Here is a 45,318-nt window from a genome sequence, read left to right on the forward strand (position 1 = left end):
GCTGCTCGACAGCGTCGTCGCGCGCGAGAGCCCGGCAACGCTGATCGACAGGATGGCCGATCCCGCCATTCGCATCGTCTCGCTCACGGTCACCGAGAAGGGCTATTGCCACACGCCGCAGACCGGCGATCTCGACGAGCGGCATCCTGACGTGGTGCACGATCTGAACAATTTTGACGCGCCGCGCTCGGCGCCCGGCTTCATCGTTGCCGCGCTGGCGCGCCGGCGGGCGCAAGGCCTGGCGCCATTCACCGTGCTGTGCTGCGACAATCTCGCCGCCAACGGCCACACCGTGCAGCGGATCGTGACGCAGTTCGCGGCGTTGCGATCGAAGGACCTCGGCAAGTGGATTGCGGATACGACGGCTTTCCCCTGCACCATGGTCGACCGGATCGTGCCGGAGACGACCGATGCCGATCGGGACGCCGTTTCCGCCGCGCTCGGCCTGCGCGATGCGTGGCCGGTGATGACAGAGCCATTCACGCAATGGGTGGTCGAGGACCGCTTTTGCGCGGGCCGGCCTGATGTCGCCGCCGCAGGCGTCGAGCTCGTCGCCGACGTCAAGCCGTTCGAATTGATGAAGCTGCGGCTGCTCAACGCCAGTCATTCGGCGCTCGCCTATCTCGGCTATCTCGCGGGTTACGAGACCATCGCCGACACCATGACCGATCCACACTTCGCGCAGCTCGCCGCGCGGGTGATGGAAGAGGCTGCGGTGACGCTGACGATGCCATCGGGTACTGATCTTGCCGCCTATCGCGCCTCGCTGCTCAAGCGCTTCGCCAATCCGGCGCTGCATCACCGCACCTGGCAGATCGCGATGGACGGCTCGCAAAAGCTCCCGCAACGCCTGCTCGGCGCGATGCAGGACCGCCTCGCCAGGAATTTGCCGATCGCGACGCATGCGCTCGCGGTGGCCGGCTGGATGCGCTACGTCACCGCGCTCGACGAGCAGGGTCGCGCCATCGACGTGCGCGATCCGCTCGCGGCCGCGTTCGCAGGCCTGGCGCGTGAGGCCGGTCCCGTCGCCGAACGGCTCGCGCCCGCATTGCTCGGCGTCGGACAAGTATTCGGACCACTCGGTGCCGAGCCGCGCCTGCGCGAGGCCGTGACCGCGGCGCTCGGCCGCCTCTATCAGGACGGCGCGCGGCGGGCGGTGGAGACGCTGGTCTCCGCATGACCACAAAGCGGGCAGCGATGCTGCACTGCAGTCCAAATCGAACGCAAAGTCGACGGAAGTCGCGCTTGATTTTTGCCTGCCGTTGCCCCACCCGAGAGGCATGGCAAAGGACAACAAGGTCATCGCCGCGAACGCGGCCTTCTATGACGCCTTTTCAACCGGCGATTTCGCCGGAATGGAACAGATGTGGGCGGATGACGATGCCATTTCCTGCATCCATCCCGGCTGGCCGGCGATCATCGGGCGCGCCACCGTGATCGGAAGCTGGCGCGATATCCTGCAAAACCCGGAGCGTCCGCAGATCGTCTGCGCCGAACCGCAGGCCATCGTCGACGGCGACAGCGCGCGCGTGCTCTGCATCGAGATCGTCGACGGCACCGCTCTGGCCGCGGCCAACCATTTTCGGCGCGTCGGCGACCGCTGGCGCCTGGTGCACCACCAGTCGAGCCCAATCGCGCAGATTGTCGAGCAGGCCGAGGATGATAGAGCGAGCCATCGGGTCCACTGACGGCCGGCGCGTTCTACTTTGCATGGGGTTGTTTTACGGTTTTTTGTTCAGCCCTGACAAATCGTCCAGCACGGCCCGCGCCCCGCTGAAATCATCGTCCCGGAAGAACATGCTGCGGGTGATGAGGACTGGAATGTTCGCCCGCGAGGCCGCGATCAGGCCGTTGGCGGAATCCTCGATCGCGACGCAGTCGGAGGCGCTGAGCTTCAGCCGCCCCAAAATCTCGAAATAGACATCCGGCGCAGGCTTCTTGCGCCGCACATCGTCGCCGGCCACGATCGCATCAAAATTCGCAGCCCAGCGCGGCCCCAGCGCCCGCGACAGCAGCGCATCGATGTTGCCGTGCGAGGTGGTGGTCGCGATCGCGAGCCGCTGGCCGCGCGCCTTGGCAGCAATGAGGAGATCCGTCACGCCCGGCCGTAAGGGGCAGCAGCCGGTCTCGACCAGTTCGGCATAATGCGCGGTCTTGATGCGGTGGAGTTCCGCGATGTCCAGATCCGGCAATGGTGGGGCGATCCCCAGCCTTGCGTGGTAGGCGCGGATGCGCTCCTTGCCGCCGGTGACCCGCAGCAGGTCCTTGTAGGCAGCACGGTCCCACTGCCAGTCGAGACCGTCGCGGGTGAAGGCATGGTTGAAGGCCTGCCGATGCAGCTCCTCGGTCTCGGCCAAGGTGCCGTCGACATCGAAGATCAGCGCGGCGGCGTGCTGGATCAGCTCCGTGGCGTCACATGGCACTATGGCGGGCGTTTCTGCCTGCATGATCGACGCCTCCTCCCGACGCTCCTGCAACAAGCGACCATCGCCTGCACTGGCGGGCGACACAAATTGCAATATCTTTTGCCGGACCCAAAAATCTCTTATGAGCGACAGGCGCGCAGCGGCGCGAACGGGAACTCCGACCTGCGAGGGAGACGTATGCGGCTCTTCATCCTTGGCCTAGGCTACAGCGCCCGGAACTTCGTCCGCCAATTCGGGGGCGGCTTCTCACATATCGCCGGCACGGTGCGCGATCCCGCGAAGCGGGGCGATCTCGCCGGCATCGAGCTGCACGCCTTTTCCGGCAATGATCCGGACCCTATGACGGTCGAACGCATCAGCGACGCCGATGTCCTTCTGGTGTCGATCCCGCCCGGTAGCGCCGGCGATCCCGCCATTGCGGCGTTCGGTGACGTGCTGGCAACCGGCCATCGCCGCAAGGTCGTCTATCTCTCGACCATCGGCGTTTATGGCGATCACGCCGGCGAATGGGTCGATGAAAGCACGCCGGCGCAGGCCACCCTCGAGCGCACGCGCATGCGGGTTGCGGCGGAGCAGGCCTGGACGGATACGACGCGCGGCAATGCCGCGATCCTGCGTCTTGCGGGCATCTACGGCCCCGGCCGCAATGCGCTGGTGACGCTGCGCGCCGGAACGGCCCGGCGCATCATCAAGGCGGGACAGGTGTTCAACCGCATCCAGGTCGACGACATCGCGCGCGCGATCATGGCCGCGGTTCATCACCCGAGCGGCGGCACGTGGAACGTCTGCGACGACGAGCCCGCAACGCCGCAGGACGTGATCGCTTATGCGGCGAAGCTGATGAACGTTGCACCGCCGCCCGAAGAGGCGTTCGAGACCGCCGAGATGTCGCCGATGGCCCGCAGCTTCTATGCCAGCAGCGCCCGCGTCTCCAACGCGAAACTGAAGCGCGAGCTCGGCGTCACGCTTGCCTATCCGACCTACCGTGACGCCCTGGATGCGTTGTGGGCCGCGGGCGAGGGACGATAGGAGGCCCGGCATTCCCGGCGTCCCAGACATGCCCTGCCCGCGCTTGACTTCGCGCCGGTGCGGACGTGATCTGACCTTTGAGCGGGCCACGGCATAACGAACTCGCACCTTGGGAGGATACAATGAAGTCGATCGCCATGATCGCGACGGCGGCTGCCGTCATCACGTTCGGTGCGGCGCATGCCGCGCCGCTGCCCGAAGCCAGTCCCGACGATGCCGGTTTCTCGAAACAAGGCCTGACTCGTCTCGACAGTTTCTTCGCGCGCGAGATCGCTGCCAAGCGCGTGCCGGGCGCGGTCGTCGCCATCGCGCGGGACGGCAAGCTCGTGCACTACAAGGCCTACGGCATGCTCGATGCGGACAAGGGCACGCCGATGCCGGTCGACGCGATCTTCGCGCTGGCCTCGATGACCAAGCCGATGGCAGCGGTCGCGGGCCTGACGTTGATGGAGCAGGGCAAGCTGCCGCTCCAGGCCAAGCTGTCCGACTATTATCCCGGATTTGCCGACATGAAGGTCGGCGTTCAGCAGGGCGACGGTTCATTGAAATTCGAACCACAGGCGTCGCCGATCTTCATTCACGACCTGTACCGACACACGTCCGGCCTGATGTATGGCGGCCGTCCGGACTCATCGAGCCCGGTGGCGCGGCAATATCCCGATGGCGTTGCACCCGCGGTGGAAGGCGACACCCAGGCCTTCATCGACCGCATGACAAAACTGCCGCTGGCCCATCAGCCGTCGACTGAGTTCGAATACGGTTTTTCGATCGACGTACTTGGTGCCGTGGTCGAGAAGGTGAGCGAGCAGAAGCTCGGCGACTATCTCGCTGCCAATGTCTGGCAGCCGCTCGGCATGAAGGACGCGACTTTCCATCCGACTGACGCACAGCGCCCTCGCCTTGCCCGCCCGTTCGCCAACGATCCACTGACCGGCAAGCCGCAGGCCATCAAGCTTTTGGACACGCCGACCACGTTCGACTGCGGCGGCGCCTGTTCGTTCGCGACCGTCGGCGACTACATCCGCTTCGGACAGATGCTGCTCAACGGCGGCGAGCTCGACGGCCAGCGCGTCCTGGGCCCAAAGACCGTGCACCACATGACGACCAACCATCTCGGTCCCGAGATCAAGAACAACGTGGCGAACATCGAGCCGCATCGCGCCGGCTTCGGCTTTGGCCTCGCAGTCGCGGTCCGGACCGGCGAAGGATTGTCGTCAGTCCCCGGCAATCCCGGCGAGTTCACCTGGAACGGCGCTTTCGGGACGCAGTTCTTCTGCGATCCGAAGGAGCGTCTCGTCGTGGTGGTGGGAACGGCGGCACCGGGCGAGCTGCGCAAATACTATCGCGAGCAGGTCCAGGACATCGTCTACGGCGCGATGGTGAAGTGAGACCCGTGCCCTGAAACAGAGAGGGCGGCCGCTCGGTCCGCCCTCTTGAATTGATTGAGCATGATCTTGTCGGAAAACAGCTGCACACTTTTCCGGATCATGCTCCGGCCTCAGCTCAACACGCCATATTTCTTGAACCAGGCCTCTGCCTGCTTCCATGCATCTTCCGCCGCGTCCTTGCGGTAGCTGCCGCGGTAGTCGGCATGGAAGCCGTGCGGCGCGTCCGGATAGATCTTGAATTCGGCCGTCTTCTTGTTCTGCTCGAGCGCGGCCTTCATCTGCTCGACCTGGGTGACGGGGATGCCGGTATCGGCGCCGCCATAGAGGCCGAGCACCGGCGCCTTCATCTCGGGCGCGAGCTGCATCGGGCTCTTCGGCCACAGCGGGTTGGGCGCATCGACCGGCGGGCCATAGAAGGCAACACCGGCCTTGAGCGTGCCGCTATGGGCAGCATATTCCCAGACGGTGCGTCCGCCGCGGCAGAAGCCGATGATGCCGAGCTTCGCGGTGTCGCCGCCTTGCGATCCCGCCCATGCCACCGTCGCATCGAGATCGGACAGCAGCTCGGCGTCCGGCTTGGCGTTGACGACCGGCAGCAGGTCCTTGATGTCGGTGATCTTGGTGAGATCAGTTCCCTTGCGGAAGTAATAGTCGGGCGCGATCGCGAACGCGCCGAGCTTGGCGAGGCGCCTTGTCACGTCTTTGATGTATTCGTGCAGACCAAAAATCTCCATCGCCACGATGATCACCGGCGCCTTGGTGTTGCCGGCGGGACGGGCGAAATAGACGGGCATCTCTTCGGAGCCGACCTTGATCCTGGCGTCGCCGGCCTGGAGGCCGCTGGTGTCTGTCGTGACCACCTCGGCGCGCACGGGCCCGGCCGCAAGCGTGTAGCCGGCGGCGACGGCCGCGGTGGCGCTCATGAATCCGCGACGCGAGACCGGGGCGACCTTGGTTAGCCCGACGACGTCGGATGTCATGGTGGTTTCAATGCTCATCGGTCTATCCTTCCTGATGTCTGGCCCTGATCCTTCAGGCGGCGCATTCGCCGATAATTGCCGGCGAAACGCAAATCACCAGCCTGCGAGCACAACGCTTTCGGGCCTTGCCCTGAGGCTGCTTCGAACATGTTGTCGACTATGGCGGCCAACGCCGCGCGCTTGCCACTGAACCGCTTCGCTTGCGCGATCGCGGCCGACCCTCTGGCATTCGCAAGACCGATCGTATTTCGGCTTTAACCGCCTGGCTGCATTGCGACGCAACAACCATTAACCGAAAACGGCGGTTCTCTCGTCCTGGCTTGCGCTGCCGCCAGTCGCAGCCGATCCGCCTGCTCGCGCAATTCGACGCGTGTCGCGGCAACAAATGGGCTTTGCGGTGGTGGTAAGGGCACATCATGTTGCGCGACCATCGCATGGACTCGGAATCCGCACGCGAACCGCAGTCATTTGACTGAACTTTTCAGAAAGGTTGAGCGGAGCGATTTACTCGAACTTTCTTGGTGACGCTCTAGTTCCCACAGCCGGAAGTTCCCCCTCGGAAACGGAGGTCTCTTCCCGAACGCGGTCCGCCGCCCGGCGACGGGACGGAGGACCGCCTGAGAGCTTCATTCTCGCCCAACCAGATTGCGCTACCAAAAGCTCAATCGAATAAGATTTATCCGACCTGGAACTGAAATGAATTTGGCTCGTGAATCGATTGAATTGTTGGAGCAGGTCGCACGAATCCTGTGGTTCGAAGGCACCAAGCACGGCCTGCGCGACCGCGAGTGGATGGCTCTGCGCTTCCTCTCCCGCGCCAACCGGTTTTCCCGGACGCCGTCGGCGCTCGCGAGTTACGTCGGCACCACGCGCGGCACCGCCTCGTTCATCATCGGCGAGCTGGAGCGGCTCGGCTATCTCGAGCGCAAGCGCTCGGCCCAGGACAAGCGGTCGGTGATGTTGAGCGTGACACAGCAGGGCAAGAAGTTCCTGGTGCGCGACCCCGTGAACGTCCTCGTCGAAGCCATCGCCGTCCTCGAGGACGAGGCCAAGGTCAGCTTCCGCGATGCGCTGCGACACGTGCTGGATCAGTCGGACGCAGCCGAACAGCGGCACCATACCGACGTCTGCAACCGATGCATCTTCCTTCGCGAAGATCGCACCGGCTCGGACAGCAAGACGACCCCCGAGTTCAGCTGCCGCCTGTTTCGCGCGCCGATCGCGGAGGCGGAGGTCGATCTGCTATGCACCAGCTTCGAGCATCACCGCTAATAGAAGGCGGCCGTGGATCAGGGCGTTGCCTTGCGTGACGAATAGATGACGCCCCCGCTGGACTCCACCACCAGACGTCCGTTCTCGTTCTTGATCTCCTCGATGCGGCCAAGGCCGGGCACCTGCTGTCCCAGCACGGCCTCGACGACGCCGTTCGGGCCTTGCAGGATCGCGATCCCCTCATACGCCTGGCGGACCGACCAGCCCTTGATCGTCTTCCGCGGCATCGCGTTGCGCTCGGACGGAGGCACCGATCCCGTGATCTCGGGCGCCGCGACCGAAGCCATCATCGGCATTGGCTGCTGCGACTGTGCGGCGACGGGCGTCGGAGCCTGGACCTGGGCCTGGGCAAGCTTGTCGAGCTTCACCGTCGAGGACGAGCTCACCCGTTCGATGCGATCCAAATTCTCGCCGAAACGGCCAAAACGGTCACTGGTCGCCTTGCTCGACTGATCGACCGCGGTGCGCAGGCCGTCGAGATTTTCGGACACCCCCGACACCTGCTTGCGTAGTTGCGCCACCGTCTCGCGCAGATTCCGGATCTCCGTGTTGGCCGCGACGTTGCTCTGGGCAGGCTGCATGGTGAGATAGGCGATCACGCCGGTGCAGGCGCAGACCACCAGGGTCGCTGCGACTGCCAATATTGCGAGCGGCGCGACCCATGTCGGACGCGGCGGCGGCGGCTTGGCTACGATCATCGCCGGCTTGATCACGATCGGCGCCGGCTTGGGTATCGCCATCTTGTCGAGCCGCGCCTTGGCGCGAATGCGCTTCAGACCCTCGAGTGCCTCTTTCGCCAGAGTTTCATCACTCGTTGCTGCCGATGCACGCTTGGTGTCCGCAGCAGGCTTGTTGTTCGCAGCAGGCCTGGCGGCATTGTCCCTGGCATCGCGCGCCTCCGCAGCCGGCTTCGCCGCTGCGGAAACATCGGCGGTCGCGTTGGGACGAGCTTGTCCATCGGACAACATGTGAGAATGCTCCGTTCGGTTCTCTCTATCGAAGGGCGAGGTTATTTGCCGAAGCTTGCCTGAACCGTGCGCATCGAAAACTTTTCATCGCGCGCGATGCGACGTCTCATGAGTCAAACGCGTCATGCACGTGGCGAGAGTGCGACTCGAAAGACACACACTCGCCAAGATTTCGCCAAGCTGGAGTCGCCTCGCCATACATGAGTCGAATTGTCGCATGCAGGAACACGACGACGAGAGTCAATCCCGGGTTGAAAACCCCTCAGTGTGCATGAACGCCGGCACCACCCAAAATAGCTGCAATCATACGGGGATGCGGAACTTTAGGACCGTCACGGTGCAAAACTAGTTCAAATTTCAAATCATCTGATGCGATTGAACATACAAAGAAACAACTCGAAACAAACCAACAGCATCAAGCACGTGTAGCAACCGCTTTGCTGCGCACGCTTGATCGGAAATCGGCAATTGTTACGGTCCTACTCAAGTGATTCTCGCCAGTTGGCGAGGAGATCGACACAGTGCAGTGGCGTTCGGACGCGATGAGCAACTTGGCGCAACTGTTCTAGGTCGCTTTCTCATCCGCCCCGCGAGGTGATCCGTAAGACACCCGCCGGGCCTCACGCAGTAAGCGTTCAGTATCGAGTCGAAGTAGCAGGCCTGCGAGACGCAGGCACTGAATGCGTAGGGCTGCCCGCGAATATCGAAACCATAATAACGGTTCGCGGGAAGGAATATCGTCAAACAGCACCGTTGCCGAGCCGGGCATCACAACAACGAACCGGCCGCAACAAGTGCGAAACAGGGGCGAAAGACTGATGTATATTATCGTTGATGATCGCGAGAGCGTCACGAACAGCTACGTTGGAGGGCTCGTTCGCGAAGGCGTATCGTCGATCGGCTTCTCCTCCGGAGAATTCTGGGACTGGCTGCAATCTGCGAGTGAATCGGATCTGGCTGCGGTGGACGCCTTCCTCCTCGGGGATTGCGACGCTCGTGGAAGCCTGCCGCGGGCGATGCGCAAGCGCTCCTCGGCGCCCATCATCGCCATGAGCGGCCAGAAGATGCTCAAGAACACGCTGGAGCTGTTCGAATCGGGCGTCGATGACGTCGTTCACGTGCCGATTCATCTCCGCGAGATCCTCGCCCGAACGGCCGCGATCGCGCGCCGCCGGGTTGGGGAACTACCGAGGCCCTGCGAAACCAGGATCCAGGTCTTCTTCAACGGACGTGACCCCGAGATCGCGGGCCACGCCCTCACCCTGCCCCGCCGCGAACTGCGCATTCTCGAATATATGGTCAGCAACCACGGCAAGTGGATCACCAAGACGCAGATCTTCAACGCGGTCTACGGCATCTTCGAGGCGACCTTCGACGAGAGCGTGATCGAGAGCCACGTCAGCAAGCTGCGCAAGAAACTCCGTGACCGCCTCGGCTTTGATGCGATCGTGGCCCGGCGCTACGTCGGATACCGCCTCAACATCCCGGCCGGCGAGACCATCGAGGTGCCGATGCAGGAACTCGACGAGGTCGGCATCCTCCTGAACAGGGCGCATGCAGCCCCGGCGGCGTATCCGGCCGGAAACTGATACGGCAGGGCACTGCCGCGAAAACGACAACGGCCTCTGCGAACCACCTTCGCAGAGGCCGTTATACTTTCGGCGACGGAAACGGCGAACGCAGGGCGCGGCGGTACGGTCGCCGCGGCGCTTCCGGTCCGGCTGTTTCTATGGCTTCTGCTGGAATTCTTCCTTCGACACGTAGTTGAAGTCTTCAACCAGGACGTCCTGGACGATTTCGGCCTGCATCCGCTCGTTGACCCGCTGCTTGATGGCCGTCGTGAGGATGGAGAGGTCGTAGCGGGCGAGTTTCCTGAAGTCGAGGCGGTCGTCGGCATAGATCCTGCGGAAGGCCTCGTCGACGACGAACGGCTCCGGCGGAACGTTGAGCTGGTGCATGGTTCGCCCCTCCACAGTGTAGACGAAGCGCGCGACGATGTAGCCCTGCACATTGCCGTTCTCGACCATGGGCACGCTCAGCGCCCGCGTCTTCTGGTATTGCAGCCCGTCGAGAAATTCGTCCTTCGCCGGCAGCAGGTTGCCGTTCTCCTTCCAATAGGCCACGCCATAGCTCGTGCCCGCGGTGAGAATGCATACCCAGAGTCCGGCCAGCACGAGTCTGATCATTTTCCGTCCTGTGCTGCGCGGCCGGTATAGGTGCCGTCCGACTCGGCATCCTTGATGGCCTTGACGATGATGGTCGCGACCTCGCGCACCGCGTCGTAGTGCATTTCGAGGATGGACCGGTTCCGCTCGAGCTTCTCGCGTAACCGCTGGATCTCTTCGGTGATCTCGACCTCGCCGCCGAGATGCATTCGTGCCCGCATCAGGCGGACGAATTCCAGCATGCTGCGGCTCTTCCGGGCGCTGAAATCATCGAAATCGATCTTCTTGCCAGTAGCGAGCGCGGCCGTCTCCTCCTCGACGATGCTCGCGAGCCGGCGGATCGCAGAAAGCAGGCCCCGCACCTCGTCCGATCTCGCCGCGTCCGCGCCGTCGCTCGCCACCTCGCCACCGACATTCGGCAGCAGCACGGGCAACAGCGCATCGCCCGTCACGGCGGCCGTCGTCATCGCTTCGGTGTCCACGATCGGCTGTTCCATCACCAGGGCCGCCGCGCCTTCTTGTGCCTGCATAACAAATTCACCCTTCAACTTCTGTCACTCATTCCGGACCGTCATCCGGCCTTGCCCGTAACGTTCGGCACGGCCGGATGCGCGGCAGCGAGCTGCTTGGCAATGCCAATGCCCTTGCCCTTCGCCAGCTGCGCACCAAGCTGCTCCGCCAACATCGATTTCCAGATGCCGCCAGCCGTACCCTTGCCAAAGACTTCCTCCGACTCCTTCGGCAACATCGTCTCGACGAAGGTCTGCAGGATGAACGCTTCGAACTTCCGGTACACCTCGCCGGATGCCGGCGCCTTGATCACCTGCACCGGCGGCCCGTTCACCGCGCCCGACTGCGCTTCGGCGGCCTTCGCGGCGGATTGATCGGCAGCGGCCGCGGCCTTGCCCACCTCCGCGTCCATCGTGGCGGCGAAATCGACATTGGAAGATTTCAGCGCGTCGAGCTTGGCGGCCGCCGCGCGCTGCGCCACCGGGTCGGCGGCATCGAGGACGTCGAGAACGAGGTCGGGTGTCGCTGTCACGATCATGTCTTGTTCCGGTTGGCTGGCCGTGGCGTCCACTCGCGCACGGTGAGGCTTGTACCCGTCATCTCCTCGAGTGATCGCCTTTCGGCATCGCGAAGCTTGTCGGCGAGCGCCGCCTTCGCGACCTGTTCGAGCTGCTTCGCACGGCGGCTCTCCGCGCGAACCTGGTCGAGCTGCTGCGAGGCCTGCGCCTGAAGAGCGCGCGCGCCGACGCTGGTTCTGGCCAGGCGCCGCGCGATCGATTCGCTCGATGATCCCGCCGGCGGCTTCCCCTCGTTGAGAGTTCCGACCAGCCATTCCTGCTCGTCCTGCAAGCTGCGCTCCTGCTGCCGCAGATGTGCGAGCTGCCATTCGGACAGCCGGAGCTGGAGCTTCACGAGCGAGACCATCCGGCCGAGCTTGTCCGCGCGCGACGTCATGACCGATCACTCCGCCAGCCAGGACGAGACGCCGAGCATGAATTGCGTCAAGAGCTCGTCGCTGGTGAGGTAGAGCAGCAGGAAGCCGCCGAACAGCACGAAGGGCACCGAGACGAAATAGACCGGAATTGCCGGCGTCAGCTTGTTGATCAGGCCGACCGCGAAGTTGACGATGACCGAATAGACGATGAACGGGCTGGCGATCCGCAGCGTCAGCACGAACGCCTCCGACAGGCGGCCGACGAGCAGATCGAGCGCCATGCTGCCGCCGATTTTGCTGCCCGGCTGCCAGACGTCGTAGGAATTCATCAGCCCGCGCAGCACCTGCCAGTGCTGGTCGGTCAGGAAGAACAACGTGGTGACGGAGGCCATGATCAGCGGCACCAGGGCCGGTGCCCCCTCGGTGTCAGCGACCGGTGTGCCTGGGATGTTGCTCAGCCCGATCGCGCCCGCCATCACGGTCGCCATGGTCTGCAGCGCGAGGAAGAAGACGCGGCCGCCGAGCCCGATGACGCTACCGACCACGAGCTCGGTGCAGATCAGGAGCACCAGCGTCAGCGGCGCCGCGTTGTCCGTGAGAGGTTTCAGGACGGCGATCAGGATCGGCGTCAACGCAAACGTGGTGACGAGCGCGACGAACAGGCGGACCTGGGGTGGAACGTTGACGCTGGAATAGCCGGGCACCAGCATCAGGCAGGCACCGATGCGGCAGAACACGATGAACGTCACCAGCACGCTGTCGGCGAGGCCGCCGATCACGATATGGCTCCCAGTGCCCTGATCTCGGAACTGCGCGCGACTTCGACATGCGACAGGATCGGCAGCGTTGGAAACACCCGTTCCAGAATCATCCGGACGTAGGGACGGGCTTCGGGCGTCACCGCCAGCACCACGCTGGTGCCGTTCTCGGTGAACTTGCGGATCGCGGCGCTGGCTTCGGTCGCAAACTGCTCGATGAGGCGGGGATCGGCGTCGAATTCGACGACGTCGCCCTTGGCGTCGCGCTTCAGGCTCTGGTGGAACGCCATGTCCCAACGGTTGCCGAGACGGATCACGTTGATCACGCCGTTGTCGGAGAGGTCGCCGCAGATCTGCTGGGCAAGACGCGTACGCACGTGCTCTGCCACCTGCTCGGAGCGCCGCACATGGGGTGCGATCTCGGCGATGGCCTCGAGGATCAGATGGAGATTTCGGATCGACACGCGCTCGGCCAGCAGGATCTTCAGGATCGCCAGAAGGCCCGAGTAGGAGATCTGCGACGGGCAGATATCCTCGACCAGACGCTTGTATTCGGGATCGAGCCGGTCGAGCAGCACGCGCATGTCCTTGTACGACAGGAGCTGCGCGAGGTTCGCCCTGAGCACTTCGCTCAGATGCGTGAGCAGCACCGACAGATTGTCGACCGGCTTGCAGCCCTGGCGCTTGACCTCGTCGGTGAAGGCGTCCGTCACCCACAGCGCCTTCATGCCGAAGGCCGGTTCGATCACCTCTTCGCCGGGCACGTCGGGCTTGCCGTCCTTGTCGACGAGCACCAGCACCTCGCCGAGCCTGAGCTCGCCTTGGGCGACGCGGGTGTCGTGGATCCGGATCTGGTATCCCTTGGGGTCGATCGACAGATTGTCGGTGAGCTTGATCTCGGGAATCACGAAGCCGTACTGCTTGGCGAACTTCTTGCGTATCTTGGCGACGCGGTGGCCGAGCTCGGTGCGCGAGCCCAGCAGATGGACCGACAGATGGCCGCCGAGCGACAGCTCGATCTCCGCGGTCTTGAGTGATTCCTTGACGGATTCCTTGGCGTCGGCCTGGGCCCGCTCGTCGGCCTTGAGTGCCGCCTCTTTGCGCTCCCGGGCTGCCTGCCGCCTCGGCAGCGAGTATCCGACGAAGGCCATGACGCCGCCGAGCAGCAAGAACGGCGGCATCGGCAGCCCCGGCATCAAGGCGAGCACGAACATCATCAGCGCGGCGGCCGACACCGCGCGCGGATAGCCGCCGAGCTGCCGCAACACCGCCTGCTCCGCCGATCCCCTGGTGCCGCCCTTGGAGACCAGCAGGCCGGCCGACAGCGACACGATCAGCGCCGGCATCTGCGTCACCAGACCGTCGCCGACCGAGAGCTTGGTGTAGACGTCGGCGGCACGCGACAGCGTGAGCCCGTGATGGGTGACGCCGATGATGATGCCGCCGAAGATGTTGATCGCGGTGATGATCAGGCCGGCGATGGCATCGCCGCGGACGAATTTCGAGGCACCGTCCATGGCACCGAAGAACGCGCTCTCCTCCTCGAGCTCGCGGCGCCGGCGCTGCGCTTCCTTGTCGTCGATCAGGCCCGCGGACAGGTCGGCGTCGATCGCCATCTGCTTGCCGGGGATGGCGTCCAGGGTGAAACGGGCGCCGACTTCGGCGATACGCGTTGCACCCTTGGTGATCACGACGAAATTCACCGTGACCAGGATCGCGAAGATGATCAGGCCGATGACGAAGTCGCCGCCCATGACGAATTTGGAGAAACCGGCGACGACGTGGCCTGCGGCCTGCTCGCCCTCCCCGCCCCGCGACAGGATCAGACGTGTTGTCGCGACGTTCAGCGCCAGGCGCAGGATCGTCGCGATCAGCAGCACGGTCGGGAAAGCCGAGAAGTCGAGCGGCCGCTGGATCCACAGGGCAACCATCAGGATCAGTGCCGACAGCGCGATCGAGAAGGCGAGACCGAGATCGATCAGGATCGGCGGTATGGGCAGGAACAGGATCGTCAGCATGGCCACGATGCCGCCTGCGAAAAAGGCGTCGGCGCCCAATCGTCGCGGGGTCGGCAGGCTAGCAGCTAACGTATCGGCCATGAGTCACCGGCAGAGGATCCGGCCCGCAATCTGCCGTGCAAAGCTTACGCGGGGGTGGTGGCCGGGGCCATCAGGATCAGAAGCCGCGTTCGATGTGCGAATAGACCATCTCGGTGAAGGTGGAGAGATGGGCACCAATGAAGGAGCCGGAGACGGCAACGACCACGAGAATGACGATGATCTTCGGAACGAAGGTCAGCGTCACCTCCTGGATCTGGGTCAGGGCCTGGATCAGCGCGATGATGGTGCCGACCAGCATCGCGGCGCCGACGGCAGGCCCGGAGGCGACGATGATGGTCCAGATCGCCGCCTGGACGATATCGAGGGCGTCTCGTTCGTTCATGACTGGCTGATCGTGAGACCGGGCCCGACCGCGACTTTCGTGCCGTCCGCGAGGGTCGCGATGGAGCCGTCGGCATTGATGGAGACCGAAGCGACCTTGCCGCTGAAGCTCGCTCCGGTCGCGTCCGTGAAGCTGACGGTCTTTCCGATCAGCCCGTTGGCCTGCGACAGCGACTGCGACGACAGCAGCGAATCCAGTTTGGTATTGGTCTGCATCGCCTGCTCGACCGATGAGAGCTGCGCAAACTGGCTCATATATTGCGAGGTATCCATCGGATTGGTCGGGTCCTGGTTCTTCATCTCGGCGATGAGGAGCTGAAGAAACGTGTTGTAGTCGACGCCGGTGCTCGACGTAGACGTGGGGGGATTGGTCGAACTGGACGACTTGCTGGTGCTATCGGTCGCGCTGGTGACGTTCATGTGCCTCTCCGCTTTCAGGCAGCCTGGAATGGGGAATCGATCGTGGCGCCGGCCAGGATGGCCTGCTCCACCGGAAACAGCGCCCGGATCCGCTTGAGCGCTTCGAAGTAACGGGTTGCCCCGACCAGTTCGTCGACCGCGCCAAGTCCGACCAGCATCTCGTGGCTCTCGCACACCGCGAGCAGGGCCGCGTGATGCTGCCCGTAGAGGGCCGAAGCATCCCGGACGTCGGTCGGGTTCATCAGCATGAGCTGGACGATGAAATAGAGCTGCCGCAGCGCCGTGGTGGCGTCGGACGCCTGCATGATCTGCCCTTCGAGCAGGAACATGACGTCGTTGACGAGCTCGACGGAGACCTTGCGATCCACGCGCAGCACTGCGCCGTTGATGTAGACTCGTTCGCCCGCCCGCAAGGATATCTTCATCGAAGAGCGTCTCGGATCAGGCGGTTGATTTCGATGAGCTGCATCACGTCGTTCGACTTTTCTTCGCGAAGGCGGTCCGCCTCCTTGATGACCCACAGGCCGATCGAGATGATGTCGGCGCGCAGCTTTTCCGGGAGTCCGTTTTCCGGATTGCCGAGATCCTCGATGAAGATCGTCCACAGCCGCCGCACATAGAGCAGGCTCTCGACCAGATCCTCGAGGTTGAAGCGGCCCTTCTGGATCCGCTCGAGCCGGTCGATGCCGAGGCTGAGCGCCTGCCGCTCGCGGCCCCGCGCCTCATAGCCGCTCTCGTCGACGATCGCTTCATAGGCTTCAAACGTCATCGGGAAAACTCTACCTTACAAAGGAGCCATGGCTCAGAGATAGTTGATGAGGCTGATCTTCTGGAGCTGCGAGGTGAGCGCGAGCGCCGTCTGGATCTGGGTCTGCAAGGTGTTGACCCGGACCGAGGCCTCGGTCGGATCGACCGCCTCCATCTTGACGATCTGGTTGTTGAGGATGTCCTGCTGGAGCTTCAGCTTGTCGGTCGCACCGGTGAGCCGCTGCTGGACCGTGCCGACGCCACCGCCGAGCGTAGCGAGGTCAGTGATGGCGTTGCCGACGAGGCCGATGGCCTTGTCCACGACGACCTGGAAGGTCTCCTGGTTCAGCTTCATGTTCCCGAGATCCGCCATCATGGTGTAAGCCTCGGCGAGCTTGCGGAAACCGGTCTGGTTGGCGCTAACGGACGTATCGACGATCTCGGTCGTGGAGATACGGCTTTGCATGACTTGGTCGGTGGCCGATGACCAATTGGTGTTCCAGGCCGGGCTCGCGAACTCGGAATCGAAGGTGGTGTCGAGGAAGGTCTGCATTTGCGCCGGGGTAATGGCGCTCACGCCGGCCGAGGATTGGGTGACCCCGAAGGCCGAAAGGAAATCGGCGTCGACCTTGTTCTTGCTGGCCGAGCCCGCGGTGTAAGCCGTGATCGGCATGTTCTGCGTGTTGATGCCCGAGAAAAGATACGAGCCGTTATAGGAGACGTTAAGCGCGCCGATCAGATCCTGGAGGTTGGATGACGCAGGCGGCAGGATGATCCGCCCGCCGTCAGTGGTACTGCGGGCCGCGATCAGGTCCTTGAGGAAGTCCGTTGCGGTCGAGCCGAGCTGGGTCACCCGATTCTGCGTCGTGTCCAGGCGTCCCGCGACGAGCCCGTTGGTATCGACGAGCTGGTCGGCGAAGCTGAAGTCTGCCCGCAAGGTGACATCGCTTCCCGTCGTGGCACCAAGCTCGAGGCCAACATCGGCGAAGCGGCCGGTGGTGGCTTCCTTCGAGGCCTTGGTCAGCGCGGCCTGATTGTTCGTGATCGAGGACCTCAACGACGAAGACAGCATCAGGGTCGAGATGTAGTTCGCGCTCATCATGACTTAATTCCCCACGGCAGCCAGCAGGCTCTGCAGCATTTCGTCGACGGTCGAGATGATCTTTGACGACGCCGAATAGGTGCGCTCGACCTGAAGCATCAAGGACATTTCGTCGTCCATGTTGACGCCGCTGACATTCGACAGCGCCGCGGTGCTGCGGTCGAGCAGCGTTTTCTGGTAGGTGACGTTGGAATCCGCGGTCTTGCGCTGGTTTTCAATCCAGCTCGTCGACGACGACGCGAAGTCGATCAAGCTGCCGCTCGGCTTGCCTTGCGTGGTTGCATCGAACGGCTGCGCCGCATCCATGCCGCCGATGAGCTGCTGCAGCCGGGTCGAGTAGCCGGCATTACCGGCGGTGTTGTATCGATATGCCGGGTTGCCGCTGATCGCGCCGTCGCGCAGCAGATTGGGGTTGCCGCCCTGAGACGGGTCGACCGAAGCGGCCACGCTGATCAAGCCGGCGAGGCCGACCGAAACGGTGGCGCTCGCCGGCATTGCAGGCGAGCCAGGATAGGTAAAAAGTCCGGGGACGTCGGGCAGCGTCGGAACAGCCGACTGGTCGCTTTCCTTGAAGGTATTGATCAGGCCGCGCGCGATTTCGTCGAGCTGACTCTGATAGGTGACCGTGTCCTGGTCGCGCAGCTGAGCGAGGCCCGCGAGCTTGCCGGACTTGAGCGGCATGACGGAATTGGCACCGGTCACGGGCACGCCATCGATGTAGACGGCATTGCCCGTCGTGCCGGCCGTGTAGGCGTTGGTCGGGGAGAAGCTCACCGATCGCGCCGTCTTGTCGAACAGAACGACGCCGCTGTCGGCATAGAGCGCGGCGTCGCCATTGGGGCGGACCGACATCGTGACGCCGAGTTCCTGCGACAGCTGGGAGACCATGCTGTCGCGCTGGTCGAGGTAGTCAGTGATGTCGTCGCCGGAGATCGTACCCTTCACGATCGCGGTGTTGACGGTCTGAAACTGGGAGAGCAGCCGATTGATATTCTGAACCGACGTATTCATGTCGGCATCCGCGCCCTCACGGACCGTCTGCACGGTCTGGGTCGCCTGGTTGAGCGCCGTCGCCATGTCCTTGGCGGACGTGACCGCCGCCTGCGCCAGCGTGGTGTTGTCCGGGGCGTTGGCGTATTGCTGGAGCGCCTTCTTCAGTGCATTGAGCTGCGCCGTCGGCGACTGGTCGAGCTCCGTATCGTCCACCGTGGCAGATGCGATCTTCTGAAGACCGTCATAGATCGCGCTCTGCTTGGCCGACGAAGAGTTCGCGATCAAGACGTTGCTGTAGAGACCCGAACTGGCGGCGCGCTGGATCGCCGCGACGTACACCCCGGCGCCGGGAAGATTGTCCAGCATGGTGAGCTTGCGCGAATAGCCGGGGGCGCTGGCCCCGGCGATGTTGCGCGAGATGACCGACGACTGGATGCCCGACGTCATCAGCGAAGAGCGGGCGGATTCGAGGGCGGCGGTAAGGTTCATGATCTGCTCTTGCCGGGGACGAGCGCCGAGGAACTCAGCGCTTCAGGTTGACGACGACGTCCAGCAAGTCGGCGCCGGTCTGGAACGATTTCGAGTTCGCGGTGAAGCCGCGCTGCGCCTCGATCATCGAGGTCAATTCGTCCGCGAGATCGACGTTGGAATCTTCCAGAGCGCCCGACTGGACGGTGCCGAGCCCGCCCTGGCCGGCGAGGCCGACCTGCACGTTTCCGGAGTCCAGGTTCGGCGAGTAGACGTTGCCGACTTCGGGGGTCAGGCGGTCCGGGCTCGGAACGTTCGCGAGCGCGATCTGGAAGCTTGGCAGCGTGGTGCCGTTCTTGAGGACGGCGGTGACGACGCCCTTGTCGTCGATGTTCACCTTGTCCACCGCGGACGGGGCGTTGCCATCCACGGTCGCCTTGAAGTCGAAGCTGGAGGCGACCTGCGTCATGGCCGCCAGGTCGATCTTGAAGGCAGCCGAGCCGCCGGGGATCGCCACCGTGAGCGCCGTCGCGCTCGGTGGCGGGCCTACCAGATCCAGCTTGCCTTTTCCGGTCGAGCTTACGTCGAACTTGAACGTGGTCGCGGCGCCGTGCGTCGTCAGCACAGCTCCCGCCGGATCGTATACCTCGACATCCCAGGTGTTCGCGCCAGTCTTGGCCGCATAGACATTGAGCGTTACGGCGTTGCCGATATTGTCGTAGGTCACGATAGAGGTCTTCGAGGTGTAATTGGCCGGACCAGCCGCCGCGGCCGGTGTAGCGACGATTGCCGCACTTGGATCCAGATTGGCGGCGACGGTCGCTTTGGTGGAAGCCGATGCCTGGAGCGCCATCTGGTTGACGTTGACGACCTGGAGGCCGCCGAACCCGTTGGCGGCGACGGTGGGCGTGGCACCGTTCGCGATGTTGTAGCCCATCAACTGGAAGCCGGCGGCGTTGACGAGATTGCCCGTGCTGTCGGGCACGAAGGCACCGGCGCGCGTCAGGAAGTTGTTACCGTTCGGATCCTGCACGACGAAAAAGCCGTTGCCCTGGACCGCGAGGTCCGTCGCCGATGTCGTGAACTGGTAATTGCCGGCATCGCTGATGGCGTAGCGGACCGTGGTCTCGACGGCGCCGGAATCGTAATTGCCGGAGCCGCTCTTCAGAATCAGCGAGGAGAATTCGGTCGAAGCCCGCTTGTAGCCCGTGGTGTTGACGTTGGCGATGTTGTCCGAAACCGTCGACAGCTTGTTGGACTGCGCGCTCATCCCGGAAACACCGGTGCGCATAACACCATACAGGCTCATGAAATAGGCTCCTTTGGTAGGTTGCAGTTACAATGGGGGCTGTTGCTTGCGCGGGGCTGATGATGGGAAACCATGCACAGCTTTGATATTGTCCGTTGACGTCGTCGCTTCAGGTTTCCTTGGGCTGACAGAACGAGCGCGCCTTGTCGGTCCACGCGCCGAAACCGCTCGAGACGAGATGAGCGACGATGTGACAGACGTAGCGCTTCTGCGCCGGCTGGTTGTTGGGTCCTGCATTGTAGCGGGCGACCGCCATGGTCCAGCTGCCCTCACGTTGCTTCAGCTCCTTCAGGAAGCGCGCGGCGTAGTCGACATTCCTGGCGGGATCGAACATCGCCCGCACCGAGGCGAACTTGTCGCCGTGATAATAGTGGTTGATCTGCATGCAGCCCAGGTCGATCAGCTTGATCCCCTTGCTGCGCATGGCCTCAAAGTTCGCGATCGCGTCGTTCATGTCCTTGGCAAACACGGTCTGGCCGTCTGCGCCGAGCGCGTAAGGATAGAGCGCGCCGCGTCGCCCGGTCTCGGTCAGACCGACCGCGTAGAGAATGCCGAGCGGAATTCCGTGCTGCTGGGACGCACGCGCCATCTCGCGCTCGCAGGGGCGCGAATTGTCGGTCGCCGCTGCCGCGGCGCCGGCGTTACAGATAAACAGGGCCGCGACGAATCTGCGGCGCCACGTCCTGGTCATGACGCGTCTCCTGGTTGGACTGGCGCTCCTGTCGGGCCTGCTTCGCGCCGCCGTCCGATTGTCCCGACGACGTGCTCGTGCCGTCGAACGAGCCTTGCGACTGCGACGATGGCTGTTGCTGGCCCGAGGGCTGCGGTTGCGACTGGCCGGAGCCGCTCTGGAATCCGTCCAGCGAGCCGTGCTGGACGGGTGCAACGTCGGCGACGTAGCCCGCCGACTGCATCAGCTCGCGGATCGAATCGCGCTGCTGGTCGAGCATCTGGCTGGTGTCCTTGCGCTCGGCGGCAAGGTGGATGGAGACCTCGGTGCCGACGAGACGAAGGCGCACGGTGACGTTGCCGAGCGCGGGCGGCTCGAGATTGATGGTCAGGATCTTGAGCGGCTGATCCGGCGCGTTGGCCTGGGACGCCGCAAGATCGGGAGCAGCAGAGGCCGTCGGTGCCGGAGAGTCCTTCAGCTCGGCCACAACGGCATTGGCGATCTGTTGTGGAGCGTTGAACTGCGCCGGGGGCAGATGGGTCTCCTGCTGGACCACGGTGACCTTGGTCGTCTCGGGCAATGCGTCCCGCGTCGAGGCCTTGGCAGCGCGTTCGACATTGGCCGCGACGGCTTCGAAGCCGGGCGCCGTGGGCATTGCCTTGGGCGATGGTTCATTGCCTTGCGTCGACGTCGCCTGGGCGTTGGCCGTCGCGTGCGGAGCCGCGGCTTGCGCGTGCGCGACGGTCGGTGCCACAGGAGATGGGACGGGATCGCTCGTGGCCGCCTTCGCCGCGCCCGTGGCCTGAACCTCCCGTTTCGTCGCGGAGGGCCGCTCATCCCGCGGGGGCGCGTCCTTCTTGTCGGCTACCGGCAATTGCATCGGCTTCACGACCGACCCGGCGGCGATCTCCTGCCCGACGATCACGGGAATGCTCGATCGGGTCTGGACGTCGGCCTGCGCGGTATGGTCGGCGGGACCTTGTTTCTCGGACGATTTCTCGGTCTTCTTGTCGGTAGATTTCTCGGTAGGCTCGCTGGATGCGGGCTCCTCGGCCGCCGCGGTGCGTTCGTGCACCGCCTCGTCCTTCACCTTGTCCTTCCCGCTCTGATGCGCCAGGCGCGTCCGCAGCGTTCCGGCTTTCACGGCCGTGTCGCTGCCCTCATCGTTGAGCGCCCGCTTCGCGAGATTCGAGACGGTGTGGAGCAGATCGTTGAACGAAGAGTCCGCCTGTGGTTTGGCTCCCGCGCCCTTGCCGGAGCGCGACGCCCCGCGCACGTTGAGGCTCTCGGCGAGGCCTGAGAAAAGCTGTCCGGAGGTTCCACTGAGCTTGGTCATGGACGGCGATCCCTGGTGAGGAGTTCGAGTTCGCCGAGCTGCTTCTGCGCGCGCGCGAGCGTCGCGGTCGACGACGCGAGATCGAGACGCGCCGGCGTGACCGGAGGCTTGTCGGCTACGGCGGCGGATCCGCCCGCGAACGGCTTGCGGACGTCGAGTGCGAGCTGGATCGTTGCATTCAGAAAGGGAATGTCGCGCTCAGGCAGCTTCGAGCGGTCAAGCGCCTTCAACTCGGCGAGACCGCCGTCATATTCGTCGGTGAGCGCCCGCGAGACGCCACGAAAGAAATGCGCCCGTTCGCGATCCGCCGAGGCGTCGGCGCTGAGCGTCAGCGCATGCTCGCCGGCAAGCCGGGTCACGGCCAGCCCTCCGCGCCCCATCGCGGTGCGCGCGATCACGAGATAGAGCTTGAGGCGGCTCGCGCGGTCGATCTGCTCCAGCAGGGTGGAGATCCGCGCAAACCGGCGCTCGTCGAGCGCGAGGCTGGATTGCGTCAGGCCCGTGGAAAAGCGCTGCCAGAAGTCTCCGGCATAGACCGAGTTGCGGTAGTGGCGGATATAGGCCAGCGCCAGGAACTCGAACTTGTCGAAGTCTTCGGCCTGCCCGACCAGCAGGATCTCGCGCCGCAGCGCGGCCTCCTCCACCAATGTGCCCGGCAGGAGCAGGCGCGCGTCATCCAGACGCTCGATCGCAAGCGATGCCTCGGCGCGCGCGAACAACGCGCCCTGGACCAGCGCGACCTGTCCGCCCAGGCCCGACGGAATCGTCCGCGGCTTGACGTCCTTGAGCAGCTCGCGCGCTTCGTCCTGACGGCCCTCGACATAGGCGAGCGCGCCGTCGAACAGCCGCGCGTCGACGTTCAGCTTGTCGCGCGGCAGCTTGCGGACGATTTGCGGCCCGCCGCCGCTGAGCAAATAGATGACGGCGGCTTGGCCGTTCTGCGGGTTGCTCCACACGCCCGGATCGGCGGCGAGAAATTTTTCGCCGATCTGCCGGATCAGCACGATGTGGTTGCCATGCGCCGCGGTATCGCCGTTGGCGATGCCGTCCTGCACGGCCTGCAATGCCCGCACGAGCTCATATGGCTCGCCCGATGTCGAGGCCGCCGGGGCCGGAGCTGGTGCCGGTGCCAGTTCGGCAAATGCGCCTGCCGCCGTGAGCGGCAGCAGCAGCAGCAGCGCAGCGCGGCGGAGAAGCCTGTTCAAGGACGCTTCTCCCGAAGCAGGATCTCGATCCTCCTGTTCTGCGCGGCCGCCGGATCGTTTTGAAGCTTCGGCCGCCGATCGGCATACCCCTCGACATGCTCGATCCGCTGCGCATCGACGCCGGAGCGGACCAGCATGTAATAGGCCATCTGCGCACGGGCCGTCGACAGCCGCCAATTGTCGTAGGTCTCCGAACGGTACGCCCGATTGTCGGTGTGGCCACGGACGATGATCGCCCCGGGGCGCTTGGTCAGCAGGGGGCCGATCTTGTCGATCACGCGGATGAGCTCGGGCCGGGGCTCAGCCGAGCCGACCGCGAACATGCCGAAGTTCGCGTCGTCGGTCAGGCTGATCAGGATGCCTTCGTCGACCTGGCGCACCTCGGCCACCGGTCCCGCGCCGGCCTTGATGTCCGACAGCGCCTCCGCGATCGCCGCCTGAAGCTGCTTGACGGTCGATTGCTGCGCTTGGGCGGCATCGCGCGGCTCAGATTCCTTTGCCGTATCGTTGGGACGCGACTGCGCGGCCGCATTGGCTTGAACGCCGGCCTGGGCGCCCGGCTGCGCGCTCCCTTCGCGTGAAGACTGCGACGGCGCGGGTCCCGGCGGCAGCAGGGGCGACAGGCTTGCGGACGACGCATCGTTGTTCGGAGCCACGCTTCCGCCGGCGTCGTCCGCCTTGGCACGGCGCGCCTGCGGCTCGCCCTGACCTGCACCGGACGCGGCGTCGCGCGCGGACGCATTCGGCCTGGCCTCGCTCTCGATGATGCGATCGGCATCCTTGGACACATGTGGCGCTTGCTTCCAATAGCCGGGATCGAAGGGATCGCGGTAAGCATCGCCGCCCTTGAGACCATCCTCTTCGGCCGACGTGAGAGCGCCGGCGCGCCGCTGGCCCGAGGCCTCGTTCGCGCTGCTGGCGATCTCGGCGAGCGTCTTATAGGGATCGCGGAACAGGATCTTCTCCTCGTAGAAGGGCGGCTTCTCGGCCGTCGGGGAGTCCCCGCGACGTTCCTCGCTCGGCCCGGACGGTTGACGCCTGCCGTCCTGGCCTTCGAACGAGGTTGGGTCCTTCTTGGAGAGATCCTTGAGCCCCTTCGGGGCAGGCGCGTTCTCCGCGAGCATGATCGGGTTGAAGTAACTCGCGACCACCTGCTTCTGGTCCTGGTTGAGCGCATTGATCAGCCACATGACCAGGAAGAACGCCATCATTGCGGTCATGAAGTCCGCATAGGCGATCTTCCAGACGCCGCTATGCGACTTCTCGTCGTCGAAGGCGCTCCGCCGACGGATGATGACGAGCTCTGATTTGACCTCATTCATGACGGGCTACCGGCGCGCCTCTTTCAGGCGTTCGCTCCAGGCCGTGATCCGTGTCTCGATCACGGTCTGGTCGGCCACGACGCGGACCTCGAAAGTATCGGCGGCCTCGTACTCGATGCCGGTTCGCCGGGCCTTCTCCAACTGCGTCTTCACGAGGTCGAGCAGTTCGCTCGGGCCGGTGACCTTGAACACCGGCACCGGTGAATTGCCGGTCAGCGCCGCAATCTGCTCGACCAGCGACCCGATCGCCTTGTCGCGGACCGCGTCGGCGAGGAAAGGCAGCAATATCCGCGCAACGGAGCTCGCGATGTTGGTCTCGATCTCGCGGCAAGCCATCTCGAAGCCGTCGACGATCGCGACCGCCTGCTGGTCGGACCATTTGGCGCGCTCCTCGCCGAGCCGGATCGCGCTACGCACGCGTTCCTCGGCGATCCGGGCGTCGCCCTCCGCTACGCCCGCTGAATGGCCGCGCCGATAGGCATCGTCCAGAAGATTGGCCGACGGGGCTTCCGCCGTCGGCGCCGGAAGCGGCGACTGAAGCTGCGGCTGCGATTGAGTTTGGGGCTGAGGCTGAGGCTCGCGCCGGACCTCCTTCGGCCTTGTCAGCACGTCCTGGATCCTCGGAGGCGGCGGAGGCGGCGCCGACTTGACCCGCCCGTTCGCGTCAAACTGCGTCAGGAGCTTTCCGATTGCCGCGTTCATGCCGCCTCCTCGCGTCGCATCCAGTCTTTAAGGATTGCTGCCGCCTGCATCTGATCGAGACGGACGATCTGCTCCAGCCGCTTCTGCGGCGTTCGCTGCATCTTGCCTTCGAGGTCTTCGACGAGGTTGAGCTCGGCCTCCTCGCCATCCGCCAATGCAAGGGCCGCCGCAGCGGCGGAGGCCTCGAGCTGGGCCGCTTCCGCCGCCTCGGTCTGCTCCTGCGCCGCGCGGTGGGTCAGGATGCCGTTGACCGCGGGCCGAAGTCCGAACCACACCAGCATCGAAGCTACGGCCAGGATCGTGACCGCGTTGATGACGCTGCCGAGCTGCTTGTTGATCATCTCGACGAAACTGATCGGCGGCACCGGCGCCAGTTCGCGCGAGCCTTCGATGAAATCGACGGCCGTCACCTGGATCTGGTCGCCGCGGGCCTTGTCCAGCCCGCCGGCCGTGGCCGCCAGCTGGCTGATCTCGGCGAGCTTGCTGTCGACGATGGCCTGGTTGCTCTTGTCGCCGAGGTCGGCGACGAGCCGCCCGCGATTGACCAGGACGGCGATGAAGAGTTTCTTGACCGAATAGCCGTCGCTCACCGTCGTCGTGGTCTTGGAGGACACCTCGAAATTGGTAACGTCCTCGCGGCGGCTCTTGTCCTCGTTGGAGTTCTTGCCACCGCCGGCGTTCACCTGCTGGTCGGGAAGATTCTGCTGCACCGTGGTCGGCTGCGAACGGTCCGCGTTCTGCGACGATTCCTTCTCGCGCACGTTTCGCACGGATCGCTCCGCGCGGCTCTCCGGATCGTAGACGGTCTCGTTGGTCTGCCGCTTGTCGGTGGAGAGCTGCGGGGAGACGCTCACCTCGAAATTGTCGATCCCGAGATACGGCGTCAGTGCCTTGCGGATGTTCTCCTGCACCATCCCTCCGACGGTCTTCTGGAGGCTCGCCATCTTGGTCGGCGCCGCAGTGGCCTCGTCCTCTTCCGCCAGCAGCATCGAACCGTCAGCATCCAGCACCGTCACCTTGTCCCGACTCATGCCCGGAATGGCGGCGGCGACGAGATGGCGGATCGACTGCGCCGTGCGCGCCTCGAGCGCGCCGTCGGTGCGCAGCACGACCGATGCCGAAGGCGGCTGCTGCGTCGCGCGGAACGAGCCGCGGACCGGCAGCACGATGTGCACCCGCGCGGCCTTCACGCCCTTCATCAACTGAACGGTGCGCGCGATCTCGCCTTCCAGCGCCCGCAGCTTGGTGACCTCCTGCATGAACGATGTCAGGCCGAGCGAGCCGATCTTGTCGAACAGCTCGTAGCCGGAATTAGCGCTGGTCGGCAGCCCCTTCTCCGCGAGCAGCATCCGCGCCTGCATGGTCTGGCTCGGGCGCACCGAGAGGGCGTCACCGGCCGTATTGACGTCGAAGGTGATGTTCTGCTCGCGCAGCGCGGCGCCCATGCGCGTCACGTCTTCGCGGCTGAGGCCCGTGTAGAGTGTTTCGAATTCAGGCCGGCTCAGATAATAGGCGCCGCCGACGACGGTGACGAGAACGGCAAAGCCGATCAATCCCAAGGCCATCAGGCGTCGCGGCCCGAGCTCCAGCAGATTGTTGAGCAGTTGCTGTATTTGCGCACGACTGAACAGCATATGACCTCGTACCAATGCGAACGTAGATGACACTCCGCTGCCAACCTTGTCTGAAGGTTGCGCGTGAACACGAATGTGTCGGTTCGCAGGCGAGGCGTTGCAATTTTACCAGAGATTGCGTGACGCAAGTGCGCGCGTCGGCAACGGACCGCCGGACGCGATACCAGTCGGACGGTTGCAACGTATGGCGTCGGGAGGTTGGTCTTCGGGCGCGTCATGCGCCGTCGCATCCGCCGTTCACGGCGGGGACCGTGCTCCCTCAGGGAGCACGGTCGTTTTCGAAGCCGCGGCTTAGCGGAACAGCGACAGGATGCTCTGGCTGTTCTGGTTGGCGATCGAGAGCGCCTGGACGCCGAGCTGCTGCTGGGTCTGGAGGGCCTGAAGGCGGGTCGATTCCGCGTTCATGTCGGCGTCGACGAGCTGGCCGACACCGCGATCAACCGAGTCCATGAGGGTTTTCACGAAGTCGGTGTTGGTCGCGATGCGGTTCTTGACGGCACCGAGATTGGCGGCGGCCGAGGCCACCGAGTTGATCGCCGTGGTGACCTGCACGATGTAGCCATCGAGCAGGGTCTGCTTGGCGGCCGAGTCGTCGATGGTATTGATGTTGATCGTGTCGACCGAGGGAGCGGTCGAGCCGGCCAACGCGTCCAGGAGGCCGGTCTTGGATGCGCCGCCGACGGTGTAGAGCGCGTAGGTGGCGGTCGTCACCGTGATGGAGCCGATGGTGGGCGTACCGCCGACACGCGAGTACGACGACACGAGGCTGAAGCTCGTCGGCGTCGCCGTGGACGAGGTCGAGGTGTCGATGCTCAGCCAGTTGATTCCGTTGAAGGTCGCCGAGTTGGCCTTGAGCTTCATGTCCTGCTGGATCTGGGTGATGTCAGCCTGGATCTTGGTACGGTCGATACCGGCGGTCTTGGCTTCGACCAGCAGCGACTGGAGCTTGGTCAGGCCGGAGTTCTTGTCGCCGATGACCGTGGTCAGAGCGGTATATTCGGTGTCGACGGTGGCGGCCGACAGACCGAGCGAGTCGGAGATCGCCGAGAGCGCGGCGTTGTCCGAGCGCATCGAGGTTGCGATCGACCAGTAGGCGGCGTTGTCGGAAGCGGTCGAGACGCGCTGGCCGGTGGAGATGCGATTTTCGGTCGTCTGCAAGGCAGAGCTGACAGACCGGAGGGTCTGGAGCGCGGTCATTGCGGCGGAGTTGGTAAGGAGGCTAGAACCCATTTTGATGTCCCTTTGGAGATTGAATTGTGCTGGGGACATACCGGACTTGCACCGGTACGACAGGGCGGCGTCATGCCTTTGGGCCGCTGAAAGCGGGTTAATGCCCAACCTGTCGTAACGGAGACGCTAGCGTGCGAAGCTTGTGCGAGGCTTGTGGCTCTGTGGCCCAGCCGCAACAGGGCGGCCGAAATTAGGCGCGCGCGGCGTCACGCCAAAACGAAAGGGCCGCGCTTCGCGAGAAGCGCGGCCCTCCCTGGATGGTTTGAAGCTTAGCGGAACAGCGACAGGATGCTCTGGCTGCTGTTGTTGGCGATCGAGAGCGCCTGCACGCCGAGCTGCTGCTGGACCTGGAGGGCCGCCAACCGGGTGGACTCCTGGTTCATGTCAGCGTCGACGAGCTGGCCGACACCGCGATCAAGCGAGTCCATGAGGGTCTTCACGAAGTTCGAGTTGGTCGCGAGACGGTTCTTGACGGCACCGAGATTGGCGGCGGCCGAGGCCACCGAGTTGATCGCAGTGGTGACCTGCGCGATGTAGCCATCGAGCAGGGTCTGCTTGGCGGCCGAGTCGTCGATGGTGTTGATGTTGATCGTGTCGACGGACGGAGCGGTCGAGCCGGCCAACGCGTCCAGGAGGCCGGTCTTGGATGCGCCGCCGACGGTGTAGAGCGCGTAGGTGGCGGTCGTCACCGTGATGGAGCCGATGGTGGGCGTACCGCCGACACGCGAGTACGACGACACGAGGCTGAAGCTCGTCGGCGTAGCCGTGGACGAGGTCGAGGTGTCGATGCTCAGCCAGTTGATTCCGTTGAAGGTCGCCGAGTTGGCTGTCGACTTCATCTGCTGCTGGAGCTGGGTGATGTCGGCCTGGATCTTGGTGCGGTCGATACCGGCGGTCTTGGCTTCGACCAGCAGCGACTGGAGCTTGGTCAGGCCGGAGTCCTTGTCGCCGATGACCGTGGTCAGAGCGGTATATTCGGTGTCGACGGTCGCGCCCGACAGGCCGAGCGAGTCGGAGATCGCCGAGAGCGCTGCGTTGTCCGAGCGCATCGAGGTTGCGATCGACCAGTAGGCGGCGTTGTCCGAAGCGGTCGAGACGCGCTGGCCGGTGGAGATGCGGTTCTGCGTGGTGGAGAGCTGCGAGCTGACAGACCGCAAGGTCTGGAGCGCGGTCATGGCAGTCGAGTTCGTAAGCAGGCTTGACATTGCGAATGTCCCTTTGATGTACGCGTTACATTTTCACGAGGGGACATACCGGGCTTTCACCGGTACGGAGGGGCGGCATCATGCCTTTGGACTGACGTGGGTGGGGTCCAACCCGCCGTGACGCATTGCTAACACGCCGAATCTTGCCCGCAGATTAAGATCGGCTTGAATTGCGCAGCAATATCATATGGTTAACATTACCCTTTGCTAACCATAACCGGCGGCCGGCCGGCGATCGCGGCTTACGAGAACGACCGCACCAGTCCGGAGGCGAGCAGGTTCCAGCCGTCGATCAGCACGAAGAACAGCATCTTGAACGGCAGTGCGAGGATCGTCGGCGGCATCATCATCATGCCCATCGACATGGTCAGCGTCGCCACGATCATGTCGATGACGAGGAACGGCAGGATGATGAGGAATCCGATTTCGAACGAGCGCCTGAGCTCGGAGATCATGAAGGCCGGAATGATGACGCGCATGTCGACGCGCTTGTCGTCGAACTTCTTGCGGAAGCTCTCCGCGGCGAGCGCCTCGAAGGTCTGCAGATCCTTGTCGCGAACATGGGCCAGCATGAACTCGCGGAACGGGTCGGTGATCTTCAGATAGGCCTCTTCCTCCGAGATCTCGTTCTTCATCAGCGGCTGGACGCCGGTTTCCCAGGCGCGGTCGAAGGTCGGCGCCATCACGTAGAAGGTCATGAACAGCGCGAGGCTGATCAGCACCAGATTGGCCGGGGTGGTCTGGAGGCCGAGACCGGCGCGCAGGAACGACAGCGCCACCGCAAAGCGCGTGAAGCTCGTCACCATGATGAGCAGTCCCGGCGCCACCGACAGCACGGTGATCACCGCCATCAGCTGGATGATCCGGCCGCTGGTCGAGCCGTTGCCCGGCGGCAGCAGCGAGTTGAGGTCCGGAATCTGGGCCAGTGCCACCTCGGGCAGCACGACCAGAACCAACGCGAGCAGCAGGACTCTCAGTTTCACTGAATCACCAACGTCTCAATGATCAATTCGCGGATCTTGCCCGACGAGCGGATATTGGCGCGCTCGGTCAAATCGTCGCGCAGATGCTGAAGCCCGCGCGCGCCGTCGAACTGCGCAACCGTCGCCGACCGCAGATAGGTGACGATATCCTCGCTGATGTGGGCGGCCAGGATGCCGGCATCCTCGTCGCTCATGCTATCGGTCACCATGGAGGCTTCGATGCGGGCCCAGTTGTTGGCCGGCGCGGCGAGATTGGTCACGATCGGGGACAGTTTCCTGAGCCGCGCACTGCCCGCGTAGCTCGTCGCAAGCGGTGGCGGCGTGGCGGTTTTCTTCGCATCGGCGACGCGCTCGGCGGCCGCAAACAGATGCAGGCCGGCAATGGCGCCCACGCCGATCGCGATCAGGGTCAGCACCATGATGGCCGCAATCAGGCGCATGACGTCCCCTGTCCTCGCGACGCGGCCCGACGGTCGCTGCTTTCAGAATGGTGCCACGGCGTCATAGATCCGATGTCCCCATCCAGGCTGTTGCACGTCTGACAGATTTCCGCGACCGCCATAGGCCACGCGCGCCTCGGCGATCTTCTCGTATGAGATGGTGTTGGTTCGCGAGATGTCGCGTGGACGCACGATACCGCCGACGTTGAGCACGCGCATCTCCGTGTTGACCTTGAACTCCTGCGAACCGCTGATCATCATATTGCCGTTCGGCAACACGTCGGTGACGATGGCGGCAATCGACAGCTTGATGTCCTCGGTCCGATCGATCTGGCCGTTGCCCTTGATCTGGGTATTGGTGTTCAGATTGGCGTTCGTCGAGCCCTTGTCCTGCCATCCCGCGACGTCCATCAGCCAGCTGAGGCCGAACTTGATCTGCGAATCGCGCGAGCGGTCGGTCTTGTTGTCGAGCTTGGCCTTGTCCTGCATCGAGATGATGATCGTGACCACATCGCCGGTGCGGCGAGCGCGGGGATCACGGTAGAGATCGGTGCCGTCGTCCCAGGTCGAGCGGTAGCTGACGGGCGTGCGCATGCGGGGGGTCACCGGGATCGGATCGGCCTGCGTCCTCAGGCCGCTGCCCACGGGCGACAGGCTCGGGCCGGTCAGGATCTCGGCGGGATCGTGGGAACACCCGGCTAGCAATAACAGCGACAGGATGAGGATTGGCAGCTTCATTTATCTGGTCTTTCCGTCATCCACCCGACGCATTCCGCCGAGCAGATCGGCAAGGTGCGCTGCGCGCCCCGTCTCCATCTCGTTGAAGATTGCGCTCGAGCTCCTCGGGCTCAGCTTTGCGAGCACGGCCGCAGCCGTCTCGTCCGCCATGCCGGCGATCTGCGTCGCGGCAGCGTCCGGCTTCATGCGCGAGTAGATCTCGACGACGCTGGCTTCGGCCTTCTTCAGGAAGTCGTCGCGCAACGCCATCCACTTCTCGTATTCGGCGCGCTTGGCCTCGACCTCGGCAATCCGCTCGCGCAACTGGTTCTCGGCCTTCTCCAGCTCCTTGAGCTGCCAGGCCAGCCTTGCATCGACGGCGGGGTCGGCGACGTTGCTGCAGAACAGGGCGACTTCGTTGTCCGCGGTTGCAGCGGCCTGGGGCGGCGCAGGCTTCGGCGGCGCCGTGACGCTGGCGGGCTTGACCGGTCGTATTGGCGCGGCTGTGGGTGCCGGCGCGGGCTTCTCGGGAGCCGGCACTGCACCCGTGGTCGCGGGCCCTGCGTCTTCGGTCGCCCACGCCGTCGCCCGGATCGCCGCATTGTCGCTCGGGATCGACGAAATCGGCTTCTGCGGTCCCGGCGCGCGGGCGCGCGCGAAGGACAGCAGGTTGAGCGGCTTCGACGGCTTGGCCTCATCCAGCGCCAGCACGGGCGATGCGCTCGCAAGCGCGAACACCGCGATCAGGAGGAGGAGTAGGGCTTTGTGATCCAGCTTCAACATCGGGCCGCGTGCGATTCTCGGTCAAGACCTGAGCATTGAGCGACCAAGCTTGCACGACGCTTGCGCATCATTGCACGACGACATCGGCCTGGAGGGCGCCGGCCGTCTTGATCGCCTGGAGGATCGCGATGATGCCCGACGGCTTCAGGCCGATCTGGTTCAGCCCGCGCACCAGGCGTTGGAGATCGACGCCGCTCAGGATCGCCACCTGCGATCCGGCCTCGTTGGCCTCGACCACGGTCTGGGGTACGACCACCGTCTGTCCCCGCGAGAACGGCGCCGGCTGCGACACCACGGGAAGCTCGGTGACGCGGACCGTCAGATTGCCGTGCGTGACGGCGACGGTCGATATTCGTACGTCGCGTCCGATCACCACCGTGCCGGTGCGCTCGTTGATCACCACCCGCGCCGGCGTATCCGGCTCGACCGTCAGCTCGCCGATTTCGGCAAGAAAGCGGACCGGACCGATATGGCGCGGCTTCGACAGTACGATGGTGCGGAAGTCGCGTTCGAAGGCGATCTGGGCGCGGTAGCGTCCGCCCGCGTAGCGGTTGATGGCGTCGAGAATTCGCGTTGCGGTGACGAAATCGGGGTTCTTCAGTTCCAACACAAGGTACTCCATTTCATGGAGACTACCCTGCACCTCGCGCTCGACCAGCGCGCCGTTCGGAATGCGGCCCGCGGTCGGCGTGCCCTGGCTGACGTTCTGGGCCTGACCTCCGACACTGTAACCCGCGACCGTGACCGCTCCTTGCGCCACCGCGTAGACGGCACCGTCCGCCGCGCGCAGCGACGTCATCACCAGCGTGCCGCCGAGCAGCGAGGTCGCATCGCCGAGCGACGACACGGTCACGTCCATGCGCTCGCCCGCACCGATCGAAGGCTGCAGGTCCGCCGTCACCATCACGGCCGCGACGTTGCGCGTGCGCAACGTCGTCGGACGCGGGGGATTGTTGGTGCTCGTGGTCTCGTTCCTGACATTGATGCCCATGTTCTCGAGCATCGATTGCAGGGACTGCTCCGTGAACGGCGCATTGCGAAGCGTGTCGCCAGTGCCGTTCAGGCCGATGACGAGGCCATAGCCGACGATCTGGTTTTCGCGCAATCCCTTGATGTCCGCGATGTCCTTGATGCGGACGGCGGCCTGGGCGCTGACGGCGGAGACGAGCAGGACGAGCGCAAGCAGGAATCTGGTCATGACCCGTCCACGACCTTGACACTGCCGTCGGGCTGAACGACCCCCCTGATGATCACACCGGTATCGGTGTTTCGAATCGGGATGAGCGCGCCGGGCGCACCCGACTGCATCGCTGCGCCGTAAGTCACGATCGACAGGCCGCTGTCTTCGACCACGACCTTGACCATCGCGCCGCGGGCGACCGTCCAGGGATCCTCCACCGAATTGGTCGGGATCGGCTGACCCGGCAGCAAGGCGCGCCGTGCCATTCGCCCGACCAGGATTTGCCGTCCCTCGATGAACATGGCGACGCCGAGCACGTTCGGCGCGAAGGCGCGCTCTGTGATCATGTCGTCCCGGATCAGTTCGCCGGCGCGGATCGAGACAGCCGGCACGGGAAGCCGCTTCTCCTCGGCCGCGGCGACCCGCGCCGAGACGAGAACCAGCAGCACGGCGGCCAACCCGCGCACCATCAAGCCTACCCTGTTCAACATGGATACACCGGAACTAGCGCATGCCCTTCGAGACCGTCTGGGCCATTTCATCCGAGGCCTGGATGACCTTGGCATTCATTTCGTAGGCGCGCTGCGCGGAGATCAACTCGGTGATTTCCTTGACTGGGTCGACGTTCGAGGCCTCGAGATATTGCTGATTGATCTTGCCGTAGCCGGAATCGCCCGGCAGCCCGACGACCGGCGTGCCGGACGCGGTGGTCTCGCGATAGAGATTGCTGCCCAGCGGCTCGAGGCCGGCCTCGTTGGCGAAGTTGGCGAGGTTGAGCTGGCCGATTTGCCGCGGGTTCACTTCCGTATCCAGCTTGGCAAACACCTGCCCGGTCTGGTTGACCGTGACCTGGACCGTTCCCTGCGGCACCGTGATTGCCGGGTCCAGCAAATAGCCGTCGGTCGTGACGAGTTGACCGTTGGGATTGGGGCTGAACGAGCCAGCCCGGGTGTATTGCACTTCGTTGTTCGGGCCAAGCACCTGAAACCAGCCGCGGCCGTTGATCGCGAGGTCGTAAGGGTTGCCGGTCTGCGTCAGCGCGCCCTGGATATGCAGCTTGCGGATGGCCGTCGTTTTGACGCCGAGGCCGAGATTGGCGCCCTCCGGGATCGGCGACGAGCCGTTGGTGTTCGCGACGCCCTGCATGCGGTCCATCTGGTAGAACAGATCGGTAAATTCCGCGCGCGCCCGCTTGTACGAGGTCGAGTTGATGTTGGCGATGTTGTTCGCGATGACTTCGATGTTGGTCTGCTGGGCGTTCATGCCCGTGGCCGCGATGGCAAGCGATTTCACAGTGTGATTCCTTCAGATCAAATCGACATACGAACGACTTCTTGGTAGGCCTGCACGACCTTGTCGCGAACCGCGACCGCCGTCTGCAAGGCCTGCTCGGCCGACATCAGCGCCTCCACGACGCGACGCGTCGATTCCTTGCCCTGCATCGCCGAGATCGACGCCGCTTCGCCGGCCTTCAGCGTCCCGATCGCGTCCGTCGTCACCTGCTTCATCACCGATTCAAATCCGACATCGCCGCCGGACTGGATCGCAGGGGTCGCCGCCGGCGAGATGGCCTGCGCCTCGGTCGCATGGCTCACCGCCTGCCCGGCGGAAATCGCGGTGGATGAAATCGCTTCAAGCATTGTCAGCTCCTCAGCAGGTCGATGGTCATGCCCAGCATCGACCTCACCTGTTTCACGACCTGGAGATTGGCTTCATAGGACCGGTTGACTTCCCGCATGTCCGCCATCTCGATCATCATGTTGACGTTCGGCAGCTTGACATAGCCGGCCTTGTCGGCGGCGGGATGCCCCGGCTCGTACTCCACGCGGTACGGCGAGGTGTCGACCCCGATCTCCTTGACCTTCGCCAGCTGCGCGCCGGAGGCGCGGTCCATGGCGGCATCGAAGGTGATGGTCTTGCGCTGATAGGGATCGGCGCCGGCGGCGCGCCCCGTCGACGTCGCGTTGGCGAGGTTCTCCGAGACGATGCGCATGCGCGTCGATTGCGCTTCGAGCCCGGAGCTCGCGACGGTCAATGAAGATTGCAGTGCGTCCAACATGTCAGTTCACCTCAGGTCTTCGCGCTCGACAGCAGCATGCGGTGAAACGACCGCACGACCGCCGAGTTCATCGAGTAGTCGCGACTGACGTCGCTGCCCTTGATCATTTCCTGCTCGAGACTGACGGAGTTGCCGGAGTGAACCACTTCCCAGCTATCCTTCTTCGCGGTCGCCCGCGTGTCGCTCTCGGTCGCGGAGAGCTGCATGTGCGACGGCGACGTCGTCGCGAGCCTCACCGGCATGCCGTCGAGCACCTTGTTGAAGGGCTCGACATCGCGCGCCTTGAAGCCCGGGGTGTTGGCGTTGGCGACGTTGGTGGCGATGGTCGACTGCCGGAGCTCGAGGTACCGCGCTTGCGACGATGCGAGTTCGAAGAGATAAAGCGGTCCCACGGCAGCACCATTCTGGTTCAGACGGGAGAAGCTTAGGGGAGCAAGCTTTCGTCAGGCTGATGCGCGAGACGTCGTCCTCGGAATTCTACTGGACCTTCTCGGTCCGCGGCGCCTGCTTGGACTGCAGGAAGTAGATGATCTCGGCGACGGGCCGGAAGAACTCCGCCGGAATCACCTGATCGACCTGAACCGCCTCGTAGAGTGCGCGCGCCAAGGCCTTGTTCTCGATCACCGGAATCCGGTTCTGCTCGGCGACTTCGCGGATCTTCAGAGCAATCACGTCCATGCCCTTGGCCACGACGATCGGCGCCGGATTTTCCTCGCGCTGGTAGCGCAGCGCGATCGCGAAGTGCGTCGGGTTCGCGATCACCAGCGTCGCGCGCGATGCGGAGGCGATCATGCGCTGGCGCGAGCGGTCGCGCGCCAGCGAGCGCAGGCGCGCCTTGATCAGCGGATCGCCTTCGGCCTGCTTGTGCTCGTCCTTGATCTCCTGCCGCGTCATGCGCAGCTCGCGACGCCAGTGGAAGCGCGCCCAGGCGAGATCGACTGCGACCAGGACGATGGTCGCGATGCAGATCGCCGAGACGATCCGCATGGCGATGTTGAGAATCATCTCCGGCAGCGCAACCGGGTCGGTGTACATCGCCTCGAACGCCTTCGCTTCCGACGAGCGCAGCACGAAGGCGACGACGATGGTCACCGTGGCGAGCTTGAACAGCGACTTGCCGAATTCGATGAGACCTTGCGATCCGAAAAGCCGGCTCCAGCCGCCGAGCGGGGAGACGCGCGAAAGGTCCGGCATGATACGGTCCAGCACCAGGCTCGGCGCGTTTTGCAGCAGCGAGGCAGCGAGTCCGAACACCGCCAGGATCACAACCAGCGGCACCAGGAATCGCAGTGCCTCGAGGCCCACCATTGTGAGAAGATTGAGAGCATCGGCGCCGGTGCCGAGCGGGAAGCCGGCGGGATCGTCGAGAAAGCTCCTCAACGTCGGCGTCAATTGCTGCACGCCCTGGCCGATCAGGAACATCTGGATCGCCATCAACGCGGCCATCGAGGCGAAGATGGAAGCCTCCCGAGAGACCGGAATTTTGCCCCGCTCGATAGCATCGCGGACTTTCTTCTCGGTCGGCTCTTCTGTTTTGCTCTCCTGATCGTTGTCTGCCATGCCTGTTCAGCGGTCAGCGGAAGACCAGCTCATCCTCCTGGTCGGGGTTGAGCTCGATTTCGCCCTTTTCCGCGAGGTCGAGCGCGAGGTCGGTGATCACGCGCCGCGCCTCCAGCACGTCGCGCTGGTTCGACGGCTCGCCGATGGCGAGCTCGTGCTCGACGACGCGGCGGACGCGCGAGGCGACCGAGGACAGGATCAACTCGCGGAAATGCTTGTCGGTGCCCTTCAGCGCGACGACGATGCGATCGGTCGGTACCTGGTCGAAGATCATGGTGCGCGCCTTCGGCGCCAGGTTGATGACGTCGTCGAAGGTGAACAGCAGCTCCTTCAGCACTTCGGCCGACTTCGGCCGCTTCTCCGACAGGCTCTTCAGCATGTCCTCGATGTGGCCGCGCTCCATCTTGTTGATGATGTCGGCGACGCGGGCGTAGGTGTCCGCGCCGAGGTTGCGGGCGAAGTTCAGCGTCAGATCCTCATGCAGCGTCTTTTCGAGCACCCTCATGGCGTCGTCGACGATCGGCTTGAGGCTGAGCACGCGCCGCATCAGCTCGTTGCGCAGGCTCGACGGCAGCTGGCTCATGACCTTGGCGGCGCAGGACGGCTTGACCTTGGACAGGATGAGCGCCGCGGTCTGCGGATGCTCCTTGGAGAGGTAGCTCGCGAGCGAATTTTCCGACACCGACGAGACGCGGTCCCACACCGACCGGCTCGAATTGCCGAGCAGATCCGACATGATCGCCGAGACTTGGTCGGCCGGAAGCACGTCGCCGAGCACGGCTTCCAGGCCACCGAGGGTGCCGAGAATGTTGGCGCCCATCGAGAATTGCTGGGCGAACTCCTCGACGATTGCTTCGAGTTCCTGCGCGGTGATCGGCCGCAGCTCGGCCGCGGCCTTGGTGACGGTGCGGATATCCTGCGGCTCGAACTGCGCGAGCACGCTCGCGGCCGCCTGCCGGCCCATGGCGAGCAGGAGTGCCGCGACCTTCTCCGTTCCGCCCAGCGTGGCGACGCCTCGCTGCTTCATGGGAGCAATGCCGACCTGTGCCGCCATGGTCAGGTATCACCCTGCCCCAACGGCCCGACAATCTCGGTGAGCGAGACGCCGAAGCGGGAATTGTCCTCTTCGACCACGACCACCTCGCCGCGGGCGACGATGCGGCCGTTGACGACGACGTCGACGGGTTCGCCGACCCGATGGTCCAGCGGAACTACCGCGCCGCGGCCGAGTTTCATCAGGTTTGCCACCGGAATGGTCGCCGATCCCAGCACGACCTGCATGGTCACAGGAATGCGCAGGATGGCATCAACATTGGCGAATTTGCCGGTCTCCTCCGCGGTGCGCGCGGCGATCTCCGCCAGCCGCTCCAGCGGTGACGGCTCGGCATTCCCCTCGTCGGACGCCGATGCTGACTCATAGTCGAAGGATTGCGCCATTTGGTATCGCCTCTTGGTATTCCCGTCCCCGGAGCGCCGTGACGTTCGGTTCGAATTTGTTCCGCCGGCTTCGGCTTCAATGCTTGTTCACGTCGGCGCCGCCCGCGGTCGCCGCGGATGCGAGCCCGCTCCTCGCATCGAGCGCCGCAATCGCCTCGTGGGCCTGATCGATCTTCGTGCTCAGCACGTTGGCGAGGCGGCCCAGATTCGCGGTGGAGTCATGCGCCGCGGTGATGACCGTGTCGAAGGCGCCCGCCGTCTCGTGGACGATGGTCGAGAATTCGCCTTGGTAGCTGCGCAACCGCGCCAGCTCGCGGTGCATCCGGGTCACCCGCATGCTGGTGAAGGCGAGCGCGATCAGCAGCACGGCATCAACGAGATAGGATATCATCGACAAACTCCCGTTTCTGATCGACGGGATCTGCCACCTGCATGGCATAATAGCCATCAAGCTGGCCGATCTGACACCAGAACAGCACCTGGTTGTTGCTCTCGAGCCGAGCCAGCGTGCGCGGCGTGGCCTCGAGCTCGAGCACCTGCCCGACCTGGAACTTCACGACGTCGCCGAGCGTCACCATCTTCTCGTCCAGCACCGCGCTCAGCGTCACCTCGGTACGGTGTACCTCGCTCTCCATCTGCTCGCGCCAGCGCGGATCGGCCGAGCGACCGTCGCTGACGACGACGGTCGCGAGCTTCTGCCTCAGCGGGTTGAGCGCGGAGTGCGGAATGATGAGGAACATCTGGCCGCCGCGGTAGAGTGCCTGCAACATGATGTTCGCGCAGATCGACATGTTGCCGCTCCGCCCGATTGCCAGCGACGCCATGGCGGTCTCGACCCGTTCCACGCGGAAGGTGACGTTGGAAGTGCCGGCGAAGGAGGATTGCAGCGCCTTGGCGAACCGCTCGAACAGCGCCTGGACCAGGCGGATCTCGATGTTCGAGAAGCTGCGCTCGACGTCGAGCGGCGGCTCGGCGCCGTCGGAGCCGAACATCGCCTCGACCATGGTGAACACGAAGTCGCGGTCGAGCATGATGATGATGCGGGAATCCCACTGCTCGGCATAGAGCACGGCCGCAACCGCGTTCGCCTCGTAGTCCTTGATGATGTCGCCGACGCGGTCGTTGGTAATGCCGTTGACCGAGAAATAGCAGGGCGTTCCGGCGATCGGCTGCAGGCTGTCCGTGCACGATGCCGCCATGCGATCGAAGATCACATTGAGCATCGGCATGCGTTCGATGGATATGCCGGCGGCGTCCAGCAGATAGTTCGGCAGCTGCTTGCGCTGATCGACGTCGAGGTCTTCCGCCATCATGCGCGTGCAGCCTTCGGTTCAGCCTCGGTCACGACCACCTTGGGGCCCGCGATCGTTTCGTTCTCGACGACGTCGATCGAGGGCCGCTCGGGGCTCGCGATCATCTTGCGGCCGTGCTCGACGGCGATCTGCGGCATGGCGCCGTTCATGAACGCCAGCAGCGTCTGCTTGACGATGATATAGGGCCGGCAACGCTTTTCGCGCGTCATTTTGACCTTCATCGCGAAGGGCGAAATGATGCCGTAGGACAGGAAGATACCGGCGAAGGTGCCGACAAGGGCGGCGCCGATGAAGCCGCCCAGCAGCTTCGGCGACTGGTCGAGCGCGCCCATGGCCTTGATGACGCCGAGCACCGCGGCGACGATGCCGAGCGCGGGCAACGCCTCCGAGACCACCACCAGCGCGTGGTAGGGCGTCAGCTTGCTCTTCACGATGGTGTGGATCTCCTCGTCCATCAGCGCTTCGATCTCGTGCGTTCGCGCGTTACCCATGATGATGAGGCGGACATAGTCGCAAATGAACTGGAGCAGCGACGGATCTCCGAGCACGCTCGGGAACGCCTTGAAGATCTCGGAGGACGCGGGATCGTCGATATGCGCCTCGACCTCGTTGCGGCCCTTACCCCGCAGCTCCCGCATCAGCGCGTGGAGCGCGCCGAGCAGATCGAGATAGTAGCGCTGACCGGGCACCGCGCCCGTCACCGCCTGCGCGCATGCAAGCCCGGTATCCACGACCGTCTTCCAGGGATTGGCCATGATGAAGGTGCCGGCCGCGGTGCCCATGATGATCACGAACTCCCACGGCTGCATGAGCACGGCCAGATGCCCGCCCATGGCGGCAAATCCGCCCAGCAGTGCCGCTACCGTGATGACGATCCCCACGAGACTGCCCAACGCGCCGCTCCATCACCGAACCCATCGGAAATATCTAGTCGGCGAGCCTTGCGCGGGGCTGGCTTCCCCCTCGCCAGCCCCGCGCAAGCAATTCGCGGCAGCTTGGGACGATGTCGCAAGAGCGGCCAGAGGGGCGCGTGCCATGCTATCCACCATCGCGGATTACACCAGACTGACCAAGGACATGGGCAAGTCGCTGACGCAGGTCGCGACGCAGCCGGATGTCAGCCGCGACACCGACTATTTCCTCAGCCACATCGGCAACGTGAAGACGATCGACGATTTCCTGAAGGACTATCGCCTCTACACCTACGCGATGAAGGCCTTTGGGCTCAGCGACATGACCTATGCCAAGGCGTTCATGCGCAAGGTGCTGACCGAGGGTATCACCGACAGCAAAAGCTTCGCCAACAAGCTGACCGACGCCCGCTACCGTCAATTCGCCGCCGCCTTCAATTTCGCCGCGCTCGGCGACCAAGCGACCCAGGCCGCCGCGGCCACGACCGGCGTCGCAACCCAATACGTCACGCAGACGATGGAGGAGAAAGCCGGCGACCAGAACGAGGGCCTGCGGCTGGCGCTTTATTTCACCCGCAAGGCCTCCACCGTCACCACCTCGTACCAGATCCTCGCCGACAAGGCGCTGACGCAAGTGGTCCAGACCGCGCTCGGCCTGCCGGCGACCATCAGCGCGGCCAACATCGACGCCCAGGCCAAGTTGATCACGAGCAAGCTCAACCTCGCCGATTTCCAGGACCCGGCCAAGGTCACCAAATTCGTGCAGCGCTTCGCCGCGATGTGGGATGCCGCCCAGGCCCAGAACGACATCAACAATGGCAACTCGACCAACCCCGCGCTGGTCCTGATCGGCGGCGCGTCGTCGATAGCCGGCATGGATAGCGACATGCTCACCAAGCTTCAGTCCATCCGGTTCGGGAAGTAAGTCATGCAATCGGCTCTCTATGTGGGATTGTCGGCGCAGGTCGCCCTCGAAAAGCGCCTCCAGACGATCGCCAACAACGTCGCCAACGTCAACACGGCGGCGTTCCGCACCGACGTGGTGAAGTTCGAGACCGTGCTGTCCAAGGCGGGCGCGAACCCGGTCGCCTTCTCCTCGCCCGGCGACAACATCATCTCGCGCGAGATGGGCAGCATCACCGAGAGCGGCAATCCGCTCGACGTCGCCGTCGTCGGACAGGGCTGGATCGCCTTCGCCGGCCCGAACGGCACGGTCTATACGCGCGACGGCCGGCTCCAGATCGCCCCCAACGGCGACCTTCAGACCGTGTCCGGCTTCCCCGTCGTCGATTCCGGCGGCGCGCAGATCACGCTCGATCCGAACGGCGGGCCGGTCGCGATCGCGCGCAGCGGCGCAATCAGCCAGGACAACAACGAGATCGGCACCATCGGCCTGTTCAACATTCCCGCCGACGCCAATCTCGACCGCTACGGCAATTCGGGCGTCACGCCCGACCGGCCCGCGACCGCCATCGCCGATTTCTCCCGCGACGGCTTCAAGCAGGGCTATGTCGAGGGCTCCGGCGCCAATCCGATGATGGAATTGACGAAGCTGATCGCGGCCTCGCGGGCCTTCGACGGCACCAATTCGATGATCGAGGGCACTGAGAGCTCGCTCCAGAACGCAATCCGGACGCTGGGCGAACCCGGCAAGTAGACTGCGCATCGCGCGCAATGAGGTTGGACGGTTTCCTTGAACGCTCTTCGGCAACTTGAGTGGGCGCTGCTGGAGCTTCAGCAGAGCACTCCCCTGGCAAGCGTCAGCGGCGCGATCTCCGAGATCGCGCCGACGCATTTCCGCGTCTCCGGCCTGTCGCGCTTCGTCAGGCTTGGCGAACTGATCGGCGTCAACTCCGGCGGTAAGCCCCAGATCGGCGAGGTGGTGCGGATCGACAGCGAGGGCATCATCGCCAAGCCGTTCGACCGGCAGTTCGCCGGCGGCCTCGGCTCGGTCGCCTACCGGATGCCGCCACTGTCCTTCGCGCCCGATCCGAGCTGGAAGGGCCGCGTCATCAACGCGCTCGGGGCGCCGCTGGACGGACAGGGCCCCCTCACCCCGGGATCGCGTGCGGTCTCGGCCGAGGCGGAGGCGCCTGCGGCCATGAAGCGCGCGCGCGTCCACAAGCCGATGCGCACCGGCGTACGCGTCATCGACCTGTTCGCCCCGATCTGCGCCGGCCAGCGCGTCGGCATCTTTGCCGGATCCGGCGTCGGCAAGTCGACGCTGCTTGCGATGCTCGCCCGCAGTCAGGGTTTTGACACCGTCGTGCTGGCCCTGGTCGGCGAGCGCGGCCGCGAGGTGCGCGAGTTCATCGAGGACGTGCTGGGCACCGATCGTCACCGGGCTGTCACAATCGTGTCGACGGGAGACGAAAGCCCGATGATGCGGCGGTTGGCGCCGAAGACGGCCATGGCGGTCGCCGAATATTTCCGCGACCGGGGCGAATCGGTCCTGCTCATGGTCGATTCGATCACCCGCTTCGCCCACGCCGCCCGCGAGGTCGCGCTCGCGGCCGGTGAGCCCGCGGTCGCGCGCGGCTACGCGCCCACCGTCTTCACCGATCTGCCGCGCCTTCTGGAGCGCGCCGGACCCGGTGAGGAGGGATCCGGGACGATCACCGGGATTTTCTCCGTGCTGGTGGACGGCGACGATCACAACGAGCCGATCGCCGACACCATCCGCAGCACGCTCGATGGGCACATCGTGCTCTCCAGGCACATCGCCGACCAGGCGCGCTATCCTGCTGTGGACGTTCTGGGCTCCGTCTCCCGCCTCGCCCATAACGTCTGGGACCCCGAAGAACGCGAATTGGTGAGCAAGCTGCGCACCATGATCGCCAAATACGAGGATACGCGCGACCTTCGCCTGATGGGCGGATACCAGCCAGGACGCGATTCGGGTCTCGACCAGGCGGTCGACATGGTACCGAGAATCTACGGCGCGATGCGGCAGGACGCCTCCGCTCCGCCAAGCGCCGATCCGTTCCGCGAACTGCGGGACATGCTCAAGGGCGAGTAGCAAGTCACAGGCTGAGACGGCGCGCGACCCCGCGCTCGCTCCTTGCTCGTTGTTTTCGACAGGCGATTGCACATGCCGCCACGCTTCCAGCGCATGCGCGTGCACGGCCGCCCCCGGTTTTCGTCGCGACACGCCTCCACCATTCGGGCGAGGGAATCAGACGATCGCGCCTAAAGCGACTGAGCCGGCGATTTCCGCGATCCCTGCCCGGACAACCGGCGCGTGCAATTCCAACGAGTTCTCCTGAGGGAACCCACAAGTTGTGGATGACAAGTCGGTGCACATCGTCGTCATGCACAAGCTTCAATCAATTTGCATCAACCACGGACAGCAACGTGCCGTGCAATCAAACTGTCGCATAGTTGCGTACATGCTTGCAGGACAGCGTATTGCGATCACCATCATGTGTACCTAGCAGCGAGATTGTCTTGAACGTTACATTCGCCTGTGACGACATCCCGTCTTGGAGAGGGTCTCTACTTGATTTTGTTGAGAAGCTCATTCATCGTTTCGGTGGGGCATAAGAAACGTCTGCTTGTGACTTGAACTTTAGGGGCTTCGGTTGAACTACTCCGATCCATCGTCTGCTGGCGACGGTAACTCGGGCTCCCGTGCGACGACGACACGCTTGGCATGCCCTCAGCAACATCGCTTCCCGCGCCGTAGCTTGCAGTGCCAGTCAGTCCAAGTCGGCGGCCGGGCAGTCCGTGCTTTCACGCGAGAGAAGAGCGTGCTCCATGTGTCGGACATTGCGGGTGGTGCGGCTTCTCGCAAGGGATTCGTGCGCAACGACGGAAGGCGGCTCCGGGGCGCCGCAGACGTGATTCCCGGGGCAAGGTAGGAATTCATGCCATTGGCACGAGAGGCCGTCGAGCTGCTGGTCCAAGCGGCGAGGGCTTGGTATTTCGAAGGCAATCAGCATGGGTTGCGTGATCGGGAATGGATGGCGCTGCGCTTTCTCGGCCGCGCCAACAGGTTTTCGCGCACGCCGTCCGCTCTGGCCGGATTCATCGGCGCTACCAGGGCGACGGCGTCGCAGATCGTCAAGACGCTGGAGAGCAAGTCCTTCCTGGTGCGGAAACCCTCGCTTGAGGACAAGCGTTCCGTCGTGCTCCACGTCACTGCGCAGGGCGAGAAATGCCTGAGCCAGCACGATCCGATCAATCACGTGATGAACGCGGTCACGTCGCTCGGAACGGACGAGTGCGTCAGGCTGCGCGACTCGCTGCGGGAGGTCCTCAATCACCTCGACGCGGCACATCTGCGGCTCGATGCCAGCATCTGCCGGGACTGCATGTTTCTCGCCGAACGGGGCCCGGGCACCGGCAAGGGACGCGCGACCGCAGAATTCATGTGCCGGCTGTATCGCGCCCCGGTCTCGCTCGAGGAGACCGAACTGCTCTGCACCAGTTTCGAGCGCACCCGCGACCGTCCGAAGCTCGAGGAACATCTCGACCGCGCGCGCGTGGCGAGCCAGGGCTGAGGCGCACGCGATTTCCGGGAAAGCTTCGGCGGACACGTCGCTGCGCTCGCAATTGCTCGTAGGAGAGCGAACGCGAAACCCATCGCGCTCTCGTCCGCACCAAAGCATGATGGGTTTCGCAAGGGCTCTACCCATCCTACGGCCTCGCAGACGCGCCTTCGCAGCCTCGCGGCGCGTTTCGCCCGAGGTTTGCCTGGTCCCTATTCTTCTTGCCACCCT

General features: G+C 64.3%; 50 protein-coding genes (1 of these 50 only partly in view). 10 read left to right on the top strand and 40 right to left on the bottom strand.

Annotation, left to right across the window (positions count from 1 at the left end; all coding sequences use genetic code 11):
* Together IVB31_RS27900 and IVB31_RS27905 are read left to right on the top strand one after the other, a co-directional pair.
* Positions 1–1,180: the 3' portion of a mannitol dehydrogenase family protein gene (locus tag IVB31_RS27900; protein ID WP_247330439.1), read on the top strand. 305 nt of this gene lie to the left of the window's left edge; the window shows 1,180 of its 1,485 coding nt (coding positions 306–1,485); its start codon lies off the left edge, out of view; it ends in the stop codon at positions 1,178–1,180.
* Positions 1,181–1,280: 100 nt separating this feature from the next.
* Positions 1,281–1,688 (top strand): nuclear transport factor 2 family protein, encoded by a 408-nt coding sequence (locus tag IVB31_RS27905; RefSeq protein WP_247330441.1) that lies wholly within the window; start codon positions 1,281–1,283, stop codon positions 1,686–1,688.
* Positions 1,689–1,721: 33 nt separating this feature from the next.
* Here the strand turns inward: IVB31_RS27905 and IVB31_RS27910 are convergent, their stop codons facing one another.
* Positions 1,722–2,447, bottom strand: a complete 726-nt coding sequence (locus IVB31_RS27910; protein WP_247330443.1) for an HAD family hydrolase — start codon at positions 2,445–2,447, stop codon at positions 1,722–1,724.
* 156 nt (positions 2,448–2,603) lie between these two features.
* Between IVB31_RS27910 and IVB31_RS27915 the strand changes: the two genes are divergently transcribed.
* Complete coding sequence (locus IVB31_RS27915; protein ID WP_247330445.1) at positions 2,604–3,455, top strand: SDR family oxidoreductase; 852 nt, start codon at positions 2,604–2,606, stop codon at positions 3,453–3,455.
* Positions 3,456–3,577: 122 nt separating this feature from the next.
* Positions 3,578–4,843 (top strand): serine hydrolase domain-containing protein, encoded by a 1,266-nt coding sequence (locus IVB31_RS27920; RefSeq protein ID WP_247330447.1) that lies wholly within the window; start codon positions 3,578–3,580, stop codon positions 4,841–4,843.
* Between the two features lie 110 nt (positions 4,844–4,953).
* Here IVB31_RS27920 and IVB31_RS27925 read toward each other — a convergent pair whose 3' ends face one another.
* Positions 4,954–5,841 carry a dienelactone hydrolase family protein gene (locus tag IVB31_RS27925; protein WP_247330449.1) on the bottom strand — a complete coding sequence of 296 codons (888 nt, stop codon included), beginning with the start codon at positions 5,839–5,841 and terminating at the stop codon, positions 4,954–4,956.
* A 678-nt stretch (positions 5,842–6,519) separates the two neighbouring features.
* On the opposite strand from IVB31_RS27925, the gene IVB31_RS27930 reads away from it, so the two are divergent.
* Positions 6,520–7,095 carry a MarR family transcriptional regulator gene (locus IVB31_RS27930; RefSeq protein WP_247330452.1) on the top strand — a complete coding sequence of 192 codons (576 nt, stop codon included), beginning with the start codon at positions 6,520–6,522 and terminating at the stop codon, positions 7,093–7,095.
* A 17-nt stretch (positions 7,096–7,112) separates the two neighbouring features.
* Here the strand turns inward: IVB31_RS27930 and IVB31_RS27935 are convergent, their stop codons facing one another.
* Positions 7,113–8,063: a hypothetical protein gene (locus IVB31_RS27935; RefSeq protein WP_247330455.1), complete on the bottom strand. Its 951-nt coding sequence runs from the start codon at positions 8,061–8,063 to the stop codon at positions 7,113–7,115.
* Between the two features lie 818 nt (positions 8,064–8,881).
* On the opposite strand from IVB31_RS27935, the gene IVB31_RS27940 reads away from it, so the two are divergent.
* Entirely contained in the window at positions 8,882–9,652 is a 771-nt protein-coding gene (locus tag IVB31_RS27940) for a response regulator transcription factor (RefSeq protein ID WP_247330457.1), read from the top strand.
* Between the two features lie 138 nt (positions 9,653–9,790).
* On the opposite strand, the gene IVB31_RS27945 is transcribed toward IVB31_RS27940, so the two are convergent.
* The 37 genes from IVB31_RS27945 to motA form a co-directional block, all read right to left on the bottom strand.
* A complete protein-coding gene (locus tag IVB31_RS27945; protein WP_247330459.1) occupies positions 9,791–10,249 on the bottom strand; it encodes a hypothetical protein in 459 nt (152 codons plus the stop codon).
* Positions 10,246–10,758, bottom strand: coding sequence for a flagellar biosynthesis protein FlgN (locus tag IVB31_RS27950; protein WP_247330461.1), 513 nt, complete (start codon positions 10,756–10,758; stop codon positions 10,246–10,248). The genes IVB31_RS27945 and IVB31_RS27950 overlap by 4 nt, the downstream gene beginning before the upstream one ends.
* Before the next feature lie 41 nt (positions 10,759–10,799).
* Complete coding sequence (locus tag IVB31_RS27955; protein ID WP_247330610.1) at positions 10,800–11,276, bottom strand: rod-binding protein; 477 nt, start codon at positions 11,274–11,276, stop codon at positions 10,800–10,802.
* Entirely contained in the window at positions 11,273–11,692 is a 420-nt protein-coding gene (locus tag IVB31_RS27960) for a hypothetical protein (RefSeq protein WP_247330464.1), read from the bottom strand. The genes IVB31_RS27955 and IVB31_RS27960 overlap by 4 nt, the downstream gene beginning before the upstream one ends.
* Before the next feature lie 6 nt (positions 11,693–11,698).
* Positions 11,699–12,451 carry a flagellar biosynthesis protein FliR gene (gene fliR / locus IVB31_RS27965; RefSeq protein WP_247330466.1) on the bottom strand — a complete coding sequence of 251 codons (753 nt, stop codon included), beginning with the start codon at positions 12,449–12,451 and terminating at the stop codon, positions 11,699–11,701.
* On the bottom strand, positions 12,448–14,529 hold the full coding sequence (gene flhA, locus IVB31_RS27970; protein WP_247330468.1) for a flagellar biosynthesis protein FlhA: 2,082 nt from the start codon (positions 14,527–14,529) through the stop codon (positions 12,448–12,450). Before flhA ends, fliR begins: the two co-directional genes overlap by 4 nt.
* Positions 14,530–14,605: 76 nt before the next feature.
* Positions 14,606–14,872 carry a flagellar biosynthesis protein FliQ gene (gene fliQ, locus IVB31_RS27975; protein ID WP_018453982.1) on the bottom strand — a complete coding sequence of 89 codons (267 nt, stop codon included), beginning with the start codon at positions 14,870–14,872 and terminating at the stop codon, positions 14,606–14,608.
* The gene (flgD, locus tag IVB31_RS27980; RefSeq protein WP_247330470.1) at positions 14,869–15,291 is read right to left on the bottom strand and encodes a flagellar hook assembly protein FlgD; all 423 of its coding nucleotides are present in this window, start codon (positions 15,289–15,291) and stop codon (positions 14,869–14,871) included. The genes fliQ and flgD overlap by 4 nt, the downstream gene beginning before the upstream one ends.
* A gap of 14 nt (positions 15,292–15,305) precedes the next feature.
* Positions 15,306–15,716: a flagellar biosynthesis repressor FlbT gene (flbT, locus tag IVB31_RS27985; protein WP_247330473.1), complete on the bottom strand. Its 411-nt coding sequence runs from the start codon at positions 15,714–15,716 to the stop codon at positions 15,306–15,308.
* Positions 15,713–16,060, bottom strand: a complete 348-nt coding sequence (gene flaF / locus IVB31_RS27990) for a flagellar biosynthesis regulator FlaF (protein WP_247330476.1) — start codon at positions 16,058–16,060, stop codon at positions 15,713–15,715. The genes flbT and flaF overlap by 4 nt, the downstream gene beginning before the upstream one ends.
* Positions 16,061–16,093: 33 nt before the next feature.
* Positions 16,094–17,140 (bottom strand): flagellar hook-associated family protein, encoded by a 1,047-nt coding sequence (locus tag IVB31_RS27995; RefSeq protein ID WP_247330478.1) that lies wholly within the window; start codon positions 17,138–17,140, stop codon positions 16,094–16,096.
* A gap of 3 nt (positions 17,141–17,143) precedes the next feature.
* Positions 17,144–18,622: a flagellar hook-associated protein FlgK gene (flgK, locus tag IVB31_RS28000; protein ID WP_247330480.1), complete on the bottom strand. Its 1,479-nt coding sequence runs from the start codon at positions 18,620–18,622 to the stop codon at positions 17,144–17,146.
* Positions 18,623–18,656: 34 nt separating this feature from the next.
* Positions 18,657–19,910: a flagellar hook protein FlgE gene (locus IVB31_RS28005; RefSeq protein WP_247330482.1), complete on the bottom strand. Its 1,254-nt coding sequence runs from the start codon at positions 19,908–19,910 to the stop codon at positions 18,657–18,659.
* Between the two features lie 109 nt (positions 19,911–20,019).
* On the bottom strand, positions 20,020–20,601 hold the full coding sequence (locus IVB31_RS28010; RefSeq protein ID WP_247330484.1) for a transglycosylase SLT domain-containing protein: 582 nt from the start codon (positions 20,599–20,601) through the stop codon (positions 20,020–20,022).
* Positions 20,552–21,916, bottom strand: a complete 1,365-nt coding sequence (locus IVB31_RS28015) for a flagellar hook-length control protein FliK (protein WP_247330486.1) — start codon at positions 21,914–21,916, stop codon at positions 20,552–20,554. Before IVB31_RS28015 ends, IVB31_RS28010 begins: the two co-directional genes overlap by 50 nt.
* Positions 21,913–23,121, bottom strand: coding sequence for a chemotaxis protein (locus tag IVB31_RS28020; protein ID WP_247330488.1), 1,209 nt, complete (start codon positions 23,119–23,121; stop codon positions 21,913–21,915). Before IVB31_RS28020 ends, IVB31_RS28015 begins: the two co-directional genes overlap by 4 nt.
* Positions 23,118–24,443, bottom strand: a complete 1,326-nt coding sequence (locus tag IVB31_RS28025; RefSeq protein WP_247330491.1) for a MotB family protein — start codon at positions 24,441–24,443, stop codon at positions 23,118–23,120. Before IVB31_RS28025 ends, IVB31_RS28020 begins: the two co-directional genes overlap by 4 nt.
* 6 nt (positions 24,444–24,449) lie before the next feature.
* The gene (locus tag IVB31_RS28030; RefSeq protein ID WP_247330493.1) at positions 24,450–25,145 is read right to left on the bottom strand and encodes a hypothetical protein; all 696 of its coding nucleotides are present in this window, start codon (positions 25,143–25,145) and stop codon (positions 24,450–24,452) included.
* Positions 25,142–26,779: a flagellar basal-body MS-ring/collar protein FliF gene (fliF, locus tag IVB31_RS28035; RefSeq protein ID WP_247330495.1), complete on the bottom strand. Its 1,638-nt coding sequence runs from the start codon at positions 26,777–26,779 to the stop codon at positions 25,142–25,144. The genes IVB31_RS28030 and fliF overlap by 4 nt, the downstream gene beginning before the upstream one ends.
* Positions 26,780–27,070: 291 nt before the next feature.
* The gene (locus tag IVB31_RS28040; protein WP_247330497.1) at positions 27,071–28,009 is read right to left on the bottom strand and encodes a flagellin; all 939 of its coding nucleotides are present in this window, start codon (positions 28,007–28,009) and stop codon (positions 27,071–27,073) included.
* A 269-nt stretch (positions 28,010–28,278) separates the two neighbouring features.
* Complete coding sequence (locus tag IVB31_RS28045) at positions 28,279–29,214, bottom strand: flagellin (RefSeq protein ID WP_247330500.1); 936 nt, start codon at positions 29,212–29,214, stop codon at positions 28,279–28,281.
* Between the two features lie 242 nt (positions 29,215–29,456).
* Positions 29,457–30,197, bottom strand: coding sequence for a flagellar type III secretion system pore protein FliP (gene fliP, locus IVB31_RS28050; protein WP_247330503.1), 741 nt, complete (start codon positions 30,195–30,197; stop codon positions 29,457–29,459).
* Positions 30,194–30,637, bottom strand: coding sequence for a flagellar basal body-associated FliL family protein (locus IVB31_RS28055; protein WP_247330505.1), 444 nt, complete (start codon positions 30,635–30,637; stop codon positions 30,194–30,196). Before IVB31_RS28055 ends, fliP begins: the two co-directional genes overlap by 4 nt.
* Positions 30,638–30,679: 42 nt before the next feature.
* Positions 30,680–31,375, bottom strand: a complete 696-nt coding sequence (gene flgH / locus IVB31_RS28060) for a flagellar basal body L-ring protein FlgH (RefSeq protein WP_247330507.1) — start codon at positions 31,373–31,375, stop codon at positions 30,680–30,682.
* The gene (locus IVB31_RS28065) at positions 31,376–32,137 is read right to left on the bottom strand and encodes a MotE family protein (RefSeq protein WP_247330509.1); all 762 of its coding nucleotides are present in this window, start codon (positions 32,135–32,137) and stop codon (positions 31,376–31,378) included.
* 67 nt (positions 32,138–32,204) lie between these two features.
* Positions 32,205–33,335, bottom strand: coding sequence for a flagellar basal body P-ring protein FlgI (gene flgI / locus IVB31_RS28070; RefSeq protein ID WP_247330511.1), 1,131 nt, complete (start codon positions 33,333–33,335; stop codon positions 32,205–32,207).
* Positions 33,332–33,808, bottom strand: coding sequence for a flagellar basal body P-ring formation chaperone FlgA (gene flgA / locus IVB31_RS28075; protein WP_247330514.1), 477 nt, complete (start codon positions 33,806–33,808; stop codon positions 33,332–33,334). The genes flgI and flgA overlap by 4 nt, the downstream gene beginning before the upstream one ends.
* Positions 33,809–33,821: 13 nt before the next feature.
* Positions 33,822–34,610 (bottom strand): flagellar basal-body rod protein FlgG, encoded by a 789-nt coding sequence (gene flgG, locus IVB31_RS28080; RefSeq protein ID WP_247330516.1) that lies wholly within the window; start codon positions 34,608–34,610, stop codon positions 33,822–33,824.
* A gap of 17 nt (positions 34,611–34,627) precedes the next feature.
* The gene (locus tag IVB31_RS28085; RefSeq protein ID WP_247330519.1) at positions 34,628–34,957 is read right to left on the bottom strand and encodes a flagellar hook-basal body complex protein FliE; all 330 of its coding nucleotides are present in this window, start codon (positions 34,955–34,957) and stop codon (positions 34,628–34,630) included.
* 2 nt (positions 34,958–34,959) lie between these two features.
* Positions 34,960–35,376 (bottom strand): flagellar basal body rod protein FlgC, encoded by a 417-nt coding sequence (gene flgC / locus IVB31_RS28090; protein WP_247330521.1) that lies wholly within the window; start codon positions 35,374–35,376, stop codon positions 34,960–34,962.
* Between the two features lie 11 nt (positions 35,377–35,387).
* Positions 35,388–35,768 carry a flagellar basal body rod protein FlgB gene (gene flgB / locus IVB31_RS28095; RefSeq protein ID WP_247330523.1) on the bottom strand — a complete coding sequence of 127 codons (381 nt, stop codon included), beginning with the start codon at positions 35,766–35,768 and terminating at the stop codon, positions 35,388–35,390.
* 85 nt (positions 35,769–35,853) lie between these two features.
* Entirely contained in the window at positions 35,854–36,936 is a 1,083-nt protein-coding gene (flhB, locus tag IVB31_RS28100; RefSeq protein ID WP_247330525.1) for a flagellar biosynthesis protein FlhB, read from the bottom strand.
* A 13-nt stretch (positions 36,937–36,949) separates the two neighbouring features.
* Positions 36,950–37,990 carry a flagellar motor switch protein FliG gene (locus IVB31_RS28105; RefSeq protein ID WP_247330527.1) on the bottom strand — a complete coding sequence of 347 codons (1,041 nt, stop codon included), beginning with the start codon at positions 37,988–37,990 and terminating at the stop codon, positions 36,950–36,952.
* Positions 37,991–37,992: 2 nt separating this feature from the next.
* Complete coding sequence (fliN, locus tag IVB31_RS28110) at positions 37,993–38,373, bottom strand: flagellar motor switch protein FliN (protein WP_247330529.1); 381 nt, start codon at positions 38,371–38,373, stop codon at positions 37,993–37,995.
* Positions 38,374–38,449: 76 nt separating this feature from the next.
* Positions 38,450–38,764 (bottom strand): hypothetical protein, encoded by a 315-nt coding sequence (locus IVB31_RS28115; RefSeq protein ID WP_247330531.1) that lies wholly within the window; start codon positions 38,762–38,764, stop codon positions 38,450–38,452.
* Complete coding sequence (locus IVB31_RS28120; protein WP_247330533.1) at positions 38,745–39,686, bottom strand: FliM/FliN family flagellar motor switch protein; 942 nt, start codon at positions 39,684–39,686, stop codon at positions 38,745–38,747. The genes IVB31_RS28115 and IVB31_RS28120 overlap by 20 nt, the downstream gene beginning before the upstream one ends.
* Positions 39,683–40,579 (bottom strand): flagellar motor stator protein MotA, encoded by an 897-nt coding sequence (motA, locus tag IVB31_RS28125; RefSeq protein ID WP_247330536.1) that lies wholly within the window; start codon positions 40,577–40,579, stop codon positions 39,683–39,685. Before motA ends, IVB31_RS28120 begins: the two co-directional genes overlap by 4 nt.
* 142 nt (positions 40,580–40,721) lie before the next feature.
* Here motA and IVB31_RS28130 point away from each other — a divergent pair, with 142 nt between their 5' ends.
* From IVB31_RS28130 to IVB31_RS28145, 4 genes are all read left to right on the top strand, one after another.
* Positions 40,722–41,522 (top strand): DUF1217 domain-containing protein, encoded by an 801-nt coding sequence (locus tag IVB31_RS28130; RefSeq protein WP_247330538.1) that lies wholly within the window; start codon positions 40,722–40,724, stop codon positions 41,520–41,522.
* Between the two features lie 3 nt (positions 41,523–41,525).
* Positions 41,526–42,254: a flagellar basal-body rod protein FlgF gene (gene flgF, locus IVB31_RS28135; RefSeq protein ID WP_247330540.1), complete on the top strand. Its 729-nt coding sequence runs from the start codon at positions 41,526–41,528 to the stop codon at positions 42,252–42,254.
* Positions 42,255–42,290: 36 nt separating this feature from the next.
* The gene (gene fliI / locus IVB31_RS28140; RefSeq protein WP_247330543.1) at positions 42,291–43,616 is read left to right on the top strand and encodes a flagellar protein export ATPase FliI; all 1,326 of its coding nucleotides are present in this window, start codon (positions 42,291–42,293) and stop codon (positions 43,614–43,616) included.
* An 847-nt stretch (positions 43,617–44,463) separates the two neighbouring features.
* Positions 44,464–45,099, top strand: a complete 636-nt coding sequence (locus IVB31_RS28145) for a MarR family transcriptional regulator (RefSeq protein ID WP_247330546.1) — start codon at positions 44,464–44,466, stop codon at positions 45,097–45,099.
* The last annotated feature ends 219 nt before the right edge of the window (positions 45,100–45,318 follow it).

The sequence above is a fragment of the Bradyrhizobium sp. 21 genome (assembly GCF_023073335.1).
In the GTDB taxonomy this organism is placed as follows: domain Bacteria; phylum Pseudomonadota; class Alphaproteobacteria; order Rhizobiales; family Xanthobacteraceae; genus Bradyrhizobium.

What these genes read in the sequence shown, in the direction of transcription:
- IVB31_RS27905 (WP_247330441.1), top strand. Translation starts at nt 1,281, where the DNA reads ATGGCAAAGGACAACAAGGTCATCGCCGCGAACGCGGCCTTCTATGAC.
- IVB31_RS27910 (WP_247330443.1), bottom strand. Translation starts at nt 2,447, where the DNA reads ATGCAGGCAGAAACGCCCGCCATAGTGCCATGTGACGCCACGGAGCTG.
- IVB31_RS27915 (WP_247330445.1), top strand. Translation starts at nt 2,604, where the DNA reads ATGCGGCTCTTCATCCTTGGCCTAGGCTACAGCGCCCGGAACTTCGTC.
- IVB31_RS27920 (WP_247330447.1), top strand. Translation starts at nt 3,578, where the DNA reads ATGAAGTCGATCGCCATGATCGCGACGGCGGCTGCCGTCATCACGTTC.
- IVB31_RS27925 (WP_247330449.1), bottom strand. Translation starts at nt 5,841, where the DNA reads ATGAGCATTGAAACCACCATGACATCCGACGTCGTCGGGCTAACCAAG.
- IVB31_RS27930 (WP_247330452.1), top strand. Translation starts at nt 6,520, where the DNA reads ATGAATTTGGCTCGTGAATCGATTGAATTGTTGGAGCAGGTCGCACGA.
- IVB31_RS27935 (WP_247330455.1), bottom strand. Translation starts at nt 8,063, where the DNA reads ATGTTGTCCGATGGACAAGCTCGTCCCAACGCGACCGCCGATGTTTCC.
- IVB31_RS27940 (WP_247330457.1), top strand. Translation starts at nt 8,882, where the DNA reads ATGTATATTATCGTTGATGATCGCGAGAGCGTCACGAACAGCTACGTT.
- IVB31_RS27945 (WP_247330459.1), bottom strand. Translation starts at nt 10,249, where the DNA reads ATGATCAGACTCGTGCTGGCCGGACTCTGGGTATGCATTCTCACCGCG.
- IVB31_RS27950 (WP_247330461.1), bottom strand. Translation starts at nt 10,758, where the DNA reads ATGCAGGCACAAGAAGGCGCGGCGGCCCTGGTGATGGAACAGCCGATC.
- IVB31_RS27955 (WP_247330610.1), bottom strand. Translation starts at nt 11,276, where the DNA reads ATGATCGTGACAGCGACACCCGACCTCGTTCTCGACGTCCTCGATGCC.
- IVB31_RS27960 (WP_247330464.1), bottom strand. Translation starts at nt 11,692, where the DNA reads ATGACGTCGCGCGCGGACAAGCTCGGCCGGATGGTCTCGCTCGTGAAG.
- flhA (WP_247330468.1), bottom strand. Translation starts at nt 14,529, where the DNA reads ATGGCCGATACGTTAGCTGCTAGCCTGCCGACCCCGCGACGATTGGGC.
- fliQ (WP_018453982.1), bottom strand. Translation starts at nt 14,872, where the DNA reads ATGAACGAACGAGACGCCCTCGATATCGTCCAGGCGGCGATCTGGACC.
- flgD (WP_247330470.1), bottom strand. Translation starts at nt 15,291, where the DNA reads ATGAACGTCACCAGCGCGACCGATAGCACCAGCAAGTCGTCCAGTTCG.
- flbT (WP_247330473.1), bottom strand. Translation starts at nt 15,716, where the DNA reads ATGAAGATATCCTTGCGGGCGGGCGAACGAGTCTACATCAACGGCGCA.
- flaF (WP_247330476.1), bottom strand. Translation starts at nt 16,060, where the DNA reads ATGACGTTTGAAGCCTATGAAGCGATCGTCGACGAGAGCGGCTATGAG.
- IVB31_RS27995 (WP_247330478.1), bottom strand. Translation starts at nt 17,140, where the DNA reads ATGATGAGCGCGAACTACATCTCGACCCTGATGCTGTCTTCGTCGTTG.
- flgK (WP_247330480.1), bottom strand. Translation starts at nt 18,622, where the DNA reads ATGAACCTTACCGCCGCCCTCGAATCCGCCCGCTCTTCGCTGATGACG.
- IVB31_RS28005 (WP_247330482.1), bottom strand. Translation starts at nt 19,910, where the DNA reads ATGAGCCTGTATGGTGTTATGCGCACCGGTGTTTCCGGGATGAGCGCG.
- IVB31_RS28010 (WP_247330484.1), bottom strand. Translation starts at nt 20,601, where the DNA reads ATGACCAGGACGTGGCGCCGCAGATTCGTCGCGGCCCTGTTTATCTGT.
- IVB31_RS28015 (WP_247330486.1), bottom strand. Translation starts at nt 21,916, where the DNA reads ATGACCAAGCTCAGTGGAACCTCCGGACAGCTTTTCTCAGGCCTCGCC.
- IVB31_RS28025 (WP_247330491.1), bottom strand. Translation starts at nt 24,443, where the DNA reads ATGAATGAGGTCAAATCAGAGCTCGTCATCATCCGTCGGCGGAGCGCC.
- IVB31_RS28030 (WP_247330493.1), bottom strand. Translation starts at nt 25,145, where the DNA reads ATGAACGCGGCAATCGGAAAGCTCCTGACGCAGTTTGACGCGAACGGG.
- fliF (WP_247330495.1), bottom strand. Translation starts at nt 26,779, where the DNA reads ATGCTGTTCAGTCGTGCGCAAATACAGCAACTGCTCAACAATCTGCTG.
- IVB31_RS28040 (WP_247330497.1), bottom strand. Translation starts at nt 28,009, where the DNA reads ATGGGTTCTAGCCTCCTTACCAACTCCGCCGCAATGACCGCGCTCCAG.
- IVB31_RS28045 (WP_247330500.1), bottom strand. Translation starts at nt 29,214, where the DNA reads ATGTCAAGCCTGCTTACGAACTCGACTGCCATGACCGCGCTCCAGACC.
- IVB31_RS28055 (WP_247330505.1), bottom strand. Translation starts at nt 30,637, where the DNA reads ATGCGCCTGATTGCGGCCATCATGGTGCTGACCCTGATCGCGATCGGC.
- flgH (WP_247330507.1), bottom strand. Translation starts at nt 31,375, where the DNA reads ATGAAGCTGCCAATCCTCATCCTGTCGCTGTTATTGCTAGCCGGGTGT.
- IVB31_RS28065 (WP_247330509.1), bottom strand. Translation starts at nt 32,137, where the DNA reads ATGTTGAAGCTGGATCACAAAGCCCTACTCCTCCTCCTGATCGCGGTG.
- flgI (WP_247330511.1), bottom strand. Translation starts at nt 33,335, where the DNA reads ATGACCAGATTCCTGCTTGCGCTCGTCCTGCTCGTCTCCGCCGTCAGC.
- flgA (WP_247330514.1), bottom strand. Translation starts at nt 33,808, where the DNA reads ATGTTGAACAGGGTAGGCTTGATGGTGCGCGGGTTGGCCGCCGTGCTG.
- IVB31_RS28085 (WP_247330519.1), bottom strand. Translation starts at nt 34,957, where the DNA reads ATGCTTGAAGCGATTTCATCCACCGCGATTTCCGCCGGGCAGGCGGTG.
- flgC (WP_247330521.1), bottom strand. Translation starts at nt 35,376, where the DNA reads ATGTTGGACGCACTGCAATCTTCATTGACCGTCGCGAGCTCCGGGCTC.
- flhB (WP_247330525.1), bottom strand. Translation starts at nt 36,936, where the DNA reads ATGGCAGACAACGATCAGGAGAGCAAAACAGAAGAGCCGACCGAGAAG.
- IVB31_RS28105 (WP_247330527.1), bottom strand. Translation starts at nt 37,990, where the DNA reads ATGGCGGCACAGGTCGGCATTGCTCCCATGAAGCAGCGAGGCGTCGCC.
- fliN (WP_247330529.1), bottom strand. Translation starts at nt 38,373, where the DNA reads ATGGCGCAATCCTTCGACTATGAGTCAGCATCGGCGTCCGACGAGGGG.
- IVB31_RS28115 (WP_247330531.1), bottom strand. Translation starts at nt 38,764, where the DNA reads ATGATATCCTATCTCGTTGATGCCGTGCTGCTGATCGCGCTCGCCTTC.
- IVB31_RS28120 (WP_247330533.1), bottom strand. Translation starts at nt 39,686, where the DNA reads ATGATGGCGGAAGACCTCGACGTCGATCAGCGCAAGCAGCTGCCGAAC.
- IVB31_RS28130 (WP_247330538.1), top strand. Translation starts at nt 40,722, where the DNA reads ATGCTATCCACCATCGCGGATTACACCAGACTGACCAAGGACATGGGC.
- flgF (WP_247330540.1), top strand. Translation starts at nt 41,526, where the DNA reads ATGCAATCGGCTCTCTATGTGGGATTGTCGGCGCAGGTCGCCCTCGAA.
- IVB31_RS28145 (WP_247330546.1), top strand. Translation starts at nt 44,464, where the DNA reads ATGCCATTGGCACGAGAGGCCGTCGAGCTGCTGGTCCAAGCGGCGAGG.